Annotated in this window: 53 protein-coding genes and 1 pseudogene (2 of these 54 cut by a window edge); 29 read left to right on the top strand and 25 right to left on the bottom strand. The window is 70.7% G+C overall.

Annotation, left to right across the window (positions count from 1 at the left end; translation table 11 throughout):
- From FB453_RS18560 to FB453_RS18545, 4 genes are all read left to right on the top strand, one after another.
- Window positions 1-1738, top strand: partial view of a S8 family serine peptidase gene (locus FB453_RS18560; RefSeq protein WP_145791894.1) — the 3' portion only. The gene continues 341 nt to the left of window position 1, outside the view; only the last 1738 of its 2079 coding nucleotides appear in the window; its start codon lies beyond the left edge, outside the window; it ends in the stop codon at window positions 1736-1738.
- A gap of 160 nt (window positions 1739-1898) precedes the next feature.
- Window positions 1899-2384 carry a methylated-DNA--[protein]-cysteine S-methyltransferase gene (locus FB453_RS18555; RefSeq protein ID WP_145791891.1) on the top strand — a complete coding sequence of 162 codons (486 nt, stop codon included), beginning with the start codon at window positions 1899-1901 and terminating at the stop codon, window positions 2382-2384.
- Between the two features lie 31 nt (window positions 2385-2415).
- Complete coding sequence (locus FB453_RS18550; RefSeq protein ID WP_145791889.1) at window positions 2416-2622, top strand: ribbon-helix-helix domain-containing protein; 207 nt, start codon at window positions 2416-2418, stop codon at window positions 2620-2622.
- Window positions 2623-2804: 182 nt separating this feature from the next.
- Window positions 2805-3005, top strand: a complete 201-nt coding sequence (locus FB453_RS18545; RefSeq protein ID WP_145791887.1) for a hypothetical protein — start codon at window positions 2805-2807, stop codon at window positions 3003-3005.
- Between the two features lie 62 nt (window positions 3006-3067).
- Here FB453_RS18545 and FB453_RS18540 read toward each other — a convergent pair whose 3' ends face one another.
- Window positions 3068-4147 carry an inositol-3-phosphate synthase gene (locus FB453_RS18540; RefSeq protein WP_145791885.1) on the bottom strand — a complete coding sequence of 360 codons (1080 nt, stop codon included), beginning with the start codon at window positions 4145-4147 and terminating at the stop codon, window positions 3068-3070.
- Window positions 4148-4170: 23 nt separating this feature from the next.
- Entirely contained in the window at window positions 4171-4809 is a 639-nt protein-coding gene (locus FB453_RS18535) for a PadR family transcriptional regulator (RefSeq protein ID WP_030331823.1), read from the bottom strand.
- Window positions 4810-4984: 175 nt separating this feature from the next.
- Between FB453_RS18535 and FB453_RS18530 the strand changes: the two genes are divergently transcribed.
- From FB453_RS18530 to FB453_RS18520, 3 genes are all read left to right on the top strand, one after another.
- Window positions 4985-5434, top strand: a complete 450-nt coding sequence (locus tag FB453_RS18530; RefSeq protein WP_145791882.1) for a DUF5318 domain-containing protein — start codon at window positions 4985-4987, stop codon at window positions 5432-5434.
- A gap of 197 nt (window positions 5435-5631) precedes the next feature.
- Window positions 5632-8571 carry a transglycosylase domain-containing protein gene (locus tag FB453_RS18525; protein ID WP_145791880.1) on the top strand — a complete coding sequence of 980 codons (2940 nt, stop codon included), beginning with the start codon at window positions 5632-5634 and terminating at the stop codon, window positions 8569-8571.
- A gap of 126 nt (window positions 8572-8697) precedes the next feature.
- Window positions 8698-10206 carry a glycosyltransferase 87 family protein gene (locus FB453_RS18520; protein ID WP_145791878.1) on the top strand — a complete coding sequence of 503 codons (1509 nt, stop codon included), beginning with the start codon at window positions 8698-8700 and terminating at the stop codon, window positions 10204-10206.
- Window positions 10207-10326: 120 nt separating this feature from the next.
- Here FB453_RS18520 and FB453_RS18515 read toward each other — a convergent pair whose 3' ends face one another.
- Entirely contained in the window at window positions 10327-12528 is a 2202-nt protein-coding gene (locus tag FB453_RS18515) for a hypothetical protein (protein ID WP_145791876.1), read from the bottom strand.
- Window positions 12525-13316: a deoxyribonuclease IV gene (locus FB453_RS18510; RefSeq protein ID WP_145791873.1), complete on the bottom strand. Its 792-nt coding sequence runs from the start codon at window positions 13314-13316 to the stop codon at window positions 12525-12527. Before FB453_RS18510 ends, FB453_RS18515 begins: the two co-directional genes overlap by 4 nt.
- A gap of 627 nt (window positions 13317-13943) precedes the next feature.
- Between FB453_RS18510 and rpsF the strand changes: the two genes are divergently transcribed.
- The 4 genes from rpsF to rplI all read left to right on the top strand — a co-directional run bounded on the left by rpsF (window position 13944) and on the right by rplI (window position 15593).
- A complete protein-coding gene (gene rpsF, locus FB453_RS18505) occupies window positions 13944-14234 on the top strand; it encodes a 30S ribosomal protein S6 (RefSeq protein ID WP_036391391.1) in 291 nt (96 codons plus the stop codon).
- Window positions 14235-14314: 80 nt separating this feature from the next.
- On the top strand, window positions 14315-14851 hold the full coding sequence (locus FB453_RS18500) for a single-stranded DNA-binding protein (RefSeq protein ID WP_181518404.1): 537 nt from the start codon (window positions 14315-14317) through the stop codon (window positions 14849-14851).
- The gene (gene rpsR, locus FB453_RS18495) at window positions 14851-15132 is read left to right on the top strand and encodes a 30S ribosomal protein S18 (protein WP_051723758.1); all 282 of its coding nucleotides are present in this window, start codon (window positions 14851-14853) and stop codon (window positions 15130-15132) included. Before FB453_RS18500 ends, rpsR begins: the two co-directional genes overlap by 1 nt.
- 14 nt (window positions 15133-15146) lie before the next feature.
- On the top strand, window positions 15147-15593 hold the full coding sequence (gene rplI / locus FB453_RS18490) for a 50S ribosomal protein L9 (protein ID WP_030487689.1): 447 nt from the start codon (window positions 15147-15149) through the stop codon (window positions 15591-15593).
- Between the two features lie 183 nt (window positions 15594-15776).
- Here the strand turns inward: rplI and FB453_RS18485 are convergent, their stop codons facing one another.
- Window positions 15777-17336 (bottom strand): hypothetical protein, encoded by a 1560-nt coding sequence (locus tag FB453_RS18485; RefSeq protein WP_145791871.1) that lies wholly within the window; start codon window positions 17334-17336, stop codon window positions 15777-15779.
- Window positions 17337-17731: 395 nt separating this feature from the next.
- Between FB453_RS18485 and dnaB the strand changes: the two genes are divergently transcribed.
- Entirely contained in the window at window positions 17732-19135 is a 1404-nt protein-coding gene (gene dnaB, locus FB453_RS18480) for a replicative DNA helicase (RefSeq protein ID WP_145791869.1), read from the top strand.
- A gap of 22 nt (window positions 19136-19157) precedes the next feature.
- Here the strand turns inward: dnaB and FB453_RS18475 are convergent, their stop codons facing one another.
- From FB453_RS18475 to FB453_RS18455, 5 genes are all read right to left on the bottom strand, one after another.
- Window positions 19158-19835, bottom strand: coding sequence for a maleylpyruvate isomerase N-terminal domain-containing protein (locus FB453_RS18475; RefSeq protein ID WP_145791867.1), 678 nt, complete (start codon window positions 19833-19835; stop codon window positions 19158-19160).
- Window positions 19836-19942: 107 nt separating this feature from the next.
- Entirely contained in the window at window positions 19943-20326 is a 384-nt protein-coding gene (locus FB453_RS18470) for a TFIIB-type zinc ribbon-containing protein (protein ID WP_145791864.1), read from the bottom strand.
- 22 nt (window positions 20327-20348) lie between these two features.
- A complete protein-coding gene (locus tag FB453_RS18465) occupies window positions 20349-20981 on the bottom strand; it encodes a phosphoribosyltransferase (RefSeq protein ID WP_112583901.1) in 633 nt (210 codons plus the stop codon).
- A gap of 41 nt (window positions 20982-21022) precedes the next feature.
- Window positions 21023-22372: a glycosyltransferase family 87 protein gene (locus FB453_RS18460; RefSeq protein ID WP_145791862.1), complete on the bottom strand. Its 1350-nt coding sequence runs from the start codon at window positions 22370-22372 to the stop codon at window positions 21023-21025.
- A 50-nt stretch (window positions 22373-22422) separates the two neighbouring features.
- On the bottom strand, window positions 22423-24945 hold the full coding sequence (locus FB453_RS18455; RefSeq protein WP_186718377.1) for a bifunctional diguanylate cyclase/phosphodiesterase: 2523 nt from the start codon (window positions 24943-24945) through the stop codon (window positions 22423-22425).
- A 742-nt stretch (window positions 24946-25687) separates the two neighbouring features.
- Here FB453_RS18455 and FB453_RS18450 point away from each other — a divergent pair.
- From FB453_RS18450 to FB453_RS18430, 5 genes are all read left to right on the top strand, one after another.
- Window positions 25688-28792 carry a BTAD domain-containing putative transcriptional regulator gene (locus tag FB453_RS18450; RefSeq protein WP_145791858.1) on the top strand — a complete coding sequence of 1035 codons (3105 nt, stop codon included), beginning with the start codon at window positions 25688-25690 and terminating at the stop codon, window positions 28790-28792.
- 261 nt (window positions 28793-29053) lie between these two features.
- On the top strand, window positions 29054-29545 hold the full coding sequence (moaC, locus tag FB453_RS18445) for a cyclic pyranopterin monophosphate synthase MoaC (protein WP_088987073.1): 492 nt from the start codon (window positions 29054-29056) through the stop codon (window positions 29543-29545).
- Window positions 29542-30012 (top strand): MogA/MoaB family molybdenum cofactor biosynthesis protein, encoded by a 471-nt coding sequence (locus FB453_RS18440; protein ID WP_145791855.1) that lies wholly within the window; start codon window positions 29542-29544, stop codon window positions 30010-30012. Before moaC ends, FB453_RS18440 begins: the two co-directional genes overlap by 4 nt.
- Window positions 30013-30089: 77 nt before the next feature.
- Window positions 30090-31349 carry a molybdopterin molybdotransferase MoeA gene (locus FB453_RS18435; RefSeq protein WP_112583897.1) on the top strand — a complete coding sequence of 420 codons (1260 nt, stop codon included), beginning with the start codon at window positions 30090-30092 and terminating at the stop codon, window positions 31347-31349.
- Window positions 31346-31774 carry a molybdenum cofactor biosynthesis protein MoaE gene (locus tag FB453_RS18430; RefSeq protein ID WP_091396665.1) on the top strand — a complete coding sequence of 143 codons (429 nt, stop codon included), beginning with the start codon at window positions 31346-31348 and terminating at the stop codon, window positions 31772-31774. Before FB453_RS18435 ends, FB453_RS18430 begins: the two co-directional genes overlap by 4 nt.
- Before the next feature lie 4 nt (window positions 31775-31778).
- Here the strand turns inward: FB453_RS18430 and FB453_RS18425 are convergent, their stop codons facing one another.
- Together FB453_RS18425 and FB453_RS18420 are read right to left on the bottom strand one after the other, a co-directional pair.
- Entirely contained in the window at window positions 31779-33242 is a 1464-nt protein-coding gene (locus FB453_RS18425) for a glycosyltransferase 87 family protein (RefSeq protein ID WP_112583896.1), read from the bottom strand.
- Window positions 33243-33457: 215 nt separating this feature from the next.
- Window positions 33458-34003, bottom strand: coding sequence for a DoxX family protein (locus tag FB453_RS18420; RefSeq protein WP_112583895.1), 546 nt, complete (start codon window positions 34001-34003; stop codon window positions 33458-33460).
- A 133-nt stretch (window positions 34004-34136) separates the two neighbouring features.
- Here FB453_RS18420 and FB453_RS18415 point away from each other — a divergent pair, with 133 nt between their 5' ends.
- On the top strand, window positions 34137-34685 hold the full coding sequence (locus FB453_RS18415; RefSeq protein ID WP_091396674.1) for a GNAT family N-acetyltransferase: 549 nt from the start codon (window positions 34137-34139) through the stop codon (window positions 34683-34685).
- Window positions 34686-34692: 7 nt separating this feature from the next.
- Here the strand turns inward: FB453_RS18415 and FB453_RS18410 are convergent, their stop codons facing one another.
- From FB453_RS18410 to FB453_RS34945, 3 genes and pseudogenes are all read right to left on the bottom strand, one after another.
- Window positions 34693-35934: an ATP-binding protein gene (locus tag FB453_RS18410; RefSeq protein ID WP_091396677.1), complete on the bottom strand. Its 1242-nt coding sequence runs from the start codon at window positions 35932-35934 to the stop codon at window positions 34693-34695.
- 157 nt (window positions 35935-36091) lie between these two features.
- A complete protein-coding gene (locus FB453_RS18405; protein ID WP_145792145.1) occupies window positions 36092-36541 on the bottom strand; it encodes an LppU/SCO3897 family protein in 450 nt (149 codons plus the stop codon).
- 422 nt (window positions 36542-36963) lie between these two features.
- Window positions 36964-37446, bottom strand: a pseudogene (locus FB453_RS34945) (LppU/SCO3897 family protein); the annotation flags it as partial.
- A gap of 402 nt (window positions 37447-37848) precedes the next feature.
- Between FB453_RS34945 and FB453_RS18395 the strand changes: the two are divergent.
- Window positions 37849-38853: an EamA family transporter gene (locus FB453_RS18395; RefSeq protein WP_186718375.1), complete on the top strand. Its 1005-nt coding sequence runs from the start codon at window positions 37849-37851 to the stop codon at window positions 38851-38853.
- A gap of 10 nt (window positions 38854-38863) precedes the next feature.
- The gene (locus tag FB453_RS18390) at window positions 38864-39517 is read left to right on the top strand and encodes a prepilin peptidase (RefSeq protein WP_145791851.1); all 654 of its coding nucleotides are present in this window, start codon (window positions 38864-38866) and stop codon (window positions 39515-39517) included.
- A 134-nt stretch (window positions 39518-39651) separates the two neighbouring features.
- Here the strand turns inward: FB453_RS18390 and FB453_RS18385 are convergent, their stop codons facing one another.
- From FB453_RS18385 to FB453_RS18365, 5 genes are all read right to left on the bottom strand, one after another.
- Window positions 39652-42831, bottom strand: coding sequence for a UvrD-helicase domain-containing protein (locus FB453_RS18385; RefSeq protein ID WP_145791849.1), 3180 nt, complete (start codon window positions 42829-42831; stop codon window positions 39652-39654).
- Between the two features lie 61 nt (window positions 42832-42892).
- Complete coding sequence (locus FB453_RS18380; protein ID WP_145791847.1) at window positions 42893-44137, bottom strand: metallophosphoesterase; 1245 nt, start codon at window positions 44135-44137, stop codon at window positions 42893-42895.
- Window positions 44138-44150: 13 nt separating this feature from the next.
- Window positions 44151-44405, bottom strand: coding sequence for a MoaD/ThiS family protein (locus FB453_RS18375; protein ID WP_145791845.1), 255 nt, complete (start codon window positions 44403-44405; stop codon window positions 44151-44153).
- A 2-nt stretch (window positions 44406-44407) separates the two neighbouring features.
- Window positions 44408-45421 carry a GTP 3',8-cyclase MoaA gene (gene moaA, locus FB453_RS18370; RefSeq protein WP_145791843.1) on the bottom strand — a complete coding sequence of 338 codons (1014 nt, stop codon included), beginning with the start codon at window positions 45419-45421 and terminating at the stop codon, window positions 44408-44410.
- Window positions 45418-46332, bottom strand: a complete 915-nt coding sequence (locus FB453_RS18365; protein ID WP_145791841.1) for a fructosamine kinase family protein — start codon at window positions 46330-46332, stop codon at window positions 45418-45420. Before FB453_RS18365 ends, moaA begins: the two co-directional genes overlap by 4 nt.
- Before the next feature lie 173 nt (window positions 46333-46505).
- Here FB453_RS18365 and FB453_RS18360 point away from each other — a divergent pair, with 173 nt between their 5' ends.
- From FB453_RS18360 to FB453_RS18345, 4 genes are all read left to right on the top strand, one after another.
- Window positions 46506-47549, top strand: coding sequence for a DUF4192 domain-containing protein (locus tag FB453_RS18360; RefSeq protein WP_145791839.1), 1044 nt, complete (start codon window positions 46506-46508; stop codon window positions 47547-47549).
- A gap of 61 nt (window positions 47550-47610) precedes the next feature.
- Complete coding sequence (locus tag FB453_RS18355; protein WP_112583887.1) at window positions 47611-47862, top strand: hypothetical protein; 252 nt, start codon at window positions 47611-47613, stop codon at window positions 47860-47862.
- The gene (locus tag FB453_RS18350; protein WP_145791836.1) at window positions 47859-48257 is read left to right on the top strand and encodes a hypothetical protein; all 399 of its coding nucleotides are present in this window, start codon (window positions 47859-47861) and stop codon (window positions 48255-48257) included. The genes FB453_RS18355 and FB453_RS18350 overlap by 4 nt, the downstream gene beginning before the upstream one ends.
- A 119-nt stretch (window positions 48258-48376) precedes the next feature.
- A complete protein-coding gene (locus tag FB453_RS18345; protein ID WP_145791834.1) occupies window positions 48377-49093 on the top strand; it encodes a GAP family protein in 717 nt (238 codons plus the stop codon).
- A gap of 13 nt (window positions 49094-49106) precedes the next feature.
- Here FB453_RS18345 and fdhD read toward each other — a convergent pair whose 3' ends face one another.
- The gene (gene fdhD / locus FB453_RS18340) at window positions 49107-49973 is read right to left on the bottom strand and encodes a formate dehydrogenase accessory sulfurtransferase FdhD (protein WP_112724981.1); all 867 of its coding nucleotides are present in this window, start codon (window positions 49971-49973) and stop codon (window positions 49107-49109) included.
- Window positions 49974-50137: 164 nt separating this feature from the next.
- On the opposite strand from fdhD, the gene mobA reads away from it, so the two are divergent.
- The 3 genes from mobA to FB453_RS18325 all read left to right on the top strand — a co-directional run bounded on the left by mobA (window position 50138) and on the right by FB453_RS18325 (window position 52323).
- Window positions 50138-50872 carry an NTP transferase domain-containing protein gene (gene mobA / locus FB453_RS18335; protein ID WP_145791832.1) on the top strand — a complete coding sequence of 245 codons (735 nt, stop codon included), beginning with the start codon at window positions 50138-50140 and terminating at the stop codon, window positions 50870-50872.
- The gene (locus FB453_RS18330; protein ID WP_145791830.1) at window positions 50869-51135 is read left to right on the top strand and encodes a DUF6457 domain-containing protein; all 267 of its coding nucleotides are present in this window, start codon (window positions 50869-50871) and stop codon (window positions 51133-51135) included. Before mobA ends, FB453_RS18330 begins: the two co-directional genes overlap by 4 nt.
- An 81-nt stretch (window positions 51136-51216) precedes the next feature.
- Window positions 51217-52323: a T3SS (YopN, CesT) and YbjN peptide-binding chaperone 1 gene (locus tag FB453_RS18325; protein ID WP_112583882.1), complete on the top strand. Its 1107-nt coding sequence runs from the start codon at window positions 51217-51219 to the stop codon at window positions 52321-52323.
- Between the two features lie 6 nt (window positions 52324-52329).
- On the opposite strand, the gene FB453_RS18320 is transcribed toward FB453_RS18325, so the two are convergent.
- Window positions 52330-53286, bottom strand: a complete 957-nt coding sequence (locus tag FB453_RS18320) for a zinc-binding dehydrogenase (RefSeq protein WP_145791827.1) — start codon at window positions 53284-53286, stop codon at window positions 52330-52332.
- A gap of 72 nt (window positions 53287-53358) precedes the next feature.
- Window positions 53359-53823, bottom strand: a complete 465-nt coding sequence (locus FB453_RS18315) for an Lrp/AsnC family transcriptional regulator (protein ID WP_030331732.1) — start codon at window positions 53821-53823, stop codon at window positions 53359-53361.
- 59 nt (window positions 53824-53882) lie between these two features.
- Between FB453_RS18315 and ddaH the strand changes: the two genes are divergently transcribed.
- On the top strand, window positions 53883-54716 hold the full coding sequence (ddaH, locus tag FB453_RS18310; protein WP_486480329.1) for a dimethylargininase: 834 nt from the start codon (window positions 53883-53885) through the stop codon (window positions 54714-54716).
- Window positions 54717-54782: 66 nt separating this feature from the next.
- Here ddaH and FB453_RS18305 read toward each other — a convergent pair whose 3' ends face one another.
- Entirely contained in the window at window positions 54783-55970 is a 1188-nt protein-coding gene (locus tag FB453_RS18305; RefSeq protein WP_112583879.1) for an ABC transporter substrate-binding protein, read from the bottom strand.
- Between the two features lie 81 nt (window positions 55971-56051).
- Complete coding sequence (locus tag FB453_RS18300; protein ID WP_145791825.1) at window positions 56052-56849, bottom strand: alpha/beta fold hydrolase; 798 nt, start codon at window positions 56847-56849, stop codon at window positions 56052-56054.
- 84 nt (window positions 56850-56933) lie between these two features.
- Here FB453_RS18300 and FB453_RS18295 point away from each other — a divergent pair, with 84 nt between their 5' ends.
- On the top strand, window positions 56934-56945 hold the start of the coding sequence (locus tag FB453_RS18295; protein WP_091396749.1) for a bacterial proteasome activator family protein. The gene runs 591 nt beyond the window's last position; only the first 12 of its 603 coding nucleotides appear in the window; it begins with the start codon at window positions 56934-56936; its stop codon lies beyond the right edge, outside the window.

Below are 56945 nucleotides of genomic sequence, written 5' to 3'. Positions count from 1 at the left end.
GCAGGCGGCTCGGCTGGCAACCAACCCGGACGTGGCCTACGTGGAGCCGGTACGGACCCTGTCGAAGAATGGGACGCAGACCTCGCCGCCCTCATGGGGCCTTGACCGTGTCGATCAGGTCTCGCCGAAGCTGAACGGGTCGTACTCCTACCCGAACACGGGCGCCGGTGTCACCGCCTTCGTGATCGACACCGGCATCGACGTGGCCCACGAGGACTTCGGTGGCCGGGCGGTCTCCGGGTACGACTTCGTCGACCGGGACGACGTCGCCCAGGACTGCGACGGGCACGGCACCCACGTGGCGGGCACCATTGGCGGCACCCGGTTCGGGGTGGCCAAGGAGGTCAAGCTCGTCGCGCTGCGGGTCTTCGGGTGCGACGACAACGCCCGTACGGACGACATCGTCGCCGCGATCGACTGGACCACCACGCACAAGACCGGTCCGTCCGTGGTCAACATGAGCCTCGGCACCTTCGACACCGGCACCTTTCAGGCCGTCGCCAACGCCATCAACAACTCCGTCGCCAACGGCCTGACCTACGCGATCGCCGCCGGCAACGACTATGACGACGCCTGCTCCTACACCCCGGCGAACGTGTCGGCAGCGATCACAGTGGGTGCGACCGACATGGTCGACTACCGGTCCTGGTGGACCAACTACGGCAGCTGCATCGACATCTACGCGCCGGGCATGAGCATCGTCTCGGCCGCGGCCGGCACCGGCAACGGCTCCGTGTCCTTCAACGGCACGTCGATGGCCAGCCCGCACGTCGCGGGGGCCGCGGCGCTGCTGCTCCAGGCCAATCCGACCTGGAGCCCGGCGCAGGTCCGGGACACCATCGTCACCAGGGGCATCGCCGGTGCCGTGCACAACCCGTGGGGCGGTACGGACCGGCTGCTGAACGTTGCGGCTGCCGTCTCGCCGGAGCGTGACTCGCACGGGTTGCGGGCACGATCCAACGGCAAGTTCGTCTCGGCCGACGGTGCCGGCAGCAAGCCGCTGGTCAACAACGGCCCGGCGCTCGGCGGGTGGGAGAAGGTCGACATCGTCGACGCCGGTGGCGGTCTGGTCGCGCTACGGGCGAAGGTCAACGGGAAGTTCGTCTCGGCTGACGGCGCGGGCAGCAAGCCGTTGATCGCCGACAGGTCGTCGATCGGCCCCTGGGAGAAGTTCCAGCTGATCGACAACTCGGATGGAACGGTGAGTCTGAAGGCCACCATCAACGGCAAGTTCGTGACCGCACCGAACACCGGTGGTGCGTTGATCGCCAGCCGGCCGAGCGCGAGCACCTGGGAGAAGTTCGACGTCGAGGCGCCGAACCCGATCGTCAGCATCAGGTCGGCCGCCAGCGGCAAGTACGTCTCCGCCGACGGTGCGGGCTCGAAGCCGCTCATCCCGCTGGCCGCCTCGGTCAGCACCTGGGAGAAGTTCGAGATGGTCGACATCGACTTCGGCTACTTCGCGCTCCGCTCGCTGGCCAACGGCAAGTACGTCAGCGCCGAGGGTGCGGGCAGTAAGCCGCTGGTGGCGTCAGGTCCCACCGCCTCGTACTGGGAGGTCTTCGACTTCCGCTGGTACCGGGGCGACGGATCGATCTGGCTGCGGGCGGTGATCGACGGGCAGGCCGTCAGCGCGGGCAGCGCCGGCACCAGCCAGCTCATCCCGAACAAGACCTTCAACTCTTCCGACGACTTCGGTCTCACGGCTGGGGAGCGCTTCTTCTTCAACCCGGTCTGATCGGCCTTCGCGGCCTGATCCTCGGTGCCCGTCGGCGTCGCCCTTACCGGGCGGCTCCGGCGGGCACCGCCCGTCCAGGCACTCCGAGCCCTTGTGGGCCGGCGACCGGACCGGGTGAGCAGCCCAGTGGAACAGAAGGAGCATCGGGGAGAATGGGTGGATGCGCTGGACTGTGCTCGACGCACCGATCGGTGAGTTCTCCGTGGCCACCGACGGCACGAGCGTCTGCGGGGCGCACTTCGGCCGGGTCGACACGGCCACCGAGGAGCCTGACCAGGCGCTGTCCCGGCAGGCCGTCGACGAGCTGCGGGCGTACTTCGCCGGTGAGCTGACCACGTTCACCGTCCCGGTGTCGGCGCCGCGCGGCTCTGACTTCGAGCGCGCCGTGTGGCGGGAGATGACGCGGATCCCGTACGGGGAGACGCTGACGTATGGCGAGGTGGCGCGCCTGGTCGGGGATCCCGGGGCGGCACGGGCGGTGGGAGTGGCCTGCAACCGCAACCCGGTCCCGGTGATCGTGCCGTGTCACCGGATCGTCGGGGCGGGTGGCAAGCTGGTCGGCTTCGGTGGGGGCCTGCCCCGCAAGGTCACGTTGTTGGAGTTGGAGGCTGGGGTCGCGCTGCGACGCGCCTGGTCTGGAAGTTGACGCCGGTCAACCAAGGTTATACAACTTCGGTATGGCCTTCACCCTGACGCTCAAGCCCGAAGTCGAACAGCGCCTCAAGGAGCTTGCTGAGGCTGAGCAGCGGTCGATGCACAAGACCGTGGAGGTGGCGATCCAGGCGTACCTGGACCGCCATGATCGCGACAACTGGACCCGCCAGGCAGCTCGACAGGTGTTCGCGGAGGACGCCAAGTTCTTCGAGATGCTGGGCGAGCGGTGAATCATGCGTGGCCAGACGCCGAGGATCTACTGACTCTCCTTGGGGAGTGGACCGGGCCCAAGAGTCGAGTGCGTGATGCGGGAATCCTCGTCGCGGCGGCGGCACGCCCGCATGCGCGCCTCGTGGGGCGGGCCGTCTATCCGACCGTGCTAGACAAGTCGGCAGCGCTTCTGCATGGCCTGATGATGTGGCGACCACTCGACGTCTGGAACGCGGGACTTGGTTGGGCGGCGATGCGGGTCTTTCTGGGCCGGGCCGGCTTCGTCCTCAACATGCCCGCGAAGGAGCGGATGGCATTGACCGACGCGCTGGTCAGTGGCGAGGTCGACTCGGTTGACGAGTTGGCGCTGCGGCTGTCGCCGTACCTGGAGATGTCGAGCTGAACGCGGCGAAGGGCCGGGTCCGCACGGACCCGGCCCTTCCACGTGCTTGATGATTCAGCGCGTCAGCGCGTGACCTCACCGGCGATGAACTCCTCGACGGCCTGGTGGGCGTCATGGTCGGCGTACTGCACCGGCGGGGACTTCATGAAGTACGACGAGGCCGACAGGATCGGGCCGCCGATCTTCCGGTCCAGGGCGATCTTCGCGGCCCGGACCGCGTCGATGATGACGCCGGCCGAGTTCGGCGAGTCCCACACCTCGAGCTTGAGCTCGGCCATGAGCGGGGTGTCACCGAACGAGCGGCCCTCCAGGCGGATGTACGCCCACTTGCGGTCGTCCAGCCACGGCACGTGGTCCGACGGGCCGATGTGCACGTCGCTCTTGCTCATCTCGTGCGGGATCTGCGAGGTGACCGACTGGGTCTTCGAGATCTTCTTCGAGACCAGCCGCTTGCGCTCCAGCATGTTCATGAAGTCCATGTTGCCGCCGAAGTTGAGCTGGTACGTGCGCAGCAGCTCGACGCCGCGGTCCTCGAAGAGCTTCGCGAGGGCGCGGTGCACGATGGTGGCGCCGACCTGGCTCTTGATGTCGTCACCGACGATCGGCAGGCCCGCGTCGGTGAACTTCTGGGCCCACTCGGGGTCGGAGGCGATGAAGACCGGCAGGGCGTTGACGAACGCGCAGCCGGCGTCGATCGCGGCCTGGGCGTAGAACTTGGCAGCCTGCTCGGAGCCGACCGGCAGGTAGCAGACGACGACGTCGACCTGCGCGTCGCGCAGCGCCTGCGCCACGTCGACCGGGGTGGCGTCCGACTCCTCGACGATCTCGCGGTAGTACTGGCCCAGACCGTCGAAGGTCGGACCGCGCTGCACGCTCACGCCGGTCGGCGGCACGTCGCAGAGCTTGATGGTGTTGTTCTCGCTGGCGACGATCGCCTCCGCGAGGTCCATGCCCACCTTCTTGGCGTCCACGTCGAATGCCGCGACGAACTCCACGGCGTTGACGTGGTAGTCGCCGAAGGCGACGTGCATGAGACCCGGGACGCGGTCGTTCGGGTTGGCGTTCCGGTAGTACTCGACGCCCTGAACCAGGGACGAGGCGCAGTTACCCACACCGACGATGGCGACGCGGACGGAGCCCATAGCGTCTGCCTCCTTCTTTTCTGTCACGGCCGCTCATTCCTGGTCTCTCCAGGCGGAGGCGGGCTGTTGTCTTCTCGTCGGCCGCCGGCTGTCCCGATGTTCGGGACCGTCGGGGCTCGGCCGGAGCGCTCGTTGGCGATGAGCTCCTCCAGCCAGCGGACCTCGCGCTCACAGGCATCAAGGCCGTGGCGCTGCAGTTCCAGCGTGTAAGCGTCGAGGCGCTCGGCCGCCCGGCCCAGCACGTCACGAAGCCCTTCGCGACGCTCCTCGATCTTGCGGCGGCGACCCTCCAGAATGCGCAGTCGGGTCGCCTGGTCGGTCCGGGCGAAGAACGCGAAGTGCACCCCGAAGCCCGTGTCGTCGTACGTCTCGGGCCCGGCCTGTGCGATCAGTTGGGCGAAGCGTTCCTTGCCTTCCGCGGTGATTTTGTAGACCACCCGACCTCGTCGGCTGGTCAGTGCGGGAACCTCCTCGGCAGTGGCGGGTGTCTCAGCAGCTTCGGTGATCCATCCCGCCGCCTGGAGCCTGCGTAGCGTGGGATAGAGCGAGCCGTAGCTGATCGCCGCCCGGATCGCGCCGAGTTTGGCGGTCAGCTCCTTGCGCAGCTCATAGCCGTGCATCGGAGACTCCTGCAGGAGGCCGAGGATGGCGAACTCGAGCACTGGCCACCCTCTCTTTACCCTCCGGCGTGAGGTGGTAACCGCCGCGATGTATCGGACCGATACATCGCACGTTAGCGGGTCGTGCGGGCCAGGGCAAACCCCCGTTTCGAGATGCCGCCGTCACGGATTGTGAGCGTGGTCGCCTGGTCGGGCCGGACCGCGTACCCTTCTCCGCATGCGTACGCAGCGCCAGGTCGTCGACTACTCGCTTCAGAAGCGAGCAGTGCTGCGTGAGCTCCTGGCCGGCCGGGTCGGCACGTACGACGTCTGCGACGCGTCGCCGTACCTGAAGAACGCCGCTCGGTTCCACGGTGAGCCGACCGACCGGCGCTGCCCGATCTGCCGGAGCGAAAACCTGACCCTGGTCCACTACATTTACGGTGACGAACTCAAGCAGTCCGCCGGCCAGGCTCGGACACTGACCGAGTTGCCAGTGCTGGCGATGACGCTGCGTGAGTTCCAGGTCTTCGTGGTGGAGGTGTGCCTCGGTTGTGACTGGAACCATCTGGTCGAGCAGTACCTGCTCGGCCGGGACGGTCTGACCGGCGACAGCGACGGCATCAGCGAGCAGGACGCGACGGGCGCCGGAGGCGCCGGTCGGCGGAGGCGAGAGGCGCAACGGTGATCTCAGCTGGTTGGACCGGCCTCGGGGCCGTAGACGAAACCCGAGACGGTCGACCGCTTGCAGGTCCGATTGGCCCGATTGATACGGCAATGACCCCGGTTACCTGGCACCCTCGTGCTGGCGTCCCGGGTGAAGCAACTCACGGCAACCCGGTGGCGGCGCAGCCGCGCCCCACCGCGACCGGCAGGGTGTGAGGAATGAACTCGTACGGCGATCCCAGTTCTGCGCGCGGACGGACCCAGCACGCGGGTCCAGACGGTGACCCCGGACCGGGCGCGGACGACGCGTACCGCAGACCCGGCGGTGACTCCGGCGGAAGCGGCTGGTCAGCCTCGGAGGGCGGCGCGGCAACCCCGGGCCGCGCCTCGGTGACGCCGCGGGCCCCCGGTGGTCGCGCCACGGTCGGCGGTTCGGCTTCGGTGCCGCCGCGTGGCGCTGCGGCCGCCGGGTCCGCCTCGGTGGGTTCGGCAGCGGCCGGCCGGGCCGGTCGGGCCTCGGTGCCGGTGTCGCCGGCGCCGGCCGTGGCCGCCGGCCGTGCTGGCGCCGGTCGGGCCTCGGTTCCGGTCTCCCCGGCGCCGGGCGCACCGGCAGGTCGGGCCGCTGTCGGTGCCGCCGCCGTCGGTGCGGCCTCGGTCGGCAGCGCCTCAGCAGGCCGGGCCAGCGTTGGCTCCGCATCGGTCGGTGGCCGTGCGGCGGTCGCCCGGGCGAGCGTTTCCCCGGTCTCCGGTGGGCCGGGCGGCCCTGGGGGTCCCGGTGGGCCTGGCGGGCCGGGTGGTCCCGGTCGGGGTGGTCGTGGTCCGGGTGACTCCGGCGCCGCGGCGCGGGCGAAGAAGCGCAAGCGGATGAACCTGCTGATCGCCGGGTTCGCCGTCTTCATCATGCTCGCCGGCATCGGCGTGGTCGGGTTCACCTACTACTCGACCAGCGTTGTGCTTCCGGATGAGATCACTCCGCCGCAGGCAACCACCCTGTACGCCTTCGACAACAAGACGATCATCGCCAAGGTGGGCGATCAGAACCGAACCCTGGTCACCATCGACCAGATCCCGGAGTGGGTCCAGAACGCGGTGGCCGCAGCCGAGGACCGGAACTTCTACCGGCACTCCGGTGTGGACTACAAGGGCATTGCCCGCGCCGGCTGGAACAACCTCTCCGGCGGCGACAAGCAGGGTGCCTCCACCATCACCCAGCAGTACGCGCGCAACGCCTACGACAACCTGAAGGACGACACGTACGCCCGGAAGGTGAAGGAGGCGATCTTCGCCTCCAAGCTCAACGACGAGTACACGAAGCCGCAGATCATGCAGCACTACCTCAACGTGATCTACTTCGGCCGGGGTGCCTATGGCATTGAGGCCGCGGCGCAGACCTACTTCGGCAAGTCGGTGAAGCAGCTCAATCCGGCCGAGGGTGCCGTCCTCGCGGCCCTGATCAAGCAGCCAGAACCCAGCTCCACCCACCAGGGGTACGACCCGGCGATCAACCCGACCGCGGCCCAGGATCGCTGGACCTACGTGATCGATGGCATGGTCAAGGAAGGCTGGCTAGGTGTGCCCGGCAAGGAGCCGCGGCCTGCTGAGTACCCGATGAAGGCCATCAAGGCCCCGAAGAAGGGCGGCATCGGCGTCGACTTCGGCGTCGACACCCCGTACGGCAATGTCATCAACTACGTCCGGCAAGAGATGCGGGACAGGGGCATCTGCGTCGAGAAGGACGAGCAGGTGACAGACGCCAAGCCACTGTGCTCCCAGGCGCTGATGGCCGGCGGTTACCGGATCCGCACCACAGTCGACACCAAGATGCAGGCCGCGGCGGTCGAGACGGCCCAGCGCAAGTCCAAGGGCTCCGAGTTGGCGGATCAGCCGTCCAACCTCATGGCCGCGGTGGTGGCGATCGACCCCACAAATGGTCGGGTCGTCGCGTACTACGGCGGTGACAACGGCACCGGCACCGACTATGCCGGCAAGAACACCGACTCCACCGGTGCGATCAGCGGCGGCCATTCGCCAGGCTCAAGCTTCAAGATTTATACCCTGGCGGCCGCGCTCAAGGAGAAGAAGGCGCTCGAGTCTCGGTGGAAGGGCAAGGCCTTCACGCCGGAAGGCACCGAGTTCAAGGTCAGCAACGCAGGCGACGACAACCCCGACTGCGGTAACTCCTGCACACTCCGGGTGTCCACGCTCAAGTCCCTGAACGTGCCGTTCTACTACGTCACCGAGGAGATCGGCGCGGACAAGGTCGTCGACATGGCCAAGCAGGCCGGCGTCACCACCATGTGGCGCACTGACACCAACCCGGCCAAGGCCTACGACCTGACCAAGACCGACCCGAAGGACATCACGCCGGAGCCGTTCTTCAACGTCGTCGGCTACGGCCAGTACCCGATCACGGTGCTGGACCACGCCAACGGTGTTGCCACCTTCGCCAACGGGGGCGTCTACAACAAGGCGCACTTCCTCTACTCGGTGGAGAAGCAGAACCCGAACACCGGTAAGTGGGACAAGATCTACAGCGAGAAGCTCGACTCGAAGCGGAGAATCGACAAGGGCGTCGTGGACGACGTGACGTCCGTGCTGAAGGACTACCCGGCCGCCGTCAACCACCGGCTCGACGACGGTCGCAAGGCGGCCTCCAAGACCGGCACCTGGGAACTCAAGGGCGACAGCAAGGACAACGGCGACGCCTGGATGATCGGTTACACGCCGCAGCTGGCCACCGCGGTATGGGTGGGCAACGTGAAGGACCGGAAGCCACTCATCCTCAAGGACAAGCGGAAGGTCAGTGGTGGCAACCTCCCGGGCGACATCTGGGAGCGGTTCATGGACGAGGCGCTGAAGGGCAAACCGAAGGTCGACTTCCCGCCGGCCCAGAACGTCGGCGATCCGGATTCCGGAAACGGTGAAGCCCCGCCACCCCCGCCGCCGCCGCCCAACCCGGGGGGTCAGCCCGGCCAGGGCACCCCCTGTAACCCGCTGATCGACATCTTCTGCAACCCTGGGGGCAACAACCCTGGCGGTAACCCGGGGGGCAATCCCGGCGGGAACCCCGGCGGCAATCCAGGAGGCAACCCCGGCGGCGGCGGCACAGGTGGTGGCGGCGGAGGCCTGTTGCCCAGCCTGCCACCCAACCGGGACTGACCCGCACCAGCACACAACGCCGCCGCCGGCCGGACGACCTGTCCCGGCCGGCGGCGGCGTTTTCGTACCCGGAACTCCGCGCCGCGCCGGGACGGGCACCCCCGTCGTACGGCAGGATGCCTCTTCATGAGCACCCAGTCGACGCCCGGCATCGACGACGCCGGAACCACCGATCACCCGTCCCGCTCCGACGGGTTCGTCCGCGGCGTCTCCAGCGTCATCGGCGGGCCCCTGGGCGACCACGCGACAGCGCTGGACCGGCCGGCCGGCCGGGAGCGTCGCTTCTGGACCGCCGTGCGGATCGTGCTGGCGATGGCGTGCCTCACGCTCGCGCTGCACTGGGTGCAGAAGTCGCCCTGCCAGGACGGCGCCTGGCAGAACAACGTCCAGTACACCCGGTTCTGCTACACCGACGTCCTCGCCCTCTACTACGCCGAAGGGCTCAACGAGGGCAAGGTGCCCTACCGCGACCACCCGGTCGAGTACCCGGTGCTGACCGGCTACTTCATGGGGGCGCTGGGCCTGCCGGTGCACGCCATCGGTGACGGCGACCCGAGCATCAACCAGGGCCAGTGGTTCTACAACCTCAACGCGCTGGTGCTGGGCGCGCTCGCGGTGGCCACGGTGGCGGTGATCCTGGCGTTGCGCCGCCGACGACCCTGGGACGCGGCGATGTTCGCACTCGCCCCGGCGTTGGTGCTCACCGCCACCGTCAACTGGGACCTGCTCGCCATCGGGCTGGCCGCCTTCGGCCTGCTGGCCTGGGCTCGAAAACGACCGGCGGTGGCCGGAGTGCTGCTCGGGTTGGCCGGCGCGGCGAAGCTCTGGCCGCTCTTCCTGCTCGGACCGATCCTCATCCTGGCGCTACGGGCCGACCGGGTTCGTGCCGCGCTCATCGCCATCGGGACGGCGATCGCGGCAGTGGTGCTGGTCAACCTGCCGGCCGCCCGCGCGTACCCGGAGAACTGGGACCGGTTCTTCGAACTGAACACCACCCGACCGATCGACTGGGGCACGCTCTGGTACATCGGGCGCTACCTGGACGGCAAGGTCGGCAACGACCCCGCCAGCCTCGGCCCGTTCGAGTGGCTCAACGCCAACATTCCGACCCTCAACACCGTCTCGTACGCGTTGTTCGGGCTGGCCTGCCTCGGTATCGCCGTGCTGGCGCTGCGGGCGCCGCGCCGACCGCGGCTGGGTCAGCTCGCCTTCCTGGTGGTGGCGGCGTTCCTCATCTTCAGCAAGGTCTGGTCGCAGCAGTTCGTGCTCTGGCTGCTTCCGCTGGTCGTGCTGGCCCGGCCGAAGTGGGGTGCGTTCCTGGCCTGGCAGATCGCCGAGGTTTGCTACTTCGTCGCCTTCTACGGAGAGCTGCTCGGCGCGGCAACCAGCAAGCCGGTCTTCCCGGAGGGGGTGTTCGTGCTGGCCTCGACGCTGCGACTGGCCACTGTGGTGGTGCTCTGCGTGTTCGTCGTCAAGGAGATCCTGCACCCCGAGCAGGACGCGGTGCGGGCCACCTACCCGGACGACCCGGACGGTGGCGTTCTCGACGGCGCCCCGGACGCCCCCTGGACAGACCGCTGGCGCCGCCCAACGACGACCAGCGAACAAGCACCCGTACCGGTGCTCACGACCTGACCCTACGGCCGACCGCGGCCGGCACCACGTCAGGGTTTTCGGGGGAGCCCGCCCGGCGCAGGGATCAAGCCTGACCGCCCGGAGCCGGGCGGGCTCCCCCGAAAACCCGCCCTAAAAGCTTCACAGGCGATAGACGACAGCGTCGCCGCCGACCTCCTGCCGGCTGATGCCGAGTGACTCGACCGGCGCGTCGATGTTGATCTCCCACGGTGTGCCGGCCACCTGGCCGCGAAGCAGCACCACTGTGCGGACGCCGAGCGTGCGCAGGTAGTCGACGCTCGTCTGGTCCGGGAACGACTGGCTCACCCGGCGGACGTCGTCGAGCTGGCGCGGCGTGAAGCCGCTACCGCCGTTGACCACGTCGGGGAACCCGCTGGTCGACCAGAGCATCACGTGCTGGTCCAGGCTCTGATTGCTGGGCAGCACGAGCAGCGGACCCTCCGCCGAACGCATCGCCGCCGGTTGGGTCGGCACCACCGGGTGTGGGGTGGTGTTCAGGCCCTCGACGGTGACCAGCAGCAGCGGCAGCAGGGTGGCCATCCGCAGCCACGGCCCCGGCCACGACGGGATCCGCTGCGCGGTCAACTCGCGGACCCGGTCGGTGAGCGCGGTGACCGCGCCCGCCGCGAGCAGGCCGAGCAACAACGTGGTCCAGAGCATCAACCGCCCGGGGGTACGCAGCCCGCTCCAGCCCGGCAGGTGCTCGAAGAGGGGCACGTAGGTGAAGGTGCCGTCGAAGAAGCGGGTGCCCATGGCGAAGGCCATCGTCACCAGCACCCCGGCGAGCAGCAGCAGTCGGTGCCGCAGCCGCCACACCGAGAAGAACAGCCCGCCCGCGGCGAGCGCGTAGAGCACGAAGCCCGGCAGCAGGGTCATCTCCGGGTGCCACGGCAGCGCGTCCCGTGCGCCCTCGTGCAGCCCACCCCAGATCCGCGACTCCCCGGGCGCCGTCACGAAGCCCGACGCCGGCGGCGAGAAGAGGCTGATGTCGCCGATGGTGCGCTCGGCGTACGGGTGCAGCTCGGTCACCTTGAAGAACGGGAACGCCATCAGCAGACCGACACCGGCGAACAACACCCCGCCGAGCACGTCGGCGGCGAGCAACCGGCGACCGAACGGAACCGCCTGCCCGGTGCGCAGCCGCCGCGCGAAGAACAGGACGGCAGCGACCAGCACCGTACCGGCCAGGAAGTACGCGAATGGCAGCCCGATGCCGAAGCCGAGGCTGAGCTGCCAGGCCGCCACCAGCCAACCGGCGTAGACCCAACCGTCATGTCGGCGCTCCGGCCGGTAGCCGTGCCGGAGGGACCACCCGTGCCCGCGCGCCAACATCGCCAGCGCCAGCGGAATGCCACCGTTGGAGAGCACGTGCAGGTGCCCGGCCTGGGCCAGCAGCCACGGCGCGTAGGTGTAGCTCACGCCCGCGACGGCCGCACCGATCCGACCGGCCCCGAGCTGACGGGCCAGCGCGTACGCCCCGAGCGTGGCGAGTGCGTGCGCCAGCACGAACATGATGTTGTAGCGCAGCACGGCGTCCTCGGGACCGCTGCCGAGCATCCCGGCCGGGGCGTACCCGAGCAGCGTGTCGGAGAACGCGAAGCTCCACAGCTCGGGGAAGAACGTGTTGGACTGCCACAGCCGCGCCGGCTCGGCCAGCAGTATGTGCCCGGACCAGGCCATCTGCCAGGCTTGCAGGCTCGGGTCCCAGTAGTCCTGCGGAAGGGTGTAGCGCGGGTAGCGCAGCGTCGGCCAGGTCATCAGCACGGCCAGTGCCAACGCGCCGAGGGCGGCCAGGGTCCACTCGTGGATCAGGAACCGCCCGACAGCCCGGCCGGCCCGACTGAAGATGGAGGGCCGTGGCTCCGGCGCTGAGGCGAACGCCTCCCAACGCTCCGGGCCGACCGGCTTCGCCTCGCTGTCGGCCTTGTCCGTACCGTCGGCGCCGTCCGCCTTCGCGTCCTTGGTCGGGTCGCCGTCCTTGGTCGGGTCGCCGTCCTTGGTCGGGTCGCCGTCCTTGGTCGGTGTGCTGGCCTTGGCCGGTGTGCTGGCCTTGGTCGCGCCGCTGGCCTTGGTCGTACCATCCACCGGGTCGCTGTCCCTGGCCGGTTCGCTGTCCGCTGATGCGTCGGTGCCCTTGGCAGTGCTGGCGCTGGCTGCGGTGCCGCCCTCGGCGGGACCCTGCTTCGTCGTGGTGCCCTGCTTGGCCGCGGCGTTCTGCTGGGTGGGGGTGCCGGCCGCGGCCGTTGTGGCCTGTTGACTCTCGGCGGCCGCGCCGGTGGGGGTGGGCCGGGCGTTGCCGGTCCCGGGCTGTCCGCTCGTCATGCCGCCGGGGTCTCCGCTCCGAGCTGCTCACGCAGAAAGTCGATGTCGGCGGCCTGGCCGGTCACACCGCCCGGTGTCTCGACGACCACCGGCGCGCCGGCCGCCCGGATCACCGCCACCACCAGCTCCGGGTCGATCGTCCCGCCGCCCAGGTTGTCGTGACGGTCCTGGCCGGAGTTGAACGCGCCCTTGGAGTTGTTGGCGTGCACCAGGTCGATCCGCCCGGTGATCGCCTTGACCCGGTCGACCAGACCGAGCAGCTCCTCGCCGCCCGCGTACGCGTGGCAGGTGTCCAGGCAGAAGCCGACCTCGTAGTCACCGATGGCGTCCCAGAGTCGGGCGAGCGCGTCCAGCCGTCGGGCGCAGGCGTTGTCGCCGCCGGCGGTGTTCTCGATCAGGACCGGTACGCCGAAGCCGCCGGAGTCCGCCGCGTACGCGAAGGTCTTGCGCCAGTTGTCGAAGCCGACGGCCAGGTCGTCGCCAGCGTTGACGTGCCCACCGTGAACGATCAGGCCCTTGGCGCCGATGGCGGCGGCCGCGTTGGCGTGCCCGAGCAGCAGCTTGCGGCTCGGGATCCGGATGCGGTTGTTGAGCGTGGCCACGTTGATGACGTAGGGCGCGTGCACGTAGAGGTCGACCTCGGCGGCGCGCAGCCGCTCGGCATCTTCGCGAGGCTTGGGCGCCTTCCAACCCTGTGGGTCGGCGAGGAAGAACTGCACGGTCTCGGCGGACCGGGCGGCCGCCTCCGCCAGCGGGTCGGTCGAGTCGACGTGGGCTCCGATACGCATGCGAGCGAGCCTACGTCGCGCCCCCGACCGGCGGGGCGACGGCCGGGGCGGTGTCGCGTCACCGGAGGGACCGACGATCGTTGATGGGTTTGGACCGGCGATCAGCATCCCGGTGCCGCCAGCGGCGCGAGCGTCGCACACGGCGACCGGCGGTCGACGGCCGACGGCGAGGTCACCCCCGCGGCGCGGCCCGGCGCAGCGGGGGCGACCCCATCGCACACCAGTACCGAGCGACGACGAATCTCGGAAAATTGTGCTTTTCCCCCCGACAAGGTACGAGTGCTGTTGTATCGTCAGATAACAACACGATAAAGCTCCGCGGGGCGTCTTCGGTCCAACCTCATCGGTGTGGTCGTTCCTCCCCAGGTCCCACCCAAGGAATGCGGACCGGACGCCCCGCGGCCTCGTAGACGGGGGTCCACCACGACCGATTGACGGTCGGACGGTGGGCCCCCGTCGGCACGTCCGGGTCCGGACCCGACCACCCCGGGCATGATCGTTGGGACCGGGTATCCTGGTCAGGTTGTCCGCGTCCGGCCGGGTTCCCTCGGCGCGTGCGGGCAACGACACAAGACCTCCTGCCACGGAAGGACCGTGGCCGCTTAGCCCACAGGAGGTGAGCACGTCTTGCGTCACTACGAACTAATGGTCATCCTCGACTCCAGCCTCGAGGAGCGCACCGTCGCACCGTCGCTCGACACGTACCTGAACGTGATTCGGACCGCGGGTGGCTCGGTTGAGAAGACCGACGTGTGGGGCCGTCGGCGCCTCGCGTACGAGATCAACAAAAAGGCCGAAGGCATCTACGCCGTCATCGACCTGCAGGCCACGCCTGCTGCGGTGGCCGAGCTGGACCGTCAGCTCCGGCTCAACGAGTCCGTGCTGCGCACCAAGGTCATCCGACCGGAAATGCGCTAGAGCATCCAACCCCGGTTCGTCCGGATCAGCCTCCGCGACTCTGTCGTACGGCTCTGCGAGCCTGTACGACGAGACGCTGAGTGCGCGAGGAGATGGTCATGGCAGGAGACACCACCATCACGGTCATCGGCAATCTGACCGATGACCCCGAGTTGCGGTTCACCCCCTCCGGGGCTGCGGTCGCCAAGTTCCGAGTCGCTTCGACGCCCCGTTTCATGGACAAGGCGTCGAACGAATGGAAGGACGGCGAGCCGCTGTTCCTCGCATGCACCGTGTGGCGGCAGGCCGCCGAGCACGTCGCCGAGTCGCTGCAGCGTGGCGCTCGGGTGATCGTGTCGGGCCGGCTGCGTCAGCGGTCGTACGAGACCCGCGAGGGTGAGAAGCGCACTGTCATCGAGCTTGAGGTCGACGAGATCGGCCCGTCGCTGCGCTACGCCACGGCGAAGGTGCAGAAGATGTCCCGCTCCGGCGGTGGCGGTGGCGGCTTCGGTGGCGGCGGTGGCGGTGGCAACCAGGGTGGCGGCGGAGGAAACTTCGACGACCCCTGGGCTTCGGCTGCTCCTTCTCCCGCGCGTGCCGGTTCGGGCGCCAATTTTGACGAGGAGCCACCGTTCTAATGGCGCCTAGCGCTCGCGATCGCAAACCAGGAGCACGTGCAACGGCCAAGGCTGCGGCACTGCGCAAGCCCAAGAAGAAGGTGAACCCGCTCGACAAGGACGGGATCGCCTACATCGATTACAAGGACACCGCGCTGCTGCGCAAGTTCATCTCCGATCGCGGCAAGATCCGCGCTCGTCGGGTGACCGGCGTGACCTCGCAGCAGCAGCGGCAGATCGCCCGTGCGGTCAAGAACGCCCGTGAGATGGCGCTCCTGCCCTACACGGCCACCACCCGCTGAGAGGAGGCACCGATATGAAGATCATCCTGACTCAGGAAGTGTCCGGCCTCGGTGCCCCGGGCGACATCGTCGAGGTCAAGAACGGCTACGGCCGTAACTACCTGCTGCCGCAGGGCTTCGCGATCGTCTGGACCAAGGGCGCGGAAAAGCAGGTCACGGTAATCAAGCGGGCCCGTGGGGCCCGCGAGATCCGCGACCTCGACCACGCCAACGAGGTCAAGGCTCAGCTCGAGGGTCTCAAGGTCAACCTGAAGGTCCGCGCCGGCGACGGTGGACGGCTCTTCGGCTCGGTCACCCCGGCCGAGATCGTCGACGCCGTCAAGGCCGCCAGCGGCCCGGTCCTCGATCGTCGCCGGCTGGAGGTGCCCGGTCACATCAAGTCGATCGGCGCCTACCCGGTGAAGATCAAGCTGCACCCTGAGGTGACCGCGTCGTTCAACCTGAACGTCGTTCAGGGCTGACGTCCGCAACACCACCACGAGGGCCCGCACCGAGCGATCGGTGCGGGCCCTCGTGCGTACGTCGTCCAACCCGGCACTGCCCGGGCCAAGACAGGCTCGCCCGGCGTGCCCGACGGGTGTCCAGCAGGCCCCGACCTGCCTCCGGCCCGATGCCCGCCCGCTCTGGCCCGGCCCGCCGACGGCTCAACCGATGGGCTGGCCCGTCACCGCGCTGATGAGCACCGTGGAGAGGCCGCCGCCGACCACCGCGGCGGCAACCGCGATGGTCGCCGAGCGCCAGGTCGTACCCACCCGCCGCAGCAGCGCCGCCACCACCAGGCTGCTCACCAGAGCCAGACCGAAGCGCGGCGAACCGGCCAGGAGTGACTCCAGTGCGCGGGACCGGGCGGACTCACACCCGCCCCCGCTGATGTCGGTCACACAACCAGCCGGCGCCTGGCTGTCCAACGTCAGCAGCCAAACGAAGATCAGCATCGCCGGCACCAGGTAACAGGCCGCCGTGTACAGCAGAGGCCGGACGGACCCACCCGGATCCGGGTCCAGCAGGTCGTCCTCCAGACGGCGCGCCCAGGCACCCGTGGCCGCCGACTCGACCCGCCGACGTACCGACGCCGTTCCCACCGCCGGCCGGTCCGCCCGACGCCGGGGCGTACCCGGACCCGGCGCGCCCGGACGCGGCGCAGGCGCGCCGCGCGGCCGTGGGGCGGTGTATCCCACCACCGGAGACCGGGGCGCTGACGTCGTCGGATCCATCCAGCGCGGGTCGTCATCGGCCAACCGAGTGCCGGACCAGAACCCGTCTTCCCGGCTCGGCCACCCCTCGGCCGCCACCGAGCGATCGGAGCGCGGCGCCAGCGTACGGTCCCACTGGCCGTCCTCGATCGCGGACCGCTCCCACTGGCCGGTGCGGTCCGACCGTTCCCAGCCACCGACGCTCTCCACCGCCGACCACTGCCCGCTCAGGTCCCCGCTGTCCGTGCCGGCCGTCGGCGGCCACGCGTGCACGCCCGAGGCGTCCCACGGGTCCACCGCGGGCGGGTACGACGGTTCGGGCTCCGCAACCCGGTCCGATCCGCGGGCCCACGGGTCGGCCGCCGGACGGGACCAGGACTCCTCAGCCGCACGGCGGCTACGCCGGCTGGGACGGCTCGGCTCCTGGTCCGGCACCTGCTCGCTCTTGGTGGACTCCGGCTCCCCGCCCGACCAGGTCACCTGCGGACGGCCAACGGGCGCGCGGCGGGGACGCCGGTCCGAGACAGCGCCGGAGACCGGCTCGTCCTCCCCGGCATCGGCCCGTCGGCGGCCGGAGTAGCCCTGCTCCTGCGGCCGGTCGAGCGTCCACTCTCGGGTGTGGTCCGAGTCCGGCGCCGGGCCGATCGCTGCCTGCTCCCGCCGACGCGGCTCGCTGCCCCGCCGTCGACGACTCGACGACTCGGCGGACCGTCGGCCTGCCCCGGAGATCGGCCGCTCGGGCTCGTCCTCGTCTTCGTCGTCGTCCGGTGCCGCGTGGCGACCACCGCCGTCCGCGTGCCGGACGCCTGACTCCAGCGCCCACCGGGGCAGGTAGGCGTCAACAGGCTCGTCCTGGCCGCGGTCCAACGCACGCCGCCGGCTGGAGGTGCGGTAGCGCCCGTCCTCGTCGTACGGGTCAACCGGAACAGACGCCGCGCGCTCACCCCACGAGGCGGTTGGCTGGCGCTCGCGCGGGCTGCCATCGCCGCGTCCCCAGTCCCGGTAATTCACGGCCGGAGTGTGACCCTTCTGAACCGAAAGCGGAATCCGCTGTCCAGGTGTAGCCGTTCGCTGGAGATAGTACGGGACGATCGTGTCACAGGCCCGACCGAAATATTCTCCTCCACAGGCTGGGGAGCATGTCTTAGCAGGTCAACGACTTATGGCCGAGAATTCCCCAATGGTTATCCACAGGCTGTGCACACGCTGCGCACATGCTGCCTACCGGAATCCACAGGTTGTCCCGAGGCTCGTCCACCGGCGTTGTTGAGTCTCTGACCTCGGGGTCCGTATGGTTGGCCCTCGACCGCCGGCGATGGCCCCCGATCGACCGGCCCGGTCGGACGGAAGTGTCGTACCCCAGCGGTAGAGCTGGGGTTGGATCCGGCGCAGTGGAGGGGGGACCCGTGTCGGTCACCGACGACATGCGGGCAGAGCCACGCTCCGGCGGAGGCCATCCACCCGCGCAGCGGGATGGTCAATTCGACAAGACCCCGCCCCAGGACGTCGCGGCCGAGCAGTGCGTTCTCGGCGGCATGCTGCTCTCCAAGGACGCCATCGCCGACGTCGTCGAGATCCTCAAGACCAACGACTTCTACCGGCCGGTGCACGCCACCATCTTCGACATCATCCTCGACATCTACGGTCGGGGTGAGCCGGCCGACCCGATCACCGTCGCCGCCGCGCTGACCGACTCGGGTGACCTGGGCCGCATCGGTGGCGCGCCGTACCTGCACACCCTCATCGCGAGCGTGCCCACCGCCGCGAACGCGGCTTACTACGCGCGGATCGTCAGCGAGCGGGCGGTGCTGCGCCGCCTGGTCGAGGCCGGCACGAAGATCGTGCAGCTGGGCTACGGCACCGCCAGCGGCGGCAGCCGCGACGTGGACGACGTCGTGGACCTGGCCCAGCAGGCCGTCTACGACGTCACCGAACGGCGGGTCAGCGAGGACTTCGCGATCCTGGCCGACATGTTGCAGCCGACGCTCGACGAGATCGAGGCGGTGGGGGCGACCGGCGGCATGATGACCGGCGTTCCGACCGGCTTCAGCGACCTGGACCGACTGCTCAACGGCCTACACGCCGGGCAGTTGATCATTGTGGCGGGCAGGCCGGGTTTGGGCAAATCGACCGCTAGCATGGACTTTGCCCGAAATGCTGCTATTCGCGCCAACCAGGCGGCTGCCATCTTCTCGCTGGAAATGAGCAAGGTCGAGATCGTCATGCGACTGCTCTCCGCTGAGGCGCGGGTGCCGCTGCACGTGCTGCGCAGCGGTCAGCTCTCCGACGACGACTGGACCAAGCTGGCCCGGTGCATGGGCGAGATCAGCGAGGCGCCGCTCTTCGTCGACGACACGCCGAGCATGAACCTGATGGAGATCCGGGCCAAGGCTCGGCGGCTCAAGCAGCGGCACGACCTCAAGATGATCGTGGTCGACTATCTCCAGCTGATGACCTCACCAAAACGCACCGAGAGCCGCCAGCAGGAGGTCGCGGACCTGTCCCGTGGCCTCAAGCTGTTGGCCAAGGAGGTCGAGTGCCCGGTGATCGCGGTCAGTCAGCTGAACCGTGGCCCCGAGCAGCGCACCGACAAGCGACCCCAACTGTCGGATTTGCGTGAATCTGGTTCAATCGAGCAAGATGCGGACGTTGTCATCCTTCTGCACCGCGACGACTACTACGACAAGGAGTCGCCGCGGGCCGGGGAGGCGGATTTTATTGTTGCCAAGCATCGAAATGGACCCACCGACACGGTGACCGTCGCGGCCCAGTTGCACCTGTCCCGCTTCGTCGACATGGCCATCGGCTGACCGACGCGGCAACCGCCGTTCGTCAGCCGAGCAGTGGGAACCAGCCCGCCGACTCACCCAGTTCCAGCCGGTCCCGGTCGGTCAGCGGTACGCGCCCGGTGGCCTTCAGCAGGAAGTCGTGGTCGTCCCACGCGCTGGGTCGAACGGTGTCGTCGCTGAGCAGGCCGTCCATTGTCGCTACCGCGACGCGTACCGCCAGTGGGCCGGGCGGCGGCGCGTCGGGCAGTTCCAGCGTCAGGTCCAGGTGGTGGACGGTGGCCTCGGTGGTCAGGGTGGCGAGGAAATCCGGCACGCGCAGCACGTGTCCCTGGGTGGTCACGTACCCCTCGGGGTCGGCTGACGCGGCGGCGCGGACCGCCGCCGGCGCGGTGTCCCGCCAGAGCTCGACGATCCCGCTCGGGCGGTCGAAGGCGGCAGCCGATCGGCGGACCCACCAGGCGTGCCGGGCGGCCTCGTCGTCGCTGCCGGGAAAGTCACGCCAGTAGCTCACGTCGTCGACGTCGGCGGGGCCGTCGACGGGGCTGGCCAGGGTGACGAGTGCCCGCTGGGCGTCGCCGAGCACGTGCAGGAGCAGGTCGGCGATGAGCCAGCCCCGGCAGCGGGTGGCTCGTTGCAGGCCGGCGTCGTCCAGGCGACCGACCACCGCGGTGATCCCGTCGTACGCCTGGGCCAGCGCCTCGTCCGGTCGGGTCGCGGTCATGCGACTCAGCCTCGCATGAAGCATCGTGCCCGCCAACGATCATTGGCCCGGGTGGTGTGCCCGGGCCGACGCGATGGATCGACCCGGGCGGAAGGTCGGCCCTGGGCTCAGCCGAACATCTCGTCGAGGAAGCCCTTGCGCTTCTTCTGCCGGTAGTGGCCGTGGTAGCCGTGGTGTTGCTGCTGCTGGTGGCCATAGGCCGGCTGCGGCGGGTAGCCGTGGGCGGGCGGGGGCGGCGGCGGGACGGCGCCGTAACCGGGCTGGTGCGGCTGCGGCGGCGGGGGCGGGTAGCCGGCCGGCTGCTGCGCGGGCTGCCCCGGCGCGCCGCCGGTCTGTTGGCGGCTCCAGTTGGCCTCCGCCTCGAACAGCTTCTCCAGCTCGCCGCGGTCCAGGAAGATGCCTCGGCACTCCCCGCACTGGTCGATGACGACGCCGCTGCGCTCGTACTGGCGCATTTCTCCGTGACACTTGGGACAGGTGAGGCTACTCATCGCCCGACGGTACCTGGTGGACCTATGCAGTTGCTGTGAGCGCCTCGGTGACTTCTTCGTCGGACACCTCGTGGAAATCGTCGTAGTAGACGCTGACCGCGCCGAAGTCCGCCGGGCGTTGCGCGCAGATGACCTGGTCGGCCTCGGCGGCGAGCAGTTCGTACGCCTCCTGCGCGCCGACCGGGACCGCGACCACGACGCGGTGTGCCCCGAGTTGGCGGACGACCTCGACGGCGACGCGGGCGGTTGCGCCGGTGGCAAGGCCGTCGTCGACGATCACGGCCGTCCGCCCGGTGAGGTCCAGCTGTGGACGATCGCCCCGGTAGAGCCGTTCCCGGCGTTCCAGTTCGGCTTGCTCCCGATGGCGGACCTCGGCGATGTCGTCGCTGCTGAGTCGGCTGGCCACCGCGTCGTTGAGCACCTGGACACCGCCCGGCCCGAGTGCGCCGAAGGCGACCTCCCGGGCCCATGGCATGCCGAGCTTGCGGACGACCAGCACGTCCAGTGGTGCGCCGAGGCGTTCGGCGACGATCCGGGCGACCGGCACGCCGCCACGGACGAGGCCCAGGACGACGACGTCCGGGTCGCCGATGAGTGCGGTGAGCCGTTCGGAGAGCGCCCGGCCGGCGTCGGCCCGGTCGCGGTACGTGGTCATGCCTTCAGGTTTACGCCCTGACGCGCCGTTCCGCTCGGAAGTTACGCCGAAGTGGTCCGACCGGACCCCTCATCGGCAACCGCGGCGGTCGGTGTGTCGCCCGGGCGGTGCAGGGCGGGAGCCCAGGTCAGCAGTGCCAGCGGGTACAGCAGGTAGCCGAAGCGGGTCGAGGGCATCAGGGCGATGGCGGCGAGCAGCCCGTACCCGCAGATGAGCGCGGTGGCGACGGCGGTGCGGGGCGGGCGGCGGGCGAGCCGGACGGCGATGGCCACTCCGACGGCGACCAGCAGCCCGGCGGCGATCAGCCGGCCGGCGGGTAGCGCGCTGGCGATCAGGTAGCCGGGGAACGGGGACTGCGCGGGGCTGGTGACCAGCCCGTGGCCGAGGGGGAAGCGCAGCACGTTCTCGGTGAGGGCGTCGCGGTCCACCAGCAGCGCCGGCAGTAGTGCGGCGATGGGCAGTCCGATGGCGCCGACAGCGACTCGGGTGCCGGCGCGTCGCGTCAGGCCCCAGACGATCAGGACCAGGGCGACCGGCCAGGCGAACAGCTTCAGCGCGCCGGCGAGCCCGACCGCGAGGCCGGCCCGGCCGGGTCGGTCGGCGGCGGCGAACGCGAGGGCCAGCAGGCAGAGCGCGAGTACGGGTAGGTCGTCGCCGCCGGTGGCGAGGGTGAGGGCACAGATCGGCAGTACGGTGGCGGCCTGCACGCCGCGCAGCAGGGCGGCGTCCCGCCGGTGGGTCGCGGCGGTGGTGGCCTGCCCGGCGGTGGCGGGTGTTCTGCGCAGGGCGGCCACGGCCAGGGCGAGCGCCAGCGCGGTGCCCACCGCGAACCAGACCCGGGAGTCGGTCCACCAGGTGTCGAGCAATGCTCTGGGCAGGCCGAACATCGCCATGCCGGGCTGGTACGGGGTGTAGCCCATCAGTTGCTCGCCCGGTGGCAGGGCGGCGATGGCGTCGGGTCCGAGGTATGGCGTGCCGTGTTCCAGGAGGCGGCTGCCGGCCTGCTCCACGACCAGCACCTCCTCCTGGGCCCGGTCGGTGCGCCCACCGGCCCGGTCGATGCTCTGCCAGGCCAGCGGCAGCAGTGTGGTGGTGGCCCAGGCGAGGCCGGTGACCGCCCAGCGGGCTGGCAGACCGGTCAGCCGGGAGGTTGGAGAGCGTCGACGTAGCAGAAGTTGGGCGATCACCGTCAGCGTTGCGAGCAGGTAGCCGACGGCGGCGACCGCGCCCCAGGCGCGGTGCGGCAGCAGGGTGGACGTGACCGCTGTGATCGCGGCGAAGGTGGCCGAGACGGCGTAGAGGCCCAGGTCGAGGGCGAGTCCGCCGGCGGCGTTGTCGAGCGTGCGCCAGTGCCAGCGACTGCGGTGGGCGGTCGGGTCGTCGACGATCACGCGCGACAGTCTGGCAGACCGGGCTGCCCGCGCAGCGGGGCGATGCCTGCTCAGGCGGGCAGGTGTGGCAGGCGGTCGGGCCTGGAGCGGCCGGCCTGGCGGCGGTTCTGGCTCAACCGGATCACCGCCCCGGTGTCGTGCAGCGGCGCGGCGAGGGTGCCCGGTCGGCCGCCCGAGCCGCGCTGCATCGCCGCGAGCAGGGTGCCGGACGGCATCGGCCGGGCGAACAGATGCCCCTGGCCGGCGACGCAGCCCAACTCCCAGAGGGCCCGCCGCTGCGGCTCGCTCTCCACCCCCTCGGCCACCACGTCCAGGTCGAGGCTGCGACCCAGGTCGAGGGTGGATCGGATGACGGCGGCGGCCTCCGCCGAACTCTCCATCGTCGTCACGAAGCTCCGGTCGATCTTCAGCTCGTGAACCGGGATTCGGGAGAGCAGAGAGAGGGAGGAGTAGCCGGTGCCGAAGTCGTCCAACGCCAACCGGACTCCCTCGTCGCGTAGTCGGCTGAGCACCCGGTCGACCACGTCGAGTTGGCTGAGGGTCAGCGTCTCGGTCAACTCCAGGACCAGCCGGTCCGGTGGTAGGTCGTGGGCGCGCAGCCGGGCCAGCACCGAGCCCGGGAACCGCGCGTCGAGCAGGCTGCGCGGGGACACGTTGACCGCGACCGGTACGTCGAAGCCGGCGTCGCGCCAACTCACCGCCGCGATCAGCGCCTGGTCGAGGATCGCTTCGGCGAAGGCCGGTAGCAGGCCCGACCGTTCCACCGCCTCCAGGAACCGCAGCGGGTCGATCAGGCCGTGGGTGGGGTGGTGCCAGCGGGCCAGCGCCTCAGCGCTGGTCACCTCACCGGTGCCCAGGTCGACGATCGGTTGGAAGTTGACGACGAACTCGTGGTCGGCGACCGCGCGCGGTAGGTCACCGCCGAGGGTGAGGCGACCGAGGTCGGCGGTGTCGCGGGTCGGGGCGTACGTGGAGATCCGCTGCCCGGCACGCTTCGCCTGGTACATGGCCACGTCGGCGCGGCGCAGCAACTCGGCCATGCCGCCGTTGGACGGGGCGCCGGAGATCCCGCCGCTGGCTTCGACGCTGATTCGCATGCCGTCCAACTCGAAGGGCTCGTGCAGGGCGGCGAGCAGCGTCTCGGCCCGGTGCGCGGCGACCGCCGGGGCCGGCAGACCGCGCATGAGTACGGCGAACTCGTCGCCGCCGAGGCGGGCCACCAGGTCGCTCGGCTGGGCCGCACCCTGCAACCGGTCGGCCACCTGCACCAGCACCTGATCGCCGGCGGCATGCCCGAGCGTGTCGTTGACCTCCTTGAAATGGTTGAGGTCGATCAGCACCAGCGCGGTCACCCCGTCGGCGTGGCGGGTGCTCAACTGTTCGGTGCCCTCGTCGAGGAGGTGCCGGCGGTTGGCCAGGCCGGTCAGCGCGTCGTGCGAGGCCGCGTACGCGTGCTCGTCGGCGACCCGGGCCAGTTCGGCGTACGCCTGGGCGTTGCGGACGGCCGTGCAGAGCGCGGAGGCGAAGGTGCGCAGGGTGTACTGCTCCCGCTCGGAGAGCTGCACCGGGCCGCGGAAGCGCAGTTGAAGCATGCCGACGTCGACCGTCCGGTCGTGGCCTTCCAGCGGCGCGGGGACGATCGTGCCGTCCACGTCGGTGGGCGTGCCGGTCGGGCCGTCGAAGGTGATGCCGCCGGTGCCGCCGCGTACGGTGCGGCCGCCGTCGTGCAGCTCGATCTCGACCTCGTCGGCGGAGAACAACTCGGCGGCCTGGGTGACAGCTGTGGTGAGGACGTTGTCCAGGTCGACCACGTTGAGCGCGTCGGTGGTGCGGGCGAGCCGCTGCCACGCCTGCTGCTCGGTGCGGCCGCGGATGCGCGCGGAGTAGGCCAGGTGCAGGCTCAGCACCAGGGGCGGGACGGCGAGCAGGAGCCGTGGATCCATCTGGAGGGTGAGCAGGGTCAGGGCCGCCACCACGAACCGGACCGCGTAGCCGGCCAGGCGAAGATCCAGGTTGCTGCGGAACTGAGTCGAGATCTTGGTGCCGGAGGCGAGCGCGATCACGGGGATCGCCAGCACCTCGTCGAGGAAGGCGGCGAGGAGGTACGCGACCGACAGGATCCCCACCAGCTGCGGGGCCTGCATGGCGGGCCAGGTCCAGCCGAGCAGTGCGAAGGCAGTGCCTGCCCCGGCCGCGACGAGGATGTTCTTGCCGACGCCGAAGGCCAGCTTGATCGGTGGTAGCCGGGCCGAGGCGATGGTGATCCCTATGCAGGTGCAGAGCACCACCCACGGAACGGGGGCAATGGCAGCCGCGATGACGATCGCCGCCTCGCTCCAACTGATCAGGTGCACCGCGGACCGGACACGTACGCGCGTCTTGACGAACGCGCCCAAGGCGATCATTGCGGTCAGCGTTACCAGGGTTGCTCCGTCGGGTGTCGGAGCCTCGGCCGCAGGGAAGGTCAGTCTCAGGGAGGCGAGCGCAACGATCGTGGCAGCAACGACGAGGAGACCGACGATCAGCCGTAGCCGTCGATCGGTCCCGTCATCGCGTCGTTGTGAAGAGGCCACGCAACTCCTGGATTACCTCGCCTGTCGTACCCGCAACCATATCGCCGAGCGATGCAGAAGTCCTGCACCGATGTCAGCCCCACTCGTTTCCGCGCATTTCACCCACCCTCTCCTTCGTGAGCTTGTCGGACTCCGTTGAAGCCGACTCTCTACGAATGGAGCTTAAATGGGGTTGGCCCTAGTTAGGGATGATAAATGTCGTTATCCTCAACATTAGTTAATCCTGTGCGCATAAGTGACATTCTGTTTGCGTTCCGGTGCGGAGAGCGCTGGGATGCTCGCCTGTTGCATCCGGTCCGTTGCGGAATGTCGTGAGCGGTGCCGAGTGATTAGACCGCGTCCCCAGTGTGGGTGCTGTCGTGCCGCAACTCATCCGCCGATTCGGTCGACCGCTCGTCAGCTTCAGCCAGGAGTCCCCTTCGTCGACCGCCGCGCAACCGTTCGCAGATGAACATTGATGATGGTGGCACTGCCCCGGGCCGTTCCCGGGGTCAGGACCGAGGTCGGTACCGAAACCACTAGTTGGGGCCTTCGCTCCTTCTCTCCGCGCTGCGGCATGAGCCGAGAACGCCGACGCAACCGGTGGTTCTTGCAATGTTCGCATTGCACTCGTCCGCCGGTCGCAGCGGACGGCCGCGGGAGCGTTCGCATCGGCAGCCTGATTGGCATCAGCCGTTACATCCGGTGCCCGTAAGCTTCGTTGCGTGATCGGCTGAATACCCCGCTGAAGCAGGGGGGACGGGTGGAGATTCAACTTCTGGGCGGCCTCTCGGTGCAACTGCTCGCTCGCAAGCTGCACCTGGGTACGCCCAAACAGCAGGCTGTCCTCGCGATGCTCGCGGTTCAACCCGGGCAACTGGTGACCCTCGACGACCTGGTCGACGAGCTGTGGCCGGACGCCCCGCCGCGCTCCGCGGTGGCGAACGTACGGACCTATGCCGCCAATCTGCGCCGAACCTTCGAGGCTTTCGAGTCCGGTCGGGGTGTCCTCGTCAGGCAGCAGAGCGGCTACCGTCTCACCCTTGGGCCGGAAGCTATTGACGTGTTTCGCTTCGAGGCGGAGTGCGCTGCGGGTCGCGACGCCCTGATAGCCGGCCACGTCGAGCGCGCCCTGGAACGGTTGGGGTCCGCCGTGGCGCGCTGGCGGGGTGCGATGCTCGCCGGCATCGCGCTCGGGCCTGTGCTCGGCGCGCGCGTGGTGGCCGCCGAGGAGGAGCGCCTGCTGGCCGTGGAACTCCTTGCCGATGCGCAGCTCAGGGCGGGACGGGGCGACCAGGCGATCCCCCTGTTACGGGAGGTCATCGCCCGTCATCCCCTCCGGGAACCGGCGTACGTCCTCCTCGCGCGGGCGCTGCACGAGCGCGGCGACCACGCGGGCGCGCTCGTGACGTACGACGAGGTTCGGGCGAAGCTGATGGCCGAACTCGGCGTCCTCCCGGGTTCCGACCTCCAGGCTCTCCACCGCACGATCGTTTCGGCGGTGCCAGCCCGGCGACCGGCGAACCGCGCCGCATCCCGTCCGGCCGGCCAGAGCGCCCGCCCTGATACGAACCCAACGTCCACAGTCGGTGTCCTGGTTCCCGCAAGAGCGCCTCAGCCCGACCTGGTGGATCACCTCCCCCGAGCGGTCACCGACTTTGTCGGCAGGGAGGACGTGGTGTCGCGGCTGCTGGCGGAGACCCGGCGGGTCGAGGAGAGGGTGCCAGCCGTGCACATCATCGACGGCATGGCCGGTAGCGGCAAGACGACACTTGCCGTGCACCTGGCCCGCCGGTTGGCCGATCGATACCCGGACGCCGCGCTGTTCATCGACCTGTGCGGGCACGGCGAGAAGAACCGGGTGGAGCCGGCGAGTGCTCTGGTCTCCCTGCTACGGCAGTTGGGCGTTCCGGCTGGCCGTGTACCGGTGGAGTTCGACGACCGGATGGAGTTGTGGCGGCAGGAGTTGGCCCGGCGGCGGTCAGTGATAGTGCTCGACAACGCGGCGAGCAGCGAGCAGATCATGCCGCTGCTGCCGGTCGAGCCGACCACCGTCGTACTGGTGACCTCGCGGCGGCGTCTGACCCACCCGCATGTCGGGCCCTCGCAGACGCTTCCGCTCCTCAACCCTCGGGAGAGCGTGGAACTCCTCAGCCTGAGCGTCGGTCAGGACCGGGTCGAAGCCGAGCCGGAGGCGGCCGCCGAGGTGGTGCGCCGATGCGGGTACCTCCCACTGGCGATCCGGCTGGCCGGTGCCAGGCTGGCGCATCGGCGGGGCTGGCGGTTGGCGGACCTCGCCGGACAGATGGCCGACGACGCTCCGGTGCTGCGCCATCTCGCGCAGGAAGAAAGCACCGTCACCGGAGCGTTCGCCGCTTCCTACGAGCCGCTTCCGAGTTCGACCAAGCGTGTCTTCCGATTCCTGGGTCTGTATCCCGGTAGCCGCTTCAGCACGCCGGCAATCGCCGCGCTGACCGGTCTGACGATCGCGGAAGCTCGCGCGGCGCTCGACGACCTCGTCGACAGCAACCTGGTGGAGGACCTGGACTCGACGCGATATCGACTGCACGACCTCATGCGGCAGTACTCCATCGAACTCTGTTCGCGTACCGACTCCGCGAGCGACCGAAAGGCCGGGCTGGCTCACCTGTTCGATTTCACTCTGGAGGTGGCACTGAGGGTCGCCAAGACGCTGGAGTTCAACGACCTGGGATCTCGCGTCACACGTCTCCCGTTCGGGCGACCCGAGTTGATCGACGCGATCGGGGAGCCCACCGCCGACTGGTTGGAGAGGGAGCGGACGGACCTGGTGACGATGGTGCGGGCAACCCTCGATGAGGGCTTCCACGAGCACTCCTGGCGACTGGCCCGTGCTCTCTGGCGATTGTGTTACATCCGCGGATACTTCGAGGACATCATCACGACCCACCGGTACGCGCTGACCGCAGCGGAAGCATCCGGGGACGTCGGCGCAACGGCATTGATGAACAACTACCTTGCTTCCGGATACGTCCGCACCGGCGACAACCGGGCAGCGCTGCGCCATCTGACTCGCGCTGTCGCCCTCGCCGGAGACGCACGGGACGTGCTGAGCGCCGCCCGATACCGCGCCAATCTCGCCGCCGTCTACTGGTGGAGCGGCAATCTGGCCGAAGCGGTGACAGTCGGTCTGGAGTGCCTGCGTGACTACAAGGGGTACGGCAACGTCAGGGTGCCGATGGTGCTGCCGAATCTCGGCATCGCACTGACGTCCTTGGGGCGTTACGAGGAGGCGTTACGGATGCACCGCCTGCACCTGGCGTGGGCCCGAACGAACTCCGACGATTTCCACACGCTCAACGCTCTCAGCCACATCGGCGCCGTTCGCCTTCGGATGGGTGACCTTCCGCAGGCGATCCGAATTCTCTTGGCCTCGTTGGCGCTGCGCGATCGCACCGGCCACCGGTATGCCGAGGCCGAGGTGCGCAACGACCTCGGGATCGCCTATCGCGGTCTGGGTCGTCTGGTGGAGGCCCAGCAGGAGCACGAGTTGGCCCGGAAGTTGTCGATCGGTTCGGGGGAGCGACACGTCGAGGCGGCTGCGCTCAACGAACTCGGCCGCACCCTGCTGGCGCAGGGTCGGGGCGGCGAGGCGTTCGAGGTGCACCAGGAGGCGTTGCGGTTGGCCACGCGGATCGCGCACCCCCACGAGCAGGGTCGAGCGTTGGCCGGGCTCGCCGAACACTTCGGCCGCATCAACCCGGCCGAGGCGCGGCGGCACTGGGAGCGGGCGTTGGCGATCTTCCGACGGATGGGCGTGCCGGAGCGCTTCGAGGTCGAACGTCGCCTCGCCGAGTTGACTGGCGCGACAGTGGTCGCAGAGCGCTGACCAGCCTGAACGGCGCTTATCGATTTCTTATCGGCGGGCCCGGTAACTTGGCGGCCGTATCGGCGAACGGGGGAGGTTCTGCCCCTGGGCAGAACCGGGTCGTCGACACGCGCCCGCTGCCAGGTCCCCCCAGCGACCTCGGCGGCGGGTCGGTGAGGGAGGAGCGGCGTCGGGACCGTTGCGCCGTCAGCACCCGGTGCGTCGTCAGTGTGACGCCGCTCCTTCCGACCGCCGTCGTACCGCACCGATAGGCTCACGACCGTGACCGAACCCGCGCAGCTCAGCCACGTCGATCGCGCCGGCGCGGCCCGTATGGTCGACGTCTCTGCCAAGGCGGTGACGGGTCGGTTGGCCGTCGCGGCCGGCCGTTTGCGGACCACGCCCGAGGTCATCGACCTGTTGCATCGCGACGGGCTGCCCAAGGGTGACGCGTTGGCCGTCGGGCGGCTCGCCGGGATCATGGGGGCCAAGCGCACTCCTGATCTGATCCCGCTCTGCCACCCGATCGCCCTGCACGGTGTCACCGTCGACCTACGGCTGACCGCCGACACCGTGGAGATCACGGCCACTGCCCGCACGGCAGACCGGACGGGGGTGGAGATGGAGGCACTGACGGCGGTTGCTGTCGCCGGTCTCGCCCTGGTCGACATGGTCAAGGCGGTCGACCCGGCGGCCTCGGTGGAGGCGGTCCGGGTGCTGCGCAAGGAGGGCGGCAAGACCGGCGAGTGGGTCCGTCCGGAGGACCGGCCGTGATCTGGGCTCGGGTGATCGTCGCTTCCAACCGGGCCGCGGCCGGTGTCTACGCCGACACCAGCGGGCCGCTGCTCGTCGCCGGCCTGCGTGAGCTGGGCTGCCAGGTCGACGACCCGGTGGTGGTGCCCGACGGTGAGCCGGTCGGCGACGCTTTACGGGCCGCCCGCGCCGATGGTGTCGAGGTGGTGCTGACCAGCGGTGGCACCGGAGTGACCCCGACGGATCGGACACCGGACGTGACCCGGGGCCTGCTGGATTACGAGATCCCCGGCATCGCCGAGGCGATCCGCGCGCACAGTCGTGACCGGGTGCCGACGTCGGTGCTGTCCCGGGGCCTGGCCGGGGTCGCCGGCCGGATGCTGGTGGTCAATCTGCCCGGCTCGACCGGCGGTGCCCGGGATGGCCTGGCCGTTCTCGGGCCGATCCTCGGGCACACCGTCGACCAGCTCCGCGGTGGCGACCACTGACCGCTTCGCGGTGGCGACCACCGACCGGTGCGCGCCAGGCCCGGGCGGGTGTCGGTCCGTGCCGATAGGCTCGGTCGGTGAGCACGGAAACCGCACCCACAGCGGATCGGGTCACCGCCCCACCGCCAGCCGGGTGGGAAGAAGCCCGTTCGCGGGTCTACGCGGTCGGTCTGGCCGCCGCGCTGCCCGCCGCCGCCCGACCACTTGTCGACACGGACGGGTCGACCCTGGCCGAGCCGTTGACCACCCGCACTGACCTGCCGGCGTTCCCGACCTCCAGCGTGGATGGCTGGGCGGTGCGCGGCAGTGGGCCGTGGCGCGTCGTCGGCCGGGTCCTGGCCGGCAGCACCCCCGCGCCGCTCACCGAGGACGACACCACCGTCGAGATAGCGACCGGCGCGATGGTGCCCGAGGGCGCCACCGCCGTACTCCGCGTGGAGGAGTCCGCCGCATCCACCACCGGCCTGATCAGCGGCACTCCCCGGAAGACGCCCGAGTGGCGGAACCCCGGCGAGGAGGCGTACGCCGATGAGGAGTTGTTGCCGGCCGGCACGCCGGTCGACCCGGCGGTGATCGGCCTGGCCGCCGCCTGCGGGCACGACACGCTGCGGGTCCGGCGGGCGCCACGCGCCGCGCTGCTGGTCTTCGGCGACGAACTGCTGACGGCGGGCCCGCCCGCGGCAGGTCGCATCCGTGACGCGCTGGGCCCTGCGGTGCCGGCCTGGCTGCGACGGTACGGCTGCCAGGTCCGCCCATCCGACGTGGTCGGCCCGGTGGCTGACACGCTGCCCGCGCACGTGGCGGCCCTACGCTCGGCGCTGGGCCACGCCGATCTGGTCTGCACCACCGGCGGCACGATGAACGGCCCGGTCGACCACCTGCACCCGACCCTGGAGGCGCTCGGCGCCGACTACGTGGTCAACACGGTGGCGGTCCGCCCGGGCTTCCCGATGCTGCTGGCCCGGCTGACCGGCCCCGACGGGCGAGCCCGGTTCGTGGCCGGGCTGCCGGGCAACCCGCAGTCGGCCATCGTGGCGCTGGTGTCGCTTGTCGCCCCGCTGCTCGCCGGTCTCCAGGGCCGGTCGATGCCGGTGCTGCCGCAGGTCACGCTGGCCGAGGCGGTGCCCGGTCGCGGTGACCACACCCACCTGGCGTTGGTCCGACTGGACCGGTCCGCCGGCGTCGCGTTCCCGGTTCGTCACGTCGGCTCGGCGATGCTGCGGGGCTTGGCCGGCGCGGACGGGTTCGCGGTCATCCGACCCGGCACCAGCGGTGAGCCGGGCGACCGGGTGCCGATCGTGCCACTGCCGTTGTTTCCCGGGGAGCGTGCATCGTGACCGCACCAGCGATCACCTTCGGCGAGGTCACCGACCAGCCGCTCGACCTCGCCACGCACGAGGCGGCGGTCGCCGACCGCCGGGCCGGCGCCGTGGTGTCGTTCCAGGGTGTGGTCCGCGACCACGACCACGGTCGCCAGGTCACCAGCCTGGAGTACGAGGGGCACCCGAGTGCCGCACAGGTGCTGCGCGAGGTGGCAGCCGAGATCGCCGCGGAGCCCGATGTCTACGCGGTGGCGGTCTCGCACCGGGTCGGCCCCCTGGTGATCGGTGACGTGGCGCTGGTCGCCGCGGTGAGCACCGCGCACCGGGCGGCGGCCTTCGCGGCCTGTGCCCGACTGGTCGACGAGGTCAAGGCGCGACTGCCGATCTGGAAGCGGCAGGTCTTCACCGACGGCACCGAGGAATGGGTCAACTGCCCCTGACCGCTCAGCGACGGCCGTTGACCACGGCCCGGGCGAGCCGGTCGCCGTAGAACGCCGGCTCTGCGCCTGGCCGCCAGGGCAGCGCGGCGACCAGCACGATCAGCGCGAGCGCGAGCGAGTTCTCCATCAGTGCCCCGAACAGGCCGTCCTGGTAGTGCGACATCTCGGGCAGTTGGTGTTCGTACGGCCAGATCGGGGAGATCAGGAAGAGCAGGTAGAGCCCGATCGCGGCGAAGCCGTGGCGGAGCCCGGTCAGCGTCGGGTACCAGATCGGCGGGCGGAGCCCGTTGACCCCGGGTAGACCGCCGAAGACCGCCCCCTGGCCGGTGCGCTGCGGCATCCCCCGGCTCGCCTCGCGGCGACGCACGGCTGCGTCGGCCAGCACGATGATCGCCGGGATCACCCAGACCAGGTGGTGCGTCCAGGAGATCGGGCTGATCACGTTCGCGGTGAGACCGACCAACGTGAAGGCGGTCAGCTCGTCACCGTCGGCGCGGGAACTGGCCGCTCGGGACAGGCCCAGCGCCAGGACCAGCACCGAGAAGGCGAGCCACAGCAGCCCCGGGGTCTCGATCGAGTCGTACAGCCGGGCGAGCAGGCCGGCGAGGGACTGGTTGGGAGTCATGTCCGCCGCGCCGACCCGTTCGGTCTGCCACAGCACGCTGCCGAAGTAGGTCCGCGACTCGTCACCGACGATCGCGAAGGTCCCCAACGTCACGCCGATCGTGGTGCCGATGGCGGTGGCCGCCACCCGCCACTGACGGGTGATCAGCAGGTAGGCGATGAACAGCGCCGGGGTGAGCTTGACCGCGGTGGCGAGGCCGATACCGGCCCCCGCCCAGGCCCCGCCGTAGATGAAGCGCAGCAGCGGGCCGTCGGTGGCGGCGTAGTGGGTGCCCCGGCGGGACCGCCAGCGAAGGCCGATCAGGTCAGCCATGATCAAGGCGAACAGCAGGATGTTGACCTGGCCGTAGCCGAGCGTCTCCCGACCCGGCTCGATGGCGACGGCGAGCGGCACCGCCAGGGCCACCGTGAACCACAGTGGCCATCCCAGTCGGTCCACGATGGGTCGGAGCAGCCCGGCCAGCACCAGCGCCAGGGCGGCGATGCTGGCGGCGGCGTTGACCAGGCCGGCCGCGCCGATCGGCAGCTGCGCCATCGGCAGCATGACCAGCCCGGCGAAGGGCGGATAGGTGAACCCGAGTGTGGTTTCGGGCGCGATGAACTCGTAGAGCTCGTGACCGCTCGCCCACCACACCACGGCACCGTGGTAGATCTTCATGTCGAAGAAGTTGTACGGCCGCCCGAAGGTGCCGATGGCAAGCCATGCGGCATAGGCGACGGCGGCCACGATGGCGCCCCGTACGACGTTCCTGCGATCGATCCCGCGCGTCACGCGGTCGATCCCGCGTGTCACACGTTGGATTGGGGCGAGGCGGTCCGCCCGTCTACCGACATCCGTCGGCATGGCGTGGCCACCCCCGTACCAAGGTCGTCCTACCCGTCCAGGTCCTGCACGGAGCCTAGAACGGCGCCTCACGTCAGTGCCTCCCGCGTTATGCGACCGTGTCCGATCCCACACATGTTTTTGACATTTCCACCGCGTTAACGCCTACCGGGTGGTTCAGGTAATTCGTGGCCTTAGCGAGGGGTGTGGGTGGGACGGAGACGGATCGACGCAGGTCAGCCGGGGAGTCGACGTGCGGTGGACGCGGAGCGGACGGCGATTCGGGCCTCGCGGCGGGCGGTCCGGACGGCGCGTTGCATGGAACGTCGAGAGTGGCCGATGCGATGGCCCGTCCGCCACCGCAGACCCGGCTTGCCGCCGGTGTCCGCCGCGGCGAGCAGCAGACCGCCGAGAAGCCCGAGGTTCTTCAGGACATGAATCTGATTGTTGTTCTTGGCGATCGGGTCGTCGTTGTTCCAGAAGGGATGCCCGGCGATGGTCACCGGGACCAGCGTGCCGGCCAGAACCAGCGCCGCGGGTCGGCTGAACCGGCCGGTGGCCAGCATCAGACCGGCGCTGACCTGCACGGCCGCGTTGAGCCGGATCAAGGTCTCGGTCTCGGTGGGGAAGCTCGGGTGCGCCTTCTTCAGCACTGGTGCGACCTTGTCGGTCACCGGTTTGGCGGCCACCGCGAGCCGGCCGGGGTCGCGCAAGTTGCGATACCCGCTGACCACGAAGATGCCGCTCAGCATGGCGCGGGCGAGGGAACGTACGGGCGTCATGGATCAGTCATACCCCGTCGCGACGTTTGCTACCCCGTCAACCGCAGGATCGGATTGGTGTTCGTACACGTACGCCACGCCGAATCGAGCGACCGTCACGGATGGACGGGCGCTGGCGGGTAACGTCGCGCGGGTGACCACGCTGCGGCTACGCCCCGAGGACCCGGCCGACGCCGGACCGGTCCGCCGCGTACTGGCCGCCGCCTTCGCCCGCCCGGACGTGGCGACACCGCCCGAGGTCAGCCTGGTCGACGAGCTACGCGACACCACCGCCTGGTTGCCGGAGTTGGCCATGGTCGCCGAGTACGGCGGTGAGGTGGTCGGTTACGCGCTGCTCACCCGGGTGCGGCTGCGGCCAGAGCGAGGCTCGGACGTGCCCGTCCTGGCCCTCGGCCCGGTGGCTGTCGCGCCGCACCGACAGCGTGTCGGGCACGGCACGGCGGTCGTGCAGGCTGCCCTGGACGCCTCAACCGAGTTGGGCGAGCGGCTCGTCGTCGTCCTCGGTGCCCCGGTCTTCTACCGCCGGTTCGGGTTCGGCCCGGCGAGTGAACTGGGCCTGACCGGCCCGTGGGCCGGCCTCGGTGAACCCTGGCAGGCGCTGGTGCTGCCGCCGTCCACCAGCGAGGAGGGGCCGCCGCCGCGCGGTGAGGTGCTCTTTCCGGCACCCTGGTCGAAGGTCTGACCTGGTCTCAGGCCGGCTGCGTCCGCAGGTACCGGCCGAAGTGCGGAACCGTGAAGGCGACAGTGCCCCGCTCACCGGAGTAGATCAGCCCCTTCTTGATCAGCGCGTCTCGGGCCGGGGACAGACTGGCCGGCTTGCGGCCGAGGGCACGGGCGATCTCCGCGGTGGGCACCGCGGCGTCCATGTCGTCGCGGACCACAGCGCCGGGCTCGCCCTCGACCGCGGACATCATGGCCATCGCCCGCATGTACTCGCGTTCGGCGGGAGTGGCCCGTTCAAACCGGGAACCGAAGAACCCGACCGCCAGCTCGGCCTCCGCCTCGGGCGCGGCGACCCGCACGTCGGCGGCGGTGATCGGCGAGCGTGGCGCGTGGTCCCAGGTGGCCTTGCCGTACGCCTGGACGAAGTAGGGATAGCCGCCGGACTTCTCGTAGAGCAGGTCGAGTGCCTTCTGCTCGTACTCGACCTCCTCGCGCTCGGCGGGTGCGCAGAGCGCCCGGTCGGCGGCGATCCGGTCGAGCCGGTCGATGCGTTGATAGCGGAACAACCGTTCGGAGTACGACTTGGCGGCGCTGAGCACGGCCGGCAGGTGCGGAAGGCCGGCGCCGACGACGATCAGCGGCGCGCCGAGCTGGGACAGCTCGTGGCAGGCGGCGCAGAGCGCCGACACGTCCTCCGGGCCGAGATCCTGCATCTCGTCGATGAAGATGGCGATACCGGTGCCGACGTCGCTGGCCACGGCGGCGGCGTCACTGAACAGTTCGACCAGGTCGATCTCGATGTCGCCGGAGTCGGCCCGGCCGCTGGCGGCCGGCACGTCGATACCGGGCTGCCACCGGTCGCGCAGCTTGGTGGCCGCACCGGCCCGGCCGGTCGGGTTGGACCGCTGGGCGAACGCCTTGAGGACGCCGAGGAACGCGTCGATCCGGTCCGGTGCGCGGTGGCGGGGGGCGAGCTCCCGGACCGCCATGTGCAGCGCGGCGGCGACAGGTCTGCGCAACGACTGGTCCGGTCGAGCCTCGATCTTGCCGCTGCCCCATAGCCGGTTGATCGCCTGGGACCGGAGGGTGTTGAGCAGGACCGTCTTGCCGACGCCACGTAGCCCGGTGAGCATCAGGCTGCGCTCGGGTCGGCCCCGGGCGATGCGCTCGAGCACGATGTCGAAGACGTCAAGCTCTCGCCCCCGCCCGGCAAGTTCGGGCGGACGCTGACCGGCGCCCGGCGCGTACGGGTTGCGGACCGGATCCACGCATCGCAGATTATCGGGCCATCTAGCTGCGAGGCTAGACATGGATAGATGGGGCTACCGGCGTGTTGAGCCCGTCGAGCACAAACTAGGGCTGTCTAGCGTGGACGCTAGACAGCCCTAGTTTTGGCAATCGGGACCATCGATCGGCCAGATCGGACTAACGCTTCTTCATACAGAGCACGTAGTCGAACAGATCGACCGAGTTGTCGTGCACGTAGTTCGCGGTCGCCTGTGGCGCGAGCGTCTCGCACCGGTCGCCGTCCGTGGTCGCCGGAATTCGCAGCAGCACCTGATAGGTGTTCGGGCCGCAGGGCACCTTGCGGAGTTCCGCGTCGGTCTCACTACCGTCGTTCACCACGCAGTCACCCCTGGCGAACTCCTCGCCCGGAGTCGGGGCGGCCGACGTCGGGGCGTCGCTGGGCAGCGCGGGTGGAACGTCAGGGGCACTCGTCGACGGGGTACGCGCCGCGTCACTGCCAGCGTCGGCCACCTTCCAGACCGCCCATCCGGCCAGGCCGAGGCACGGACAGAGCACGAGCAGCACCACCACCGTGATGATGAGAGCGACGTTGCGGCCGGTCTTCTTCGCCGGCGCGACGGGCGGCATCCCGTATCCGCCGGCGGGCTGCTGACCCCAGGGCGCGGGTGGTTGACCCGGTATCGGCCCGGCCGGCTGACCGGGCATCGGGCCCGCCGGTGGGTACGGCCCCGCCGGTGGGAACGGCCCGGGCGGTGGGTAACCCGCGCCCGAGGTGGGCGGCGGCGCCCACATCGGTGTGGTCGGCGACTCCGGGTTGGTGGGCGGCGGCGCCCACATCGGTGCCGTCGGTGGCTCCGCGCCGGTCGGCGGCGGACCCCACTGCTGCCGGGTCGGGTCGTCACCGGGCGGCGGGGTGCTCCACTGGGGCACTGTCGGGTCGACCGGTGGTGAGCTGTCAGGCCCACTGGGCGTGCGCTGGTACGGATCGTCCGGCTGATCGGAACCCGCAGGTCCGTAGGTCGTCATGTCATCCCCGGGGGTGGGTGGTCTCAGCGTTGCTTGAGGCAGAGGACGAAGTCGAGAGTGTCCAGCTCACTGTCGAAGAAATACCAGTTCGTGTAGCCCTCGACCTTGCCGCACTTGGCCTCGGCGTCCCGCTCGCCGCTGGTCGGGCCGTCGATCCGGCTCAGCACCTCGTACGACTTCGCGGTACAGCCGCTGATCAGCAGCTTCGGCTTGCCGCCGGCGGTGCCGTCGTTGCGGACGCACTGGCCGACCTTCGCGAACCGGGGATCGGCCGACGACTCCGGCGCGGCCGCGCTCGGCGCGGGCTCGACCGCGTCCGCGCTGGGCTCACCGGCAACGGCCGAGCTGCTCGGCGCGGCCGCCGGTGCCGGGTCGTTCTGCCCGCGGCGGAACCAGAACACCCCGGCGACGGCCACCACCAGCAGTACGACGGCCAGTACCGCGATCAGCGGCCCCCGACCGCGCCGGCTCGGTGCCGGATCCTCGCCGTACGGGTCGTCGGGTCGGTACGGCTGCCCGCCGTACGGCGGGGTCGGCGGGGTCGGCTGGTACGAGCCGCCGTAGGGCGTGCGGGGCTCGTGGCCGTAGGGCGTGTCCGTCCCGCCACCGTAGGGCGCGCCGGGCGCCGCACCGTAGGGCGGGTTGGGTGGGCCGCCGTACGGCCCGGGTCGTCCCTGCGGTGCGGGCGGGTACGACGGGACCGCCGGCGGGTAGGGCTCCGACGCGGGCGGGTAGGGCTGCTGCGCCGGTCGACCGGGCGTCTCGTCGGGTCTTTGCCCACGCCACGGCCCTGGGTGGCCGCTCCCCGGTTGTCCGTAGTTCGTCATGCCGCCCTCCTGCACGAGTGGTGAGAGGCCGGCCACCAAAGCGCGACGCGGGCTCCGGGGCCACCGTAGCGTGGTCCACTGATGAGCTCACCTCCACCGAGCACCACGGCCCTCGTCGGCCGTCGTGCCAGCAGCACGCCGACCCTGATCTGGACCGCGTTGATCGTGGTCTACGTACTCTGGGGGTCGACCTATCTGGCCATCCGGATCACCGTGGAGACGATGCCTCCGCTGCTGTCGGCCGCCCTCCGGTTCACCGTGGCCGGCCTGGTCCTGGCGGTGGTGCTGCGACTGCGTCGAGGCCCCGGCGCGCTGCGGGTGGACCGAAGGCAACTCGGCTCGGCCGCGTTGGTCGGGGTGCTCCTGCTCACCGCTGGCAACGGCCTGGTGGTGCTCGCCGAATCGGGGCCGCCGGGAGTGGCGGTGCCGTCCGGGATCGCCGCGCTGCTGGTGGCCACGGTGCCGCTGCTGGTGGTGCTGTTGCGCTCGGCCACCGGGGACCGGCCGCCGATCTGGACGTTCGCCGGGGTCACCCTCGGCTTCGTCGGCCTCATCCTGCTGGTGCTGCCGGGCGGTAGTTCGGCCGCGGTGCCGCTGCTCGGGGCGTTGACAGTGGTGGCGGCGGCCACCTCCTGGTCGGTCGGGTCGTTCCTGTCCGGACGGATCCGGATGCCCGCTGACCCGTTCGTGGCCACGGTGTACGAGATGCTGGCCGGCGCGCTGGTGCTGGTGGCCCTCGCCGCCGGTCGGGGCGAACTGGCCGACTTCCACCCGGCGGCGGTGAGCACCCGGTCCTGGTTGGCGCTGGGCTACCTCATGGTGGCCGGCTCGCTGGTGGCCTTCACCGCGTACGTCTGGCTGCTGCACAACGCACCGATCTCGCTGGTGTCGACGTACGCCTACGTGAACCCGGCGGTCGCGGTGGCGCTCGGCGCGCTGCTGGTGGCCGAGCCGATCACCCCGCAGGTGCTGCTCGGCGGTGCTGTCATCGTCGCCGGGGTCGCCCTGGTGGTGACCACCGAACGGCCGCGTCAGGCGGGCACGGGATCACGATCGGGGGACACGCCGGAGCGCGACCGCCAGTAACGTCCGGCCCATGTCGGCCGCCGCGCTGGTGTCGATCGCGCTGCTCGGCGCGCTGGTCAGCCTCGTCGTACCCCTGGTGTCGCGGCGCTTCGCCACCGCGGACGTCCGGCCATGGGCGTTTCCACTGCCGCAGCCGGTCCGACGGCCCTGGGTCGACCCGATGGTGGCGGCCAGCGTCTTTGTCGGCGTTGCCGTCGCCGTGGGTGACGACCCGGCGCTGCCGGTCTTCCTCGCGGTCGCGGCGGTCGGTCTGGTGCTGGCGCGGGTCGACCTGGCCTGCCTGCGGCTGCCCGACCCGCTGGTGCTCGTCGCCGGGTTTCTGGCCCTCGGCGGGCTGACCGCCGCGGCGCTGCTGTCCGGCACTCCCGGCCGGCTGCTCGGCGCGCTGGGAGGTGCGGCGGCCGCGGGCGCGGCGCACGTGCTGCTGGCACTGCTGCCCGGCTCACGGCTGGGTTTCGGGGACGTGAAACTCGCCGCGGTCCTCGGCCTGCCGCTCGGCTGGTTGGGGTGGGACGCCCTGCTGGCCGGGCTGCTCCTGCCGCACGTGCTGCACGGCGGTCTGGTGCTCGGTCTCCTTGCCGCGCGGCGGGTGCACCGGAACACCCTGCTGCCCCTCGGCCCGGCCCTACTGGTGGGCGCCTGGCTCGCCGTCCTCCTCGACTGAACGCCCCCGCCCCCTCACCCCGCCCCCGGCTTCGTCGATCTTGCAGTTTCTGCGCCGACATAAAGGTGCATCCCACGCGCAACGACGACCGAAAGTGCAAGATCGACAGGGCGTGGTGCGTGGAGGACCGGGGGTCAGATCAGGCGGAGTTGGCGGTCCTTGGGGCGACGGGGTTCGGCTTCGCCGAAGCGTTCGAAGAGGCCGGGGTCGATGGTGCCGAGGAACGGCGAAGGTGCGCAGTCGCGCTCGGTGCCGTGCCGGGTGCGGCGGGCGGCGTGACTGACGTACAGCCGGTCCTGGGCTCGGGTCAGGCCGACGAAGAAGAGCCGGCGCTCCTCGGCGACGGCTTCCTCGTCGGGCGTCGAGCCCGGCCAGCGCAACGGCAACAGCCCGTCCTCGACACCGACCAGGAAGACCACCGGGAACTCCAGGCCCTTCGCGGCGTGCAGGGTGAGCAGCGTGACCGCCTCGGCACGCGGGTCGAGCGCGTCCACCTCCGCGCCGGTGGCCAACTGCGACAGGAAGGCCTCCAGGTCGTCACCGCAGCGTCGGGCCAGCGGGGTCAGCAGGTCCACGGCCGAGCGGACGTCCTCGGGACGGACCATGCTGCCGGCGCCATCCAGGGTGGGCACGGCGAACCGCTCGGCGACCACCTGACCGGCCAGCCGCACACGGGCGGCCAGTGAGCCGGCCAGACCGTCGGCGTGCCGTAGCTCGCGGGCGATGGCGGCCACCCCGGGCCGGTCCCGCAGCCGGTCGTGGGAGCGCTTCTGCACTGGGATGTTCGCCCGGGTCAGGGCATCCACGATCGGGGCGGCCTGCGCGTCGGTGCGGTACAGCACGGCGATGTCGGAGAACGACAGCGAGGTGGACCTGCCGTCGATGCGGCCCGAGTCCAGCGAACGGTGCGACAACCCGCCGACCAGATCGTCGACGGTACGCACCACGAAGTCGGCCTCCTCCGCCACGGACGCCGCCGGGTAGCGCCCAACCAACGGCGCCTCCGGATCGAGCCGGGCCGGGTCCAGTCGCCGACCCCGGACCAGCGAGGACGGCGCGATGGCCTGCACGGCGGCAGCCAGGATCGGGGCCGACGAACGGTAGTTGCGGTTGAGCCGGACCAGTCGGGCGTCGGTGAAGTCCTCGGAGAAGCGCAGGAAGTAGCCGACGTCGGCGCCCCGGAACGAGTAGATGGCCTGGTCCGGGTCGCCGATCGCACAGAGGTTGCCGTCGGCGGGGCTGAGCAGGCGCAACAGCTCGTACTGCACCTCGTCGACGTCCTGGTACTCGTCGACGAAGATCCACCGCCAGCGGTCCCGGTACCGTTCGACCAACTTCCGGTCGGCCCGCAGCAGTTCCACCGGCAGGGTCACCAGTTCGTCCAGGTCGACCAGGTCCTGCTTGCGCAGCAGCGACACGTACGCGGCGCTGTCGTCGCCGGCCTCGGTGCGTGCTGCCGCCCGCTCGGCGTCGTCGGCGATCCGGAAGTCGGCCGGGAGACCCGCAGCGTCGGCGTTCTCCCGCAGGATGGTCAACCCCAACGCGTGGAACGTACCCACTGTGACGTCCTCGGCGACCGGGCCGAGCAGGCCGTCGAGCCGGTGCCGCAGCTCCTCGGCTGCCCGGCGGGTGAACGTGATCGCGAGGCAGTGCTCGGGAAAGACGTTCAGCTCCGCGCAGAGGTACGCGATCCGGTGGGTGAGCGTCCTGGTCTTGCCGGTGCCCGGACCGGCCACGATGAGCAGCGGACCGCCGGGAGCGGAGGCGGCCACCCGCTGCATGGCGTCGAGCCGGTCCAGCAGGCCGGTGCCGACCTCCTCCATGCCGGAGAGCATCGGCTCGAACGGCTCGTGCGGAGACGGCGGCGACGCGATCGGCGGCGCGGGCGCCGGGGCCGGCTTCCGCTTCGGCTCCGCCTTCGCCGCCGCCGGGCGCTTGGCCGGGACCCGGGGAGCCGACTCCGCGGGTCGTCGCTGCGCCGGCACCGGTACGTCGAACAGCGTCTCCTGCGCGCCCAACTCGGCCGGGTCGAAGAGCGTGATCACGCCGTACTCGCCGTCGTAACCGGGCACCCGGCGGACGTCGCCGCGCCGCAGCCGCCCGATGCCCTCCGCGAGCAGCTCACCACCGGCCTGCGCGATCTCGGTCAGCGGCGTCGTGGTCAGGATCTCCAGCTCGGGGCCGAGCGTGGCCAGCAGCTCGTTGAGCCGTCCCTCGACCTTCTTCGACCGGGCACCCACCTTGTTGATCTCGCCGAGGATCTCGGCCAGCGGCACTAGGTGGGTGACGTCCCGGGCGTGTGCCGGCCGGTGCCCGTCCGGGCGGTCCGCCAACTCCTCGATCCGGCTGAGGACGCCCACGGTGAGGGGTTTGCCGCACTCGGGGCAGCGCCCGTCGGCCGCACGGGTGCGCTCCGGAGACCAGTTGACCCCACACAGCCGGTGCCCGTCCGCGTGGTACTTGCCCTCCTCCGGGAAGAACTCGATCGTCCCGGACAGGCCGTCACCGGTACGCAGCGCCTCCCGAACGGCGAAGTAGTCCCGTTCGACGGTCAGCACGGTCGCCTCCCGGCCGAGCGCCGGCGGCGAGTGCGCGTCCGAGTTGGACACCAGTTGGTAGCCGTCCAGGCTGCCGACCCGCCAGTTCATGGCGGGGTCGGAGGAGAGCCCGGTCTCCACGGCGAAGATGTGCTCGGCCAGGTCCGCGTAGCAGTCCGCGATCGCGTCGAAGCCGGACTTCGAGCCCAGCGCGGAGAACCAGGGGGTCCAGATGTGTGCCGGCACCAGATAGCCGTCCGGGCTGGCCTCCAGGGTGATCTCCAGCAGGTCGCGGGAGTCCAGTCCGAGGATCGGCCGGCCGTCGGAGCCGAGGTTGCCGATCCGGCCCAGCGCGGTGTTGAACCGGGCCACCGCGTCCAGATCCGGCAGGTAGATCAGGTGGTGCACCTTGCGGGTCCGGTCGTCCCGCTTGTAGATGGTGGAGATCTCCACACTCAGCATGAAACGGACCGGGTCCGCCTCCGCGGTCTGCGCGAGCCGGGGTGGCAGCCGACGGGCGATGTCCCGTTCCGCCTCCGGGTCGAGCCGGTAGAGCCCCGGTTCGGCCGGGCGCAGCGTCTCCCGCAGGTGGTCGTACCAGGCGGGGTGGGTGAAGTCGCCGGTACCGAGCAGGCCGATGCCCTTACGCCGGGCCCACCAAGCGAGGTTCGGCAAGGTGAGGTCACGGCTGCACGCGCGCGAGTACTTCGAGTGGATGTGCAGGTCCGCGACGAATGGCGGTAGGCCACCGGGGGGTACGGCGCTGAACGGGGGCACGCCGCATCCTGTCACGCCCGCCGCGCCGGCCACCCGCCGCCACGCGCGGACGTGACCTCCGCTATGCCGAGCGCAGCTCGACCAGACTGATCTGCGGCTCCGCGCCGACCCGGACCGGCGGCCCCCAGAAACCGGCGCCGTTGGTCACGTAGACCTTGGTGCCGTCGACCTCGCCGAGCCCGCTGACCACCGGCTGCTCCAGCCCGACGGCCAGGTTGAACGGCACCATCTGCCCACCGTGGGTGTGCCCGGACAGCTGCAGGTCGACGCCGTACCGGGCGGCCTCCTTGGCAGCCAGCGGCTGGTGCGCGAGCAGGACCACGGGTCGGCTCGGGTCGCGGTCGCCGAGAGCGGCGGCGAAGTCCGGTCCGGCGGCGAGGCCGGTGCCCGCCCCGGTGAGGTCGTTTACGCCAGCCAGGTCGAGCACACCGCCCCGGGCCTGGATCTCCTGCCGCCGGTTCTGCAGCACCCGCAGACCGAGCCGGTCGACCTCCTGGACCCACTCCTCCACGCCGGAGTAGTACTCGTGGTTGCCGGTGACGAAGAAGCTGCCGTAGCGGGAGCGCAGGTCGCGCAGCGGCGCGGCGGCCGAGCCGAGCTCGGCCACGGAGCCGTCGACCAGGTCACCGACGACCGCGACGATGTCCGCGTCGAGCCGGTTGATCGCGGCGACGATCCGCTCGGTGTGCGCCCGGCCGCGCAGCGGGCCGAGGTGGATGTCGGAGACGGTGGCGATGCGCAGACCGTCCATGCTGCGGGGAAGTTTGGCCAGCGGGATCCGCACCCGGTCGAGATGCGGCGGGCCAAGCGCCGTGCGGATGCCGTACCCAGTGACGCCGGTGGCGGTGAGGCCGGCGAAGATGGCCGCCCCACGGGCCAGCAGCAACCGCCGGGACGGGTCGTGGTCCGGTGCCGCTACGGCGCCGGCTGCCGGTGGCTCGGTCGGCCCGGCGGCACCGACCAGCACCGGCTCGGGCGCGGCGGTGGTGGGCTCCGCGGCAACCACCCGGCGACGCAGCACCAGCCGGGTGACCAGCATCGGGACTTCCAGCACGACCAGTACGACCAGCAGGTAGAACATCAGCGCGAGCCACAGATAGCCCGGCCAGGCGAGCCAGTAGAGCCCGGCCTGCGTCCCGGCGAGGGTGACCGGCACGAGCAGGGCCAGCACCAGGGCGGCGATCCCGCCGATCCGTCGCCAACGGCCCGGCGTGGTGGTGTCCCGTACGAGTCGCTTCCACAGGTAGAGGTGGATGAGACCGGTGACCAGCGCCAGGACAGCCACGAACCCCAGAACCGCCATCATGTGTGCGCCTCCCTCAGCCGCCCGCGAACGGGGGCAGGACATCGATCGTGGCCCCGGCCGGCAGGGGTGCCTGACGATCATGACAGGTGACGCCGTTCACGAGGAAACTCGCCACCCGCAGCACCCCGGCGAGCCGGTCTCCGTGGCGCTGGGTCAGCTCGGCCGTGAGGTCGTCGAGTGACCGCCCGGCGGGGATGGCCTCCTCGGCGCGGCCGGCGGCGGCGCGGGCGCCGGCGAAGTAGCGGATGGTCAGCGCTGGCCCCTCCACGCTCAGCCTCCGATCGCGGACATCGGTCGGGTCGGCTGGAGGAAGGTGGGGTCGTCGATGCCGTGCCCGGCGCGCTTGCCCCACATCGCGGTACGCCAGCGCCGGGCCAACTCGTCGTCGTCCGCGCCGGTGCGCAGCGCGGCGCGCAGATCCGATTCTTCGGTGGCGAAGAGGCAGGCGCGGACCTGACCGTCGGCGGTCAGTCGGGTGCGGTCGCAGTCCCCGCAGAAGGGGCGGGTGACGCTGGCGATCACACCGACCCGGGCGGGGCCTCCGTCGACCAGCCAGGTCTCCGCCGGTGCCGCGCCGCGCTCGGCCGGGTCGGGGCTCAGATGGAAGACGGTACGCAGCGACGCCAGGATCTCCTCGGCGGTGACCATGGTGTCGCGAGCCCAACCGTGCTGGGCGTCCAACGGCATCTGCTCGATGATCCGCAGTTGGTAGTCGTGATCGAGGGCGAAGCGGAGCAGCGCCGGCGCCTCGTCCTCGTTGACACCCCGCATCAACACTGAATTGATCTTCACGGGGCTGAGCCCGGCGGCCGCCGCCCCGGCGAGCCCGGCCAGCACCGCGTCGAGGCGGGGGCGGCGGGTGAGCTTGGTGAACCGGTCCGGGTCCAGGGTGTCCAGTGAGACGTTCACCCGGTCCAGGCCGGCCGCCCGCAACGCCGGGGCCAGTCGGTCCAGGCCGATGCCGTTGGTGGTCAGCGAGACCCGGGGGCGGGGTTCGAGGGCGGCGACAGCTGTCACGATGTCGACCAGCCCGGGTCGGATCAGCGGCTCACCGCCGGTGAACCGCACCTCGGTCACGCCGAGCAGCTCGACAGCCACCCGGACCAGCCGGACGATCTCCTCGTCGGACAGCAGCTCGGGGCCGGCCAGCCAGGGGAGACCTTCCGCCGGCATGCAGTAGGTGCAGCGCAGGTTGCACTTGTCGGTGAGGGACACGCGCAGGTCCCGGGCGACACGGCCGTACCGGTCGACGAGGACGCCGTCGGTCCCCGGGGCGACGCTCACCTGTCGACCGTAGCGCGCTCGGCCCGGCTCAGGACGCCGCGGGCGGTCTGGACGACCACATCTCGGAAGTTGACGCCGAAGAGTGCGGTGTGCACGAGCAGCAGATGCAGCTGATGCACTGGCACCCGGTCACGCCAGCCGTCCGGTAGTGGCCAACTCTCCTGATAGGCGGCCAGCACCCGATCGAGGTGGGGGATGCCGCCGAAGAGGGCGAGCTGGGCGAGATCCGTCTCCCGGTGCCCACCGTGCGCCGCCGGGTCGACGAGCCAGGCCCGGTTGTCGGCCCCCCACAGCACGTTGCCCGGCCACAGGTCGCCGTGGATGCGCGCGGGCGGCTCGTCGCCGCCGAGCCCGTCGAGGCGACCGATCACCTGCTCGACCAGAGCGGCATCGGCGCTGGTCAGCGCGCCACCGTCGACCGAGCGTCGCAGGTAGGGGGTGAGGCGCCGCTCGGCGAACCAGGTCGACCAGCGCCCGCCGGTGGGGGTGTTGTCCTGTGGGAGTGAGCCGATGAACCCTGGCCAGGTGGCACCGAAGGCGGTTGCGCCCGCCCGGTGCAGCCCGGCCAACTCCCGGCCGAAGCGCTCCGCGGCCTCCGGCGTCGGTTCGCCGGGCTCCACCCAGTCGAGCGCCAGCAGCTCCGGCAACACCACGATCACCTCGGGTACGCCGACCGCGCCCGCCTCCCGCAGCCAGCTCAGGCCGGCGGCCTCGGCGGCGAAGAAACCCTCCGGCGCCGGCTGGTCGGCGCCTTCGGGCCAGGACTTGGCGAAGACGGAGTGGCCGTCGTCGAGGGTGAGCCGGGCGGCCGCGCAGATGTTTCCACCGGCGACCGGCGTCTCCCGGAGCCGCTGATGGGTCCGGAAGGTCGGGAGGTGTGTCGGATGCGCGCGCAGGTACGCCAGGTCCATCAGCGCACGGTAACCGCTCCTTACGACAGCCAGGTGTCGCCCGACGACATCGGCGCTCTTTCCGCACCCGTAGGTGTGGCGTGAGCAGGGGAAACACGTTCAGTAACTGTGGATAAGTCGCGTGTCGTCCACAGGGGTGGCAGGGCCCGGTACGCCCGCCGCAGGCTTCCGACATGACCTCGACCGAACGCCCTCAGCTCGCCGTCCGCTCACCAGCCGACCTGATCGCCGCTGTGCCGTACCTGCTCGGCTTCCATCCCACCGACAGCGTGGTCGCCGTGGCGCTGGTCGGTCGACAGATCGTCTTCGCCGCCCGCGCGGACCTGCCCGATCCGACCGAGCTGGGCGGATTGGCCGGGCACCTGGCCGGTGTGATCCGCCGGCAGGGCGCGGAGGCCGCCACCGTGGTGGGTTACGGGCAACCGGAGCGGGTCACCCCGGCCGTGGACGCGGTGCGCGACGCGCTCAACGACTTCGGGCTGCACGTGCTCGACGCGCTGCGGGTGACCGACGGCCGCTGGTGGTCCTATCTCTGCACCGAGCCCGACTGCTGCCCGCCCGAGGGTCGCCGCTACGACCCGACCGTCAACCGGCTGACCGCTTCGGCGGTCTTCGCCGGTCAGGTCGCACTCCCCGACCGGGGCGCCCTGGTGGCGCAGGTGGCACCGGTGGACGGCCCGGCCCGGGAGGCGGCCCGCGCGGCCACCGCCCGCGCCGAGCTGAGACTGGCCGAGCTGGTCGAGCAGGCACCCGAGAGCGATCTGCTCGGTGCGCGGGCGCTGCGCGCCGCCGGGGTGGCGGCGGTCCGCGAGGCCCAGCGCCGGCAGCGGCGTGGTGAGCGGCTCGACGACGACGAGGTGGCCTGGTTGAGCCTGCTGATGACCCACCTGCCGGTCCGCGATCACGCGTGGGAACGCACCGACGGCCGGGACCGGGACATCGCCCTCTGGACCGACGTGCTGCGCCGCGCCGAGCCGGAGGCGGCCGCGGCGCCGGGCGCGCTGCTGGCGTTCGCCGCCTGGCGCGCCGGACAGGGCGCGTTGGCGGCGGTCGCGCTCGAACGCACGCTGAGCCTGCACCCCGACTACTCACTCGCCCTGCTGCTGGACGACCTGCTCCGACGGGGCGTGCCCCCGGCCGAGCTGGACGGCTGGCCGTCGGTCGGGATGCCCGGCGTCATCCGGCCCCGCCGACGGAGCCGACGTGGCCGCCGCTGACCAGCCCCACCGTCCGCGTGGTAATACCGCCGGTGCTACCGAGGTTGATAGGCTGGCGGACGTGACCGTGAAGCGCTCCGTGAGCCTCCCCGACGACGTCGCGGACTGGCTCGACCAGCAGCCCAACGTCTCGGCCGCCATCACCGCGGCGGTACGGGTGCAGATGGCCCGCGTGCACCTCGACGAGGTGCTGCGGCGAGCAGGCATCGAGGTGACCGAGGCGGGTCGGGCGCGATGGCGGGAGCGCCTGGCGACGCCCATTCCTGCGGACGCTCTGGCCGAGGGACGCCGGATGTTGGGAGGCGCCGGATGAGCGATCAGATCGCTGTCGTGTTCGACGCGTCGGCGTTGACGGCTTACATCGAGGGCAACGTCTCGGTGGGGGAGTTGATGCTGGAGGTCGCCGACGAGGGTCGGCAGGTGGCCATCCCCGCGACCTGCCTGGCTGTCGCCTTCGCGAGCGTGGCCGACGAGATCGACGCCGCGCTACTGGCCCTGATGATGACTGCCCCGATGATCCGACTGCTGCCGCTCGACGCCGAGGACGTGCGCGACACCGGCAAGCTGGCCCGCGCCGCGGCCGGAGACATCTCGTTCGGCCAGGCCGCCCGTGCGGCACTCACCCACGAGGCGCACTACGCGACAGTGCAACCCACTGTGGCGGCGAAGGTGCTCCCCACCAACTGGAGCATCCTCAACCTGGCGTGACGGGTCCTCCGGCGACGCCTCCGTCGAAGGATGTACGCGTTGCTCCTGTCCACGGCCGACGCGGACAGGTCACCGCCGCCGGAGAATGATCTCGTGGCCGTTCTCCGCGTTGGTACGACATGACCCCCGAGTTGCTGCTGTCGCTGGCCGGGCTGGCGTTGATCGACAGCACCAGCATCGGCACCCTCTTCATCCCCGTCTGGTTGCTGCTCGCCCCCGGGCCGGTCAACGTCCGGCGAATCCTGGGCTACCTCGCCACCATCGCGATGTTCTACCTCGCGGTTGGGCTGCTACTGGTCTGGGGAGGCAGCAGGCTGGGCGACGCGCTGGGCGGCGCCCTGGACAACCGGGGCGTCCTCTGGGCACAACTCGTCCTCGGCGTGGGAATGCTGGCGCTCAGCTTCCGCTACGACGGCAAGCGGCGCCCCCGTACCGGTGGTGTTTTGCGCTGGCGGGACCGGGCCACCGCCGGAGATTCCTCGGCCCGCTGGTTGGTCGGGCTCGCGCTGCTCGCGGCGCTTGCCGAGGTGGCGACCATGCTTCCGTACCTCGGTGCGGTGGGTCTGTTGGCCACCTCGGGAGTGGGAGCGGCGAGCGTGGTGGCGCTGCTTGCCGGGTACTGCCTGGTCATGGTGCTGCCGGCGGTGTTGTTGCTGGGTGCCAGGGTGGCCCGCCCGCGACTGGTCGAGCCGGTGCTGGCCCGCCTGAACAACTGGATCGTCACGAAGGCGGGCAGCGCGTTGGGCTGGATCCTCGGCATCGCCGGTTTCCTGATCGCCCGTGATGCCGCCGCACGGCTGGCCCTGTTCGACCTGATCGATCGGATCGGTCGCTGACGGGCCGCTCGGGTCAGGCTGGCTGCTCCACCGTGATCCGGTGCGGCCCGGTGTAGACGTTCATGGTCCGCCCGCGCAGGAAGCCGACAAGTGTCATCCCCGCCTCGTCGGCCAGTTCCACGGCGAGGGTGCTCGGGGCGGACACTGCGGCCAGCAGCGGCAACCCCGCCATCCACGCCTTCTGGGTCAGTTCGAAGCTGGCCCTTCCGGAGACCAGCAGCAGGTGCCCGGCGAGCGGCAGTCGACGTTCCCGCACGGCCCAGCCGATCACCTTGTCCACGGCGTTGTGCCGGCCCACGTCCTCCCGGAGCACCACCAGCTCACCGTCGGGGGTGAACAACCCCGCGGCGTGCAGCCCACCGGTCCGATCGAAGCCGCGCTGGGCGGCGCGCAACCGGTCGGGCAACTCGGCGAGCAGCGTGGCCGGCACGCTGAGCGGGTCCGCCGCGACCGGGAAGAGCGATCGGGTGCGTACCGCGTCGATGCTGGCCTTGCCGCAGACCCCGCAGGAGCTGGTCGTGTAGAAGTTCCGGGACGGGTCGGTGGTCGGTTCCGGTACGCCGGGGGCGAGCACCACGTCCACCACGTTGTACGTGTTCGGCGTCTCCGCGCCGGCGCAGAGTTGCGCGGTCAACACGTCGTCGGTCGACCGGATCAGCCCCTCCGTCAGCAGGAACCCGATGGCCAGGTCCAGATCGTCACCGGGGGTACGCATGGTGACGGCGAGCGGCCGGCGTCGGCCTGGGCCGGCCGCGCCGACCCGGATCTCCAGCGGCTCCTCGACGGCGAGCGTGTCCGGTCGGCGGACGGATCCGCGTCCGGCGGTCGCCGCGTCCAGGTCGATCCGGAGTACGCCCCGTCGATCAGTTGCCCGTCCCATCCCGCCATCCTCCACCCCACTCCAACCCCAACCACCCCCAACCCCGCGCGTTGATCATGAAGTTGTCCGCGCGTGTCGTCGGTGAGTCGAGCGATAACTCCATGATCACCGAGGTGAGGTGAGGGGTCGGCACGATCGAGCGCCGGCACGGCTACGGTGGCCGGATGGGGACGTACGCCGCCGTGGTGCTCGCGGGTGGGGCCGCCCGACGGATGGGCGGGCTCGACAAGCCCGCGCTTCCGGTCGGTGGCCGATCGATGCGTGACCGGGTGCTGGCCGCCGTCAGCGACGCGACGCCGCGGGTGCTGGTCGGTGCGGCCGACGCCGTGCCGTCGGGTGTGCGGGTCGTCCGGGAGGACCCGCCCGGCGGAGGGCCGGTCGCGGCGGCGGCGGCTGGCCTGGCGCTGCTGGATGCCGACGTCAGCGTGGTCGCGCTGCTCGCCGCCGACCTGCCGCTGCTCACCCGGGCCGCGATCGGTGAACTGCTGAAGCACCTCGAGCCGGAGACCTCCGGCACCGAACCGGCGGGCGGCCGCTCTGCTCCCGCGCCGCCGGACCGCAGCGGCTCTGCTCCGGTGCCGCCGGCCGGCAGTGGCCTTGCTCCGGCGCCGCCGGCCCACAGCGGCCTCGACGGCGAGCGGGGACCGGACGGGGCGTGCTTCGTGGACGGGGACGGGCGGCGGCAGTCACTCTGCGGTGTCTGGCGGGTCGCCGCGCTGCGGGCAGCGGTGCAGCGGTTGACGGTCGAGCGGGGCGGCAGTCTGTCCGGAGCCCCGGTCCGGGCGTTGCTGGCCGGTCTCGTCGTGCGGGAGGTGGCCTGGTCCGGCGAGGGCCCGCCGCCGTGGTTCGACTGCGACACTGACGAGGACGTACGCCGGGCGGAGGAGTGGGCGCGATGACGGTGATGGACGACTGGGTCACGGCGGTGTGCGCCGAGTTGGATCTGGACCCGGCCGCGGTGCCGGTGCCGGCGGTGCTGGATCTGGCCCGGGACGTTGCCCACCAGGTGCTGCGTCCGGGTGCGCCGGTCACCGCGTACCTCTTCGGGTTGGCGGTTGGCCGGGGCGCGGAGCCGGCGGACGCCGCGGCCCGGCTCAGCGCGCTGGTCACCGCCTGGCCGGTCGAGCTGGGTGCCGAACCCACGGACCCGGCAGCCCTCTGACCGCCGCTGTCCGATCCCGGTCCGGGCTGATTCGACCCACGGGCGGCGTGGGTAGGGTGATCGTGACGGACGGAGGCGATCATGACGGCTGACCACCCCTCGGCGCCGCACGGTGAGCTACCCGGCGCTTCGACTGAGCCGCCGGAATCGATCCTGCTCGACGAGCCCAGCACCACCGACCTGCGGGCGAAGGTGACCGAGGCGTGGCGGGAGTTCGCCCGCGCGCTCGCCGTACGGCTGCGGGAACTTCCCGTCGGCGCGCACCTCGACGTGACCCTCGACCCCACCGCCTCCGGCACCGGGGACGCCGTCTATTCGATAAGCGTCGACGTGGACGCGGACCGGGTGCTGTCCGCCCGCGCGGTCGGCAACGCCGCTCTGCCGGCGGGCTACCGACTGGACCGGGGCGCGGTGGCGGACATGGTCGCGCTCGGTTGGTCCCCGCCCGGGGTGGTCGCCGGCTCCGGGGGTTCCTTCGGGCTGAACGCCACGACGGCCGAGTCGACCCAGGTCGCCACGCTGCTCTCCCGCACGCTGCGGGACGTCTACGGGGCTCCGCACCCGGCCTTCCTCGTCTACCTGGTGCACGACGCCGAGGGCGAGCCGTTGGCCGTGGAGCCGCTGGGCACCGCCCGCAGTGAGTTCGGTCCGGACGCCGACGTCGAGGCGGACCTGGAGGAGGCGTTGGCCGAGGCGGCCGCCGCGCAGGTCGAGCGGGACGACGTGCTCGACCTGGCCGAGCGGGTCCGCACCGTGGTCTCGACGATGTTGAAGTCGGACACCGACCGGTTGCAGATCGACTCGGACGGCGACATCACCATCCGCGCCGGCTCGGCGATGGTCTTCGTACGGGTACGGGACAATCCGCCCCTGGTGGACGTCTTCTCCCCGGTGCTCACCGAGGTGGAGCCGACTGAGCGGCTCTACGTCAAGCTCTCGGAGCTGACGAACCGAATGCCGATCGGCCGCCTCTACTGCGCCGACGACACGGTGTGGGCTTCCATCCCGGTGTTCGGCCGCAACTTCCAGGCGACCCATCTGATGCTGGCGGTGCAGGTGATGACCGGTCTCGCCGACGAGTTGGACGACCGTCTGCACGGCGAGTTCGGTGGCAAGCGGTTCTTCGGTGAGGGTGACAAGCCGGTCCGGCGCGACGAGTCGGAGCACCGCACCGGCATGTACCTCTGAGCCTGATCAGGCCACGTCCAGCAGGCTCTTGCCGACCGTCGCGCGCACCTCGATGGCGGCGTGCGCGTCGGCGGCGCGTTCCAGTGGGAAGCGCTGGCCGATGAGCGGTCGCAGCTGACCGGCCGCCGCGTCCGCCAGGGCCTGTTCGGTGTACGCCCGCAGCCGGGCCGGTGGCACATCCGGGCGGACCACTGTGACCTGCCGTGCCGTGGCGGCCTCCGCCGACACCGGGGACCACTCCCCGCTCGCCAGCCCGAAGCTGACCATCCGGCCGCCTGGAGGGAGCAGGTCGAAGGAGGCCCGGGCCACCGAACCACCGACCCCGTCGAGCACCACGTCGACAGCGCCCACCGCAGCGCGGACCTGCTCGGCCCACTCGGGCAGCAGGTAGTCGACGGCCAGCTCGGCGCCCAGGCCGGGTAGCAGGTTCACCTTGCGTCGCCCACCGGCCGCGCCGATCACCCGGGCGCCGGCCCGGGCCGCGAGCTGCACCAACAGGCTGCCGACGCCGCCGGCCGCGGCCTCCACCAGCACCCGGTCACCTGGGCGGACGCCGACCGCCTCGATCAGCATGGTGGCGGTCCGCCCGTCGGCCAGCAGCGCCACCGCCTCGTCCAGAGCCAACCCGGCCGGCACCGTGATCGTCGCCGACGCGTCAACGGCCGCGCGTTCGGCGTAACCGCCGGAACCTCCGGTGGCGCTGACCACCCGCTGCCCGGTAAGCGCCGGGTCGACGTCCGACCCGACCGCCGTGATCACCCCGCCGACGCCGTTGCCGGGGATCAGCGGTGGGGTGAGGCGGAACGGGCCGGGGTGACCGGCGCGCAGTTGCGTCTCGATGAAGGTGATGTTCGCGTGCGCGACGTCGATCAGCACCTGGCCGGGGCCAGGCACCGGGTCGGGCGCGGGGCCGGGCATCAGCACCTCGGGCCCGCCGAACTCACGTAACCAGATCGCCCGCATGGCAGTCCCCTCGGCCCCGATGGGCTGTCTCGCCCACTCGGGGTCAGTCCATCTCCTCAACCTGGGTTGAGGTCAAGAGGTGCCGGCGGACGGGCCGACGCCGGGCGATTCGACCAGCCGGGAGAGCACGATGGTGCTGCGGGTGGAGGTCACGAAGGACTCGGCACGCAGCCGCTCCAGGGCCGCCTCCAGGTGGGCGATGTCGGCGGCGCGCAGGTGCACGAGTGCGTCCGCCTCCCCGGAGACGGTGTACGCGCCGACCACCTCGGGGTGTCGGCGGGCGGCGACGCCGATCTGCGCCGGGGTGGTCCGGCCGGCGCAGAACAACTCGACGAAGGCCTCCGTGGTCCAGCCGACGGCGGCCGGGTCAACGACGGCCGTGAATCCCCTGATGACGCCGGTGGCGCGCAGCCGGTCGACGCGACGCTTGACCGCTGGGGCGGAGAGTGACACCCGGGCACCGATGTCGGCGTAGGAGGCACGGGCGTCCGCGACGAGTAACGCAATGATCCGCTGGTCTACCGCGTCTATCTGCAACGTTCCGCCTCTGGGAAGCAACGCTTGTGGCTGTTTTCAAAGTTCTACGGTACCTACTCTTGGTGACCGTGAACCAGCAGCGTTTCCCGCGAAAGCGGACATATCTCATGTGCTCGCCGGAGTACTTCGCGGTCGAGTACGCGATCAACCCGTGGATGGACGTGACCACCCCGGTCGACCGGGACCTGGCCGTCAAGCAGTGGGACCGGCTGCGCGAGACGCTTGTCGGCCTCGGCCACGAGGTGCACCTGCTCACCGCCGAGCAGGGCCTGCCCGACATGGTCTACGCCGCCAACGGCGGCTTCGTCGTGGACGGCACCGTCTACGGCGCCCGGTTCAAGCACGAACAGCGGGCCGCCGAGGCCGCCGCCCACCACGCCTTCTACGAGGCGCAGGGTTGGCGGTTCATCGCACCCAGCGAGACCAACGAGGGTGAGGGCGACTTCGCGTACGTGCCGGAGGCGCACGGCGGGCTCATCCTGGCCGGGCACGGCTTCCGTACCGAGATCCCCGCGCACGCGGAGTCGCAGGAGGCGCTGGGTCGTCCGGTGGTGTCGCTGCGCCTGATCGATCCCCGCTTCTACCACCTGGACGTGGCGCTCGCGGCCATCGACGACACGAACGTCGTCTACTTCCCGGGCGCGTTCTCGGCAGCCAGTCAGCGGGTGCTCACCCAGCTCTTCCCGGACGCGGTGATCGCCGACGACGAGGACGCGATGGCCTTCGGGCTCAACCTGGTCAGCGACGGCGCGAACGTGGTGCTCAACAGCGAGGCCACCCGCCTGGCCGGCAAGCTCAAGGCGGCCGGATACACCCCGGTCCCCGTCGAGCTGGCCGAGCTGAAGAAGGGCGGCGGCAGCGTGAAGTGCTGCATCGCCGAACTGCGGCACTGACCCGCGAACGTCTCGGGGCCGGCCTCCCACTGGGAGACCGGTCCCGAATCGTGCTCCGGGTGGGCGTCAGCCCAGCGTGGCCAGCTCGTTGATCAGCACGTTCGACATGACCTGACCGTCTCGCTGCACCTCGCGCAGGTACCACTTCTGCTGCGGGGTACGCGGCTGGTTGAACTGCCAGATGCCGCGCGGGCTGTCGATCTGGCCGATCTTGCCCAGGGCCAGGTTGACCTGCTGCGGCGTGGGCTTTCCACCGGTCAGCTGGATGGCCTGGTCGAGCACCTGCGCCGCGTCGTACGACGCCATCGCGTATGTGGTGGGGGTGACCTGGTACTTCTTGCGGTACGCCGAGGCGAAGACCCGGTTCGACGTGTTGTTCAGGTCGGCCGAGTAGTTCAACGCGGTCTGGATGCCCAGCGCGTTGTCCTTCAGGTTCTCCAGCACGGCGCCCTCGGTGAGGAAGCCGGGTGCGTAGATCGGCCCGGCGAACTTCTCACGCAGCTGCTTGATGAACTCCACCGCCGCTGCTCCGGCGAAGAAGCAGAAGACCGCTGTGGGCTTCTTGGCCAGCGCCTTCGTGATGTCCGAGGCGTACGTCGTCTTGCCGGGGTTGGAGGTGGCGTTGGTGTAGGTCACCGGGTCGCCGATCCGCGGGTCGGTCGCGCCGAACTCCTGCCGGAAGCCGCGGACCACGTCCGGGCTGCCGACGTTCTCCGGCATGATGATCGCGATGCGGCCGTTCGCCGGCAGCTGGTCGCGCAGGTACCTGCCCAGCGCCCGACCGGCCTCGTCGAGCACGTACGAGGTCCGCCAGATGTAGAAGACGCTCTGCAGACTGCTCGGTGAGGCGTTGGAGCCGATCAGCGGGACCCGGGCCTGCTCCACGGTGTCCCGGATGCCGACCATCACCGCCGAGTTGACCACGCCGGTGAGTGCCAGCACGCCCTGCTTGAGCAGGCCCTCGACGGCAGCCTTGCCCGTCTTCGCGGTGTCGCCCTCGTCGGCGGTCAGCAGCTCCACGGGGTGGCCGCCGAGCCGCTGGTCGTGCAGGTCGAGGAAGAGCTGGAAGCCGTTGGTGATGTCGTCGCCGATGCTCTTGAAACCACCGGCCTGCGGCGTGATCAAACCGATCTTGATCGGGCCCCGGTCGGCGGTCGACTCGGCGTCACCGTCTGAGCCACACGCGGCGACGAACCCGGTGGTACCGAGCGCGGCCAACAGTTGGAGCGCCCGCCTGCGATTCATCTGCGACACCGAGTTCCTTCCAAGGAAGCGTTGCAGGGCCGAACACCGCCCCACCGGCGTTCTACCTGGTCCGCGACGCTGCGTCAATGGCTAGTGATCATCGTGCAGGGACCGCAACACGGCGAGGACGTGAGGCCAGGCGACGGCCTCCGGGTCGATCAGCCCGAAATGCTCGCATCCGGGCAGTTCAACAAGGGAAATATCGGAACCTGTGGCACGCGCCTCCGCGACGAAATCCCGGCTCATCTCCACCGGGACCTGATGATCGTCAGAGCCATGAACAACTACAGTCCGTGTTCGTATCGGTACCAACATCCGTGGATCCGCCGTCGCGTACCGGTCCGGGACCTCCGCCGGTCCGCCGCCGAGCAGCGCGGCGACCGCGCCCGAGTCCAGATCCCGCCGGTACGCCTCGCCCAGATCGGCCACCGGGGCCAGGGCGAGCACTCCGCTCACCGTCGCCGGGGCGGTGGACGCCACGTACAGCGCCAGGTGGCCGCCGGCGGAGTGCCCGACCAGGATCGGCGCCGCCGGGCTCACCCGGCCGGGCAGCGCCTCGGCGGCCAGACCCGGCAGCTCGGCCACCCCGGTCAGTACGTCGGTCAGGGTGGCCGGCCAGCCGCCTCCGGGCTGCCCGGTGCGGCGGTATTCCAGCTGCGCCACCGGGTAGCCGTCAGCGGCGAGGGCCGCGGCCAGCGGGCCGGTGTGCCGCCGGTCGTACTCGGCCCGCCAGAAGCCGCCGTGCAGGACGACGACCAGCGGCCGGGCCGGCCCGGTTCCGGCCGGGAGGCGCAGATCGGCCACCTGATCGGGGTGGTCCCCGTACGCCACGGTCCGGTCGGGCTCCGGTGCGGGCCGGGTCAACACGGCGCGCGGGTCGACAGGCATGGCGCGACGGTAGCGCGCCCCGCCCGGGTGGTTCGGCCCCGGTAGTCGGTCCCGGCCGGCATGGTTCGCGCCCGCTGGGTAAAGATGGACCCCATG

The organism is Micromonospora sp. CNZ322 (genome assembly GCF_007827755.1).
This window is presented reverse-complemented; position numbering and strand designations above follow the sequence as displayed.

Bases quoted from the DNA above. Each gene is read 5' to 3' on its own strand.
- FB453_RS18520 (WP_145791878.1), top strand. From the start codon at position 8,698: ATGAGCACCCAGTCGACGCCCGGCATCGACGACGCCGGAACCACCGAT.
- FB453_RS18390 (WP_145791851.1), top strand. From the start codon at position 38,864: ATGTCGGCCGCCGCGCTGGTGTCGATCGCGCTGCTCGGCGCGCTGGTC.
- FB453_RS18545 (WP_145791887.1), top strand. From the start codon at position 2,805: ATGATGTGGCGACCACTCGACGTCTGGAACGCGGGACTTGGTTGGGCG.
- FB453_RS18380 (WP_145791847.1), bottom strand. From the start codon at position 44,137: ATGATGGCGGTTCTGGGGTTCGTGGCTGTCCTGGCGCTGGTCACCGGT.
- FB453_RS18550 (WP_145791889.1), top strand. From the start codon at position 2,416: ATGGCCTTCACCCTGACGCTCAAGCCCGAAGTCGAACAGCGCCTCAAG.
- fdhD (WP_112724981.1), bottom strand. From the start codon at position 49,973: ATGGGACGGGCAACTGATCGACGGGGCGTACTCCGGATCGACCTGGAC.
- rpsR (WP_051723758.1), top strand. From the start codon at position 14,851: ATGGCGCCTAGCGCTCGCGATCGCAAACCAGGAGCACGTGCAACGGCC.
- FB453_RS18345 (WP_145791834.1), top strand. From the start codon at position 48,377: ATGACCCCCGAGTTGCTGCTGTCGCTGGCCGGGCTGGCGTTGATCGAC.
- FB453_RS18555 (WP_145791891.1), top strand. From the start codon at position 1,899: ATGCGCTGGACTGTGCTCGACGCACCGATCGGTGAGTTCTCCGTGGCC.
- FB453_RS18320 (WP_145791827.1), bottom strand. From the start codon at position 53,286: ATGCGGGCGATCTGGTTACGTGAGTTCGGCGGGCCCGAGGTGCTGATG.
- FB453_RS18470 (WP_145791864.1), bottom strand. From the start codon at position 20,326: ATGAGTAGCCTCACCTGTCCCAAGTGTCACGGAGAAATGCGCCAGTAC.
- FB453_RS18465 (WP_112583901.1), bottom strand. From the start codon at position 20,981: ATGACCACGTACCGCGACCGGGCCGACGCCGGCCGGGCGCTCTCCGAA.
- FB453_RS18330 (WP_145791830.1), top strand. From the start codon at position 50,869: ATGACGGTGATGGACGACTGGGTCACGGCGGTGTGCGCCGAGTTGGAT.
- FB453_RS18510 (WP_145791873.1), bottom strand. From the start codon at position 13,316: ATGCGTATCGGAGCCCACGTCGACTCGACCGACCCGCTGGCGGAGGCG.
- mobA (WP_145791832.1), top strand. From the start codon at position 50,138: ATGGGGACGTACGCCGCCGTGGTGCTCGCGGGTGGGGCCGCCCGACGG.
- FB453_RS18325 (WP_112583882.1), top strand. From the start codon at position 51,217: ATGACGGCTGACCACCCCTCGGCGCCGCACGGTGAGCTACCCGGCGCT.
- FB453_RS18475 (WP_145791867.1), bottom strand. From the start codon at position 19,835: ATGACCGCGACCCGACCGGACGAGGCGCTGGCCCAGGCGTACGACGGG.
- FB453_RS18405 (WP_145792145.1), bottom strand. From the start codon at position 36,541: ATGCCGCCCGTCGCGCCGGCGAAGAAGACCGGCCGCAACGTCGCTCTC.
- FB453_RS18350 (WP_145791836.1), top strand. From the start codon at position 47,859: ATGAGCGATCAGATCGCTGTCGTGTTCGACGCGTCGGCGTTGACGGCT.
- FB453_RS18365 (WP_145791841.1), bottom strand. From the start codon at position 46,332: ATGGACCTGGCGTACCTGCGCGCGCATCCGACACACCTCCCGACCTTC.
- FB453_RS18515 (WP_145791876.1), bottom strand. From the start codon at position 12,528: ATGACGAGCGGACAGCCCGGGACCGGCAACGCCCGGCCCACCCCCACC.
- FB453_RS18525 (WP_145791880.1), top strand. From the start codon at position 5,632: ATGAACTCGTACGGCGATCCCAGTTCTGCGCGCGGACGGACCCAGCAC.
- FB453_RS18425 (WP_112583896.1), bottom strand. From the start codon at position 33,242: ATGCCGACGGATGTCGGTAGACGGGCGGACCGCCTCGCCCCAATCCAA.
- FB453_RS18395 (WP_186718375.1), top strand. From the start codon at position 37,849: ATGAGCTCACCTCCACCGAGCACCACGGCCCTCGTCGGCCGTCGTGCC.
- FB453_RS18420 (WP_112583895.1), bottom strand. From the start codon at position 34,003: ATGACGCCCGTACGTTCCCTCGCCCGCGCCATGCTGAGCGGCATCTTC.
- rplI (WP_030487689.1), top strand. From the start codon at position 15,147: ATGAAGATCATCCTGACTCAGGAAGTGTCCGGCCTCGGTGCCCCGGGC.
- FB453_RS18530 (WP_145791882.1), top strand. From the start codon at position 4,985: ATGCGTACGCAGCGCCAGGTCGTCGACTACTCGCTTCAGAAGCGAGCA.
- FB453_RS18540 (WP_145791885.1), bottom strand. From the start codon at position 4,147: ATGGGCTCCGTCCGCGTCGCCATCGTCGGTGTGGGTAACTGCGCCTCG.
- FB453_RS18360 (WP_145791839.1), top strand. From the start codon at position 46,506: ATGACCTCGACCGAACGCCCTCAGCTCGCCGTCCGCTCACCAGCCGAC.
- FB453_RS18300 (WP_145791825.1), bottom strand. From the start codon at position 56,849: ATGCCTGTCGACCCGCGCGCCGTGTTGACCCGGCCCGCACCGGAGCCC.